Genomic DNA, 57,671 nt, shown 5'->3' with positions numbered 1-57,671 from the left:
ATCTCGTCGAATTCCTGCGGACTGACGTAACGCTTCACCGCCAGGTGGTGACGGCTGGGCTGCAGATACTGGCCCAGGGTCAACATGGTCACGCCGTGGCGGCGCAGATCGCGCATGACGTCAACGATTTCCGCGTTGGTTTCGCCCAGCCCCACCATCAGTCCGGATTTGGTCGGCAGGTCGGGGTTGGCTTCCTTGAAACGCTCGAGCAGTTTCAGCGACCAGTTATAGTCGGCGCCCGGGCGCACCTGGCGGTATAGCCGGGGCACATTTTCCAGATTGTGGTTAAACACATCCGGCGGCGCCGCGTTGAGGATTTCCAGCGCCCGATCCATCCGGCCGCGGAAATCCGGCACCAGCGTTTCAATCTTGATGGTGGGGTTTTTCGCCCGGATGGCGGTGATGCAATCGGCAAAATGCTGGGCGCCGCCGTCGCGCAGGTCGTCGCGGTCCACCGAGGTGACGACGACGTAGCGCAGCCCCATATCGGCGATGGTCTGGCCCAGTTTTTCCGGCTCATTGGAGTCGGGCTGGGTTGGACGGCCATGGGCGACGTCGCAGAACGGGCAGCGGCGGGTGCAGATGGCGCCGAGGATCATAAAGGTGGCGGTGCCATGGTTAAAACACTCGGACAGGTTGGGGCACGACGCTTCCTCGCAGACGGAGTGCAGGCCGTTTTTGCGCATGGCGGCTTTAATACCCTGGATACGCGTGGAGTCCGACGGCAGTTTAATCTTCATCCATTCCGGTTTGCGCAGCATCTCCTGACGCTCGACCGCCACGGTTTTAATCGGGATTAAGGCCATTTTATCGGCGTCGCGGTATTTAACGCCGCGTTCCATCTGTATCGGTTTACTCATAATCTCGCAGGTCCCGTCCCGAATGTGCCAGCATGCAGGTTATCACACACGCTGTTACGTGATTGTTCAACTAAATTTGATAAAACATCAAAAATTATAACATGGTTAACCGTTCGCTTTCAGCCCAAAAAAGCGATTATTGCTGGATTGCGTCCGCAAGGGGAGGGTAATCCTCCAGATACCAGGGCAGCATGCGGGCCGGCGGATTGCCGAGCCGTTGCAGGAAGACCCCGGTCAGCACCGGCGCCACGTCGTCCACGCGGGTGCCCGGCGCCAGATCGCTTACCTGGGTCATGCGCAGTCCGGCGTAGCCGCAGGGATTGATTCGCAGGAAGGGCGAGAGATCCATGGCGATGTTCAGCGCCAGTCCGTGAAACGAACAGCCTTTGCGGATGCGTAATCCCAGCGAGCAGATTTTATCATCATTCACATAGACGCCCGGCGCGTCCGCGCGCGCGCGCGCCGCGATGGCAAAACGCCCCAGGGTCTCCACCACCGTTTCTTCCAGCAGGGTCACCAACTGGCGCACGCCCAGCCTGCGGCGTTTAAGGTTAAGCAGGACGTAGAGGATTTGCTGGCCGGGGCCGTGAAACGTGACCTGGCCGCCGCGATCGCTCTGGATAACCGGAATGGTGCCCGGCGCCAGGATATGTTCTGCCTTGCCGGCCTGCCCCTGGGTAAATACCTGCGGATGCTGGACCAGCCAGATTTCATCCGGCGTGGATTCGTCGCGGCGATCGGTGAAGACGTGCATGGCCTGCGACACCACGTCATAGGGCTGCAGGCCAAGCTGGCGGATTATGATGGTTTCCTGTGGCACAGGCGACTCCCGGTTTACAGGACCATGCGGACCTGTTCGATATTGCCCAACTCCTCATAGAGCGCTTCGACCTGCTCGATATGGGTGGCGGTAATGGTAATGGACACCGCATGGTAATTGCCTTTGCTGCTCGGCTTGACCTGGGGGGTATAATCGCCCGGCGCGTGGCGCTGTACCACTTCGACCACGCGATCGACCAGTTCCGGACGCGCGGTGCCCATCACTTTATAGGTAAAGGAGCAGGGGAACTCAAGCAGTTCATTCAGTTTGGTTTTCATTGGAACTCCGGTAGCGTGACTGCCACTGCATCTGGCGGATATTTGCGGCGGGTAGGATGGGTAAGAAGAATAACGCGCAGCGCCGGGAAGGGATTTACGGCGTCTTTACGATCCTGCCCATCGTGCCCGTGGGCACGGCCTGGCCATCAAACTCACTCCCGCCGGGGCGGGAGCGCTCTGTTACTATTATATGGGGGCTGATTTGCCGCTGACAAGCCGTGGCGGCATTAAGCGAACCAATGATGGAACATCAGCTTGATATAATCCACGATGCGGCTGAAAATATTGCCTTCCTGCACCTGGTTCAGGACCACCAGCGGATGCTGATCGATGGTCTTGCCGTCCAGCTGGAAGTTGATGGTGCCTACCTGCTGGCCTTTGGCAAGCGGTGCATGCAATTCCTTCTGGCTTAGAGTATAGCTGGCTTTCAGATCTTTCATGCGGCCGCGGGGAATGGTCAGGTAAGCATCGCTATCCACGCCCAGCTTGACGCTGTCGGTATCGCCGAACCACACCGGCTCGGCGGCAAATTCCTTGCCCGCCTTCAGCGGCGCCACGGTTTCAAAGAAACGAAAGCCCCAGGTCAGCAGCTTGCGGGTTTCGCTTTCGCGGCCCTTGGGCGAATGGCCGCCCATCACCGCTGAAATCAGCCGCATCGGACCGTCGGTGGCCGAGGCGACCAGGTTAAAACCGGCGGAGTCGGTGTGGCCGGTTTTGATGCCGTCTACGTTCAACCCGGTATCCCACAGCAGGCCGTTACGGTTCATCTGCCTGATATTATTGAAGGTAAATTCTTTTTCTTTATAAGTGGCGTATTCTTCCGGCACATCGCGGATCAGGGCCTTGCCGATCAGCGCCATATCGCGGGCGGAGCTGTACTGGCCCGGGGCATCGAGGCCGTGTACGGTTTCGAACTGGGTATTTTGCAAGCCCAGCGCTTTCACGTAGTTATTCATCAGGCCGACAAACGCGTCCTGGCTGCCGGCGACGTAATCGGCCATGGCCACGCAGGCATCGTTGCCTGACTGGAGGATAATGCCGCGGTTAAGCTGCGATACCGGCACGCGATCGCCGGGTTTAAGGAACATCAGCGACGAACCCTTGAATACCGGATTGCCGGTCGCCCAGGCGTCCTTATTGACGGTGATGATATCGTTAGGGGTGATCTTTCCCGATTTTATCGCCTGGCCGATGACGTAGCTGGTCATCATTTTTGTCAGGCTGGCCGGATCGCGACGGGTGTCGGCATTTTGCTCCGCCAGTACCTTGCCGGAGTTGTAATCGATCAGGATATAGGTTTCGGCATCAATTTGCGGCACGCCGGGAATCATGGTCTTCAGATTCACATCGTCGGCGTAGCTATTGGAAAGAGGGATCAGCGCAATAAGGGTGCTTAAGGCTAAGCGCCTGAATAAAAGATGGCTCATTACTTTATTCATGTCAGGACAACAGCATCCGTGGGAGTAAGTTAAAATCGTGCCACACTATAGCAGAAGTAAAAAAGGCCGGCATCAGGCAATCCGTAACCTGGCGGGGAGAACCTTTTAAGAATGTTTCAGCCGGCCCGCGCCCCGGCTATTCCGTCGCCGTAGTGATAAACGATTGCTGCTGCGCTTCGCTGACCAGGCGCTGCTGCAACCCGGCGGCCTGCTGCCGGGAGCTGAACGGCCCCAGTTGCACACGGTACAGCGCGCCGTTGGCGGTGACCTTGCCCGGCACGCCGAATTTCTGGCTCAGGCTTTGCTGCCAGCTGATTGCGCGCTGGCGGTCGCCAATAGCGCCGACCTGGATCACGTAGCGGCCGGAAGACGCGGCCGGCGACGCCACCGGCGCGACGACGGCCGTGGTATGCGTCGTAGCGCCCGCTGAAACGGGCGGCGGCTGCGTGACGTACGGCGGGGCGACGACGGCCGTGCTATGCGTCGAGGCGCCCGCGGAATAGGATGACGGCTGCGACGCCACCGGCGCGGCGGCGGTGGGTTCGGGCTGGCTGGATTCAATCACGCCGGGCGGCAGTGCCGACGGGGCGCCGAGAAAACCGTGACCGCCGCCACCGCCGGCGGCTACCGGGGCGCCGGTGGCGTCATCGTCCGCCGGCGCGTTTGCCGGCACCGGATCGGCAACCGGGCGGACCGCGCCGCTATCGGCTTCGGGCGTGGACGATTGCATGACCGGGGTACCCATCGCGCCGGTGCCCAGATCGGGCCGCGGCGGCAGCGCGTAGTTCTGTTTAGCCACCACGGTGCCGACGGTGCCGGGTCCGGACAGCGTGCCGTCCGGCGCAACCTGGATAAAGTCGACGCGTACCTTGCTGTTATTGGAGATGTTCAGCCGATCGCCCGCCGCGCGCGACAAATCGATAATGCGGCCGGGCGTGTAGGGACCCCGATCGTTGACCCGCACCACCAGCTGGCGGCCGTTGCTGATATTGGTCACCCGCACATAGCTTGGGATGGGCAGGGTCGGATGCGCGGCGGTCAGGGCGCCGGCATCGAACTGTTCGCCGGTGGCGGTGACGTTGCTGCCGCTGGATTCCGCGTCATACCAGGCGGCCAGGCCGGTTTCGCTGTAATTCTGCGGGTTTTTGATAATATGGTAAGTCTTGCCGTTGACGTCATAGTCCTGGTTGGTGGCCGGGTTATACGGCTCATAGCGCGGCTCCACGCCGCTTATCTCCACCACCGGCCCGTTGTAGGCCGCGGCGGGCGCCTGCTGCTGCTGCGTCGTCTCTGTCGAGCTACAGGCCGTGAGCAATAACCCCATCACGCCGATCCAGTGCCATTCCTTCCGCATTGCTCACCTCTATAAGTTTTTAGACAACATTTTCCGATGAGTATGTATCGACATGACGATACCAAACCCCGCCATCAGCACGATTAATGCCGAGCCGCCGTAGCTCACCAGCGGCAGCGGAACGCCGACCACCGGTAAGATACCACTTACCATGCCGATATTCACGAATACATAAACGAACAAAATCAGCATCAAACCCCCGGCCATCACCCGGCCGAAGGTGGTCTGCGCCTTGGCGGCGATCACCAGTCCGCGCATGATTACGCACAGGTATAACGCTAAAAGCACCAGAACGCCAATCAGGCCCAGTTCCTCGCCCAATACGGCGAAAATAAAATCGGTATGGCGCTCCGGCAGGAATTCCAGCTGGGACTGCGTGCCGTGCAGCCAGCCCTTGCCGCTCAGCCCGCCGGAGCCAATGGCGATTTTGGACTGGATAATATGGTAACCGGCGCCCAGCGGGTCGGTTTCCGGATCGAGCAGCATCATGACGCGATCGCGCTGGTAGTCATGCATCAGGAAGAACCACAGGATCGGAATAAAGGCCGCCACCAGCAGCGCCGCCACCCCGATCAGCTTCCAGCTCATGCCGGACAGGAACAGCACGAACAGCCCCGAGGCGGCGATAAGGATGGCGGTGCCGAGGTCGGGCTGCGCCGCCACCAGCAGCGTGGGCAGGAATATCAGCACCAGCGCGATGGCGGTATTTTTCAGCGAAGGCGGACAGCTGTCGCGGTTGATAAAGCGCGCCACCATCAGCGGCACCGCGATCTTGGCGATTTCCGAAGGCTGGAAACGCACAAATCCCAAATCCAGCCAGCGCTGGGCGCCTTTACTGATCTGGCCGAAGGCGTCCACCGCCACCAGCAGGATCACGCTGATAATGTAAAGGTAGGGCGCCCAGGCCTCATAGACCCGGGGCGGCACCTGCGCCAATACCAGCATCACGAGCAGGCCCATGAAAATCTGGCCGATTTTGCGCTCCATCATGCCGACATCCTGGCCGCTGGCGCTCCACATGACCATGGCGCTGTACGCCAGCAACAGCGTGATCAGGAATAGAAAAGGCACATCGATATGGAGCTTATTCCAGAACGCCCCGTTTTGCTGGTTATCGGTCATGGCTAATCACCTTCAGTGCCGGGCGGAGCAGGCTGCTCGGCCGGTAAATCCGTCGTATTGTCGCCCAGCATGATATGGTCCAGAATCTGGCGGGTAATGGTGCCCACCGCCGGACCGATACCGCCGTTCTCCAGGATCACCACCACCGCCACTGTCGGCTTGTCATAGGGGGCGAACGCGGTCATCAGCTTATGATCGCGCAGATGCTCGGCGATCTTGTGGGCGTTATACACTTCGTTGGCCTTCAGGCCATACACCTGCGCGGTACCCGATTTGGCGGCTATTTTATACGGCGCGTCGGCAAAGCTTTTGCGCGCGGTGCCGTTGGGCCGGTTGGCGACGCCGTACATGCCGTCCTTGGCCACTTCCCAATAACCGGAATGCGGGTCGCCGATCTGGGTATGTTCCGGCTGTTTATAGGGGACCAGCTGGCCGTTTTCCCGGGTACTGTACAGCAAATGCGGGATACGCACCGCGCCGTCGTTAATCAGCGACATCAGGGCCTTGGACATCTGCACCGGCGTGGCGGTCCAGTATCCCTGGCCGATGCCGACCGGAATGGTATCGCCCAGGTACCAGGGCTTCTTGAAGCGTTTCAGTTTCCATTCACGGGTCGGCATCACGCCGGAGCGTTCCTCGGACAGGTCGATGCCGGTATAGGAGCCGTAGCCGAACTTCGACATCCACTCCGACAGCCGGTCGATGCCCAAATCATAGGCCACCTGGTAGAAAAAGGTATCCGCCGATTCCTCCAGCGCCTTGGTGACGTTAAGCCGGCCGTGCCCCCATTTTTTCCAGTCGCGATAGCGTTTATCCGAGCCGGGCAATTGCCACCAGCCCGGATCGAACAGGGAATAGCTGCGGTTAATGGTGCCCAGGGTCAGGGCGGAGACCGCGATATAGGGCTTGACGGTGGAGGCCGGCGGGTAGACCCCCTGGGTGGCGCGGTTGATCAGCGGACGATTTTCATCCTGCAGCAGGTTGCGGTAATCCTTGCTGGTGATACCGTCGACAAACAGGTTGGGATCGTAGCTGGGATTGGATACCAGCGCGCGGATGCCGCCGTCGCGCGGGTCGGCCACCACGACCGCCGCGCGGCTGCCCGCCAGCAGTTTTTCAATATAAGTTTGCAGGTGCAGGTCCAGGGTCAGGTAGATATCCTTCCCGGCCTGGGGCGGCTGTTCATGCAATTGGCGGATAACCCGGCCGCGGTTGTTGACTTCCACCTCTTCGTAACCGGTCTTGCCGTGCAGGGTATTCTCGTAAAAGCGCTCGATGCCCAGCTTGCCGATATCGTTGGTGGCGGCATAGTTGGCCAGGATGCCGTCCTTGTCCAGCCGTTCCACATCTTTATCATTGATTTTGGAAACATAGCCGATGACATGGGTCAGCGCCGAGCCGTAAGGATAATAGCGCCGCTGGTAGCCTTTGACTTCCACGCCCGGAAAATTAAACTGGTTTACCGCAAAGCGCGCCTGCTGCACCTCGGTCAGGCCGACTTTCAGCGGCAGGGAGGTAAAGCGGTGGGAACGGCTGCGCTCTTTTTTGAAATTGGCGATATCGTCGTCGGTCAGATCGACAATCGGCCTGAGCGCATCAATGGTCCCCTGCAGGTCATCCATTTTTTCCGGCATCAGCTCCAACTGATAAATGGTACGGTTCAGCGCCAGCGGGATGCCGTTGCGATCGTAAATGATGCCGCGGCTGGGGGCGATAGGCACCAGCTTGATGCGGTTTTCATTGGAGCGGGTGCGGTAGTCTTCAAAACGGGTGATTTGCAGGTGATAGAGATTGGCGATCAATATCCCGCTTAACGCCAGGATACCGAGAAATGCCACCAGCGCCCGGCGGACAAACAGTGCCGACTCAGCTGAATAGTCGCGAAAGGGGTTATGATCTATTTTCATTCCGCGGGGTTATTTCACTCTATACATCTTCACCGGTTTATTCCCGGTGATATGGATGGTTGGTGGTAATGCTCCAGGCACGATACAGGCTCTCCGCGACTAACACCCGAACTAACGGATGAGGCAAGGTTAACGGCGATAACGACCAGCTTTGCTCCGCAGCCGCCTTGCACGCCGGCGCCAGCCCCTCGGGACCGCCGATCAGCAGGCTGACGTCACGGCCGTCCTGTTTCCAGCGTTCCAGTTGTTGCGCCAGCAGCGGCGTTTCCCACGGGACGCCCGGGATATCCAGCGTCACGATGCGGTTTCCTTTGCCCACGGCCGCCAGCATCAGTTCGCCTTCTTTTTCCAGGATGCGGCCGATATCCGCATTCTTGCCCCGCTTGCCGGCCGGAATTTCATTCAGCTCGAACGGCATGTCCTTGGGGAAGCGGCGCATGTAATCGGTAAAGCCGGTTTGTACCCAATCCGGCATTTTGGTGCCTACCGCGATCAGCTGGAGTCTCACCGGTCAGCTCCAGAGCTTTTCCAGTTCATAAAGACTGCGGCTTTCCGCCTGCATGACATGGACAATCACGTCGCCCAGGTCGACCACGATCCAATCGGCGACCTTTTCGCCTTCGACGCCCAGGGGCATCAGGCCGGCGGTGCGGGACTCCTGTACGACATGATCGGCAATGGACATCACGTGACGGCTGGACGTGCCCGTGCAGATCACCATACAGTCGGTAATACTGGATTTACCGCGTACGTCGATGGAAATAATATCCTGGCCTTTCAAATCATCAATTTTATCAATGACGAAATCTTTGAGCGTGTTACCTTGCAAAGGTTCCCCCTTCGGTGTGCTTTGCATGCGTTGTCGCGATGGACACCGCAAATGTAGAGGTTGGCTGCCTGGCGGATATGCCAGAACTGACTGACCGGGATCTTACGGCCGGGACCGGCACGCCATAGGCGGCGGGCGGGAGAAAGCCTAAGCTTCAGCCGAAGAATTAAGCCGCGCAGTATAGCATGGGCCGCTCACTAGCGATATAAGCCCTGTTCATCAATATAACGTTGCACCGATGGCGAGAGCATATCGTTACAGCGCAATCCGGCGTGGCGGCGTTCGCGAATCAATGAGGCGGAAATCGACAGCTCCGGCGTCGGCGCCAGATAGATAAGCCCGGCGGCCTGCCGGTGCAATCGGCTGATATCCTCGGTTAACCGGGACTCGAGCCAGGCTTGCAATGCCGGTGTCGCCATCTTACCGCCATATCCCGGCCGGGCGCAAACCAGCAGATGACAGGTATCGAGCAGTTCGAGGCCCCGGTGCCATTGCGGCAGGGTCAGCAGGGAATCCTGGCCGATGATAAAACCCAGCGGCGCGTCGGCGCCACGCTCGCGGCGCAGGGTTTCGAAGGTTTCCACCGTCCAGGACGGATTGTCGCGCCGCAGCTCGCGGTCGTCGATATCAAACAGCGAGCCTGCGGTGTCGGCTATCGCCAACTGCACCATGGTCAGGCGCTGCTGCGCGCTGGCCTCAGGCTGCGGGCGGTGGGGCGGCACGTTATTGGGCAGCAGGGTGATGCGCTCAAGACCCACCAGCCTGGCGAGCGCGATGGCCGGTTTGATATGGCCGTAATGAATCGGGTCAAAAGTGCCGCCGAAAATAGCGGTCAGTCGTCCGGCCTGCGCTGCGGCGCGGGGCGTGGTGTCGGCGATATCAGACATTTATCAGGGTCTCGGGCAGTGATTTGCCGCACAGCAGCAGGGAAAGGGCTTCCAGATCGGTCCAGACCGGATAGCCGTAATCCTGCTTCAGGGCGATTTCCATACTGGCCATCAGGCCGACCGCCTGATGCAGCTGGCGGGATGACAGGCGCTGCAGTGCCTGGGTCAGCAGCGCCCGGCGATTTTGCCAGACTTTATGCTGATCAAACAGGGCGCGCAGCGGCATGCGTTGCATATCACGATGCAATGCCAGCAGCGTTAATACCTCCCGTTGCAGGCTGCGCAATAGGATTACCGGCTCGCTGGCTTCCTGGCGTAACTGCCGCAGGATGTGCGCCGCCCGTTTGCTCTTGCCGCCCAACAGCGCGTCCACCCAATGGAAGGGGGTAAAATGCGCCGCGTCGTTAACCGCCGTTTCCACCCGCGGCAGGGTAAGGCTGCCGTCGGGATAGACCAGCGATAAACGCTCCAGGGCCTGAGACAGCGCCAGCAGGTTGCCTTCATAGCAGTAGCACAGTAGCTGGCTGGCCGCATCGTCCAGCGTCAGGTTCATGGTTTTGGCGCGCGTCGCCACCCAGCGGGGCAACTGCGCCTGCTCGGGCGTGGCGCACGTGATGAATACCGCATCCTTGCTCAGCGCCTTGAACCAGGCGCTGTTTTCCTGCGCGCGCGTCAGGCGGGCGCCGCGCAGCATCAGTAACAAATCCGGGTGGAGCAGGGTGGAAAGCAGTAATAATTTTTCGCCGATAGGAGCGCTGGCGCCGTTTTCCGGCAGGATTAACAGCAGGGTCTGGCGGCTGGCGAACAGGCTCATCGCCTGGCAAAGACTGAAAATGTCATCCCAGTCGGTGGCGGCGTCGAGCGTAATGCTGAAATGCTCACTGAACTGATGCGATTGCGCCTGGCGGCGAATCGCATCCTGACTTTCCTGCAGCAGCAACGGATCGTTCCCGAACAGCAAATAGCAGGGGCGCAGCGTTTCCTTCAGCTGCGCGCCCAGCTGTTCCGGGTAAAGCCTGATCATTGCTCTTCCGTGGCCGAGGTCGGCGTTTGAATGACTTCAATGCCCGCGGCGCCGTCCGTGTTGGTAGCGGTGGTTCCCTTGGCGCCGGTGACGGCATTGGCCCGCGCCGTTTTTTGCAGCGTGGCGTCCACGGCGTCGTTGGCTTCAACCGCGGCATGGACCGCCAGCAGTTTGCGCACTAACTGCTGCGCCGCCTGTTCACGCAGTTCCTGGCGGATAATGTCGTTTTCATTGTCCTTGGCAAGCGCGGTGAGCGGGTTGTCAAAGAACGAACGGAATACCCGGATGCGGATGGGGAAAATATCCTTACCCGGCGTCAGCACCTGGGCCTCCACCTCAAGCACCAGCTGGTATTCGGCGGCTTTACCATCCTGGAACACCGATACCGTAGAACGGTCTTCCATCGAGCTGGTAAGGCGCAACGACGGCAGGGTTTTGGCCCGCGGATCCTTGTCCTTGACGATGGTGACGTCGCTGAGCCGCAACTGGGCGCGTACGGCCCGGGTCAGCGGTCCGTAGGGATCGTAGCTGCTAAAGGTTAAGGTCTTTAATTCATTTGGCACTTTTGTGGTGCCGCGCAGATGAAAACCGCAGCCCGCGGTAACCAGCACCGCGAGCCCCAGCAACAACGCTATAGTACGATGTCGCACAACGCCTCCTTGTCTTAACCCACAACCAGGTTAAGCAGTTTGCCAGGCACGTAAATCACTTTACGCACCGTGAACCCTTCCAGGTGTTTCGCCACCAGGTGTTCCTGGACGGCGCGTTCACGCACCAGCGCTTCGTCGGCGTCGGCGGGAACGGTAATTCTTCCGCGCAGTTTACCATTGACCTGGATAACCACCAGCTTCGCTTCCTCTACCATAGCCGTTTCATCGGCAACCGGCCATGGGGCGCTGTCAATATCGCCTTCGCCGCCAAGCGCCTGCCACAGCGCAAAGCTGGCGTGAGGGGTAAACGGATACAGCATGCGCACCACCGCCAGCAGCGCTTCCTGCAGCAGGGCGCGATCCTGCGCGGTGTCCTGCGGCGCCCGCGCCAGCTTGTTCATCAGTTCCATAATAGCGGCGATGGCGGTATTGAACGTCTGGCGGCGGCCGATATCGTCGTTGACCTTGGCAATGGTTTTATGCAGTTCGCGGCGCAAATATTTCTGCGCCTCGTCAAGGGCGGCCACATCCAGCCGGCCGGCGGCGCCAAGCTGCGTATGATCGTAGACCAGTTTCCACACGCGCTTCAAAAAGCGGTTGGCCCCTTCGACGCCGGACTCTTGCCATTCCAGCGTCATTTCCGCCGGCGAGGCGAACATCATAAACAAACGCACGGTATCGGCGCCGTATTTTTCCACCATGATCTGGGGATCGATGCCGTTGTTTTTCGATTTGGACATCTTGCTCATGCCGGCATAGACCAGCTCGCGGCCATCCTTATCGGTGGCTTTGACGATACGGCCTTTTTCATCGCGTTCCACCTCGACATCCGCCGGCGAGATCCAGATCTGTTCGCCGCCGCTACCCAGGTAATAGAACGCGTCCGCCAGCACCATGCCCTGGCACAGCAGGCGTTTGGCCGGTTCGTCGGAACTCACCAGGCCGGCGTCGCGCAGCAGCTTATGATAAAAGCGGAAATACATCAGATGCATGATGGCATGCTCGATGCCGCCGACATATTGATCCACCGGCAGCCAGTAATTGGCGGCGGCGGGGTCCAGCATGCCGCTGTCGAAGTGCGGGCAGGTATAACGCGCGTAGTACCAGCTCGATTCCATAAAAGTATCGAAGGTATCGGTTTCGCGCAGCGCCGGCCGGCCGTTGACGGTGGTTTTCGCCCATTCGGGGTCGGCTTTTATCGGACTGGATATCCCGTCCATGACCACATCTTCCGGTAGCAGCACCGGCAGCTGATCGTCCGGGGTCGGGATGACGGTGCCGTCTTCCAGGGTGACCATCGGAATAGGCGCGCCCCAGTAGCGCTGGCGCGAAACGCCCCAGTCGCGCAGGCGGTAATTGACTTTACGCTCGCCGACGCCGGCCGCCACCAGCTTATCGGCGACGGCGTTAAAGCCCGCGGTATGGTCGAGACCGTCGAATTCGCCGGAATTGAACAGCACGCCTTTTTCAGTCATGGCCTGCTGGCTTAAATCCGGCTCGGCGCCGCCTGCGTCCAGGATCACCGCTTTAATCGGCAAGTGGTATTTCGTGGCGAATTCCCAGTCGCGCTGATCGTGGCCGGGCACCGCCATGACCGCGCCGGTGCCGTATTCCATCAGGACAAAGTTGGCCACCCATACCGGCACGGATTCGCCGCTTAGCGGATGAATGGCGAACAGGCCGGTCGCCATGCCTTTTTTCTCCATGGTCGCCATGTCGGCTTCGGCCACTTTGGTATTGCGGCATTCGGCGATGAAGTCGGCCAGAGCCGGGTTGGCGGCCGCGGCCGCCAACGACAGTGGATGCCCGGCGGCGACGGCCAGGTAGGTCACGCCCATAAAGGTATCGGGACGGGTGGTGTAGACCGACAGCGTTTCCTCGCTGTGCGCCACCTGGAAGCGGATTTCCACCCCTTCGGAGCGGCCGATCCAGTTGCGCTGCATGGTTTTCACCTGCTCGGGCCAGCTTTCCAGGTTGTCCAGGCCATACAGCAGCTCATCGGCGTAGGCGGTGATTTTCACGAACCACTGCGGTATTTCCTTACGTTCGACCTTGGTGCCGCAGCGCCAGCAGCCGCCGTCGATCACCTGCTCGTTGGCCAACACCGTCTGGTCATGGGGACACCAGTTGACCGCCGAGGTCTTTTTATAGACCAGGCCCTTTTCGTACAGACGGGCAAAGAACCACTGCTCCCAGCGATAATATTCCGGCCGGCAGGTGGTGACCTCCCGGTCCCAGTCATAACCGAAGCCCAGCAGTTTTAGCTGGGTTTTCATATACGCGATATTGTCGTAGGTCCAGGGCGCCGGCGCCGTATTGTTCTTGACCGCCGCGCCTTCCGCCGGCAGGCCGAAGGCGTCCCAGCCGATGGGCTGCAGCACGTTCTTGCCCTGCATGCGCTGATAACGCGCGATAACATCGCCAATGGTGTAGTTGCGCACATGGCCCATATGCAGGCGGCCGGAGGGATAGGGCAGCATGGAAAGACAGTAATATTTTTCCTTGCCCGTATCCTCGGTAACCTTGAAGGTTTGGTGTTCATGCCAGTGAAGCTGGACGTGGGATTCTATCTCTTCCGGGCGATATTGCTCTTGCATGGCAGCCAGTGGTCCTATAGTGAAAATACAGCTACGCTCGCGTTGTCTACCGAGCGTTGATAACAAAAGATCCGCATAGCATAGCTGATAAGCAACGGCGGCAACAACACCCAGCGCCGCCCGGATGCGTATTTCTGCCACATAAGCCCGGATCCGGCCGAATTATTGCGTTGCGCCATGCTTTATACCGAATGAGTTTACCGTTATAGGCTAAAATTATCAGCATGATACCAATTTAGTCCCGGCCAGAAGGCCATTTCGGGTGATGCTGGCGGAAATCAGGAGAAGACGATGGATAAGGTGGCGCAATATTACCGCGAATTGCTGGCCTCGCTGAGTCAACAGCTTGAGCAGGGCGAAAGGAATATCGATACGCTGGTCGAGGATGCGCGCCTGCGTTTGCAGGCCACCGGCGATTTGACGCCGGCGGAAGTGGAGAACGTTACCCGGGCGGTGCGCCGCGATCTGGAAGAGTTCGCCCGCAGCTATGATGAGAGCCGCACGCAGGATGACGACAGCGTGTTTACGCGGGTCATCAAGGAGAGCCTGTGGCAGGAACTGGCGGACATCACCGATAAAACCCAGCTGGAGTGGCAGGAAGTGTTTAAAGACGTCAGCCATCACGGCGTCTACAACAGCGGGGAAGTGGTGGGGCTGGGCAACCTGGTGTGCGAACGTTGCCATCATTCGCTGGCGTTTTACACGCCGGAAACGTTGCCGCTTTGCCCGGAATGCGGGTTTGATCAATTCCACCGCCGTCCGTTCCAATAGCGGCGCGGCCTGCCCGCAGCGTGGCGACAGGCCGCCGCGGGCGGCTAGTGCAGTATTTTCGCCAGGAAGTCGCGGGCGCGATCGGTTTGCGGATGCTGGAAGAACGCTTCTTTGTGCGTATCCTCGACGATTTTACCTTCGTCCATAAAAATCACCCGGTTGGCCACTTTGCGGGCAAAGCCCATTTCATGGGTCACCACCATCATGGTCATGCCTTCCTGCGCCAGCTCCACCATCACGTCCAGCACTTCATTGATCATTTCCGGGTCCAGCGCCGACGTCGGCTCGTCAAACAGCATCGCCACCGGATCCATGCACAGGGCGCGGGCAATGGCCACCCGCTGCTGCTGGCCGCCGGAAAGCTGGCCGGGGAATTTATTGGCCTGCACGGACAATCCCACCCGCTCCAGGAGTTTCAGGCCTTTTTCGCGCGCGGCGTCCTTGTTGCGCTTAAGCACCTTCACCTGCGCCAGGGTAAGATTGTCGATGATCGACAGGTGCGGAAACAGTTCAAAATGCTGGAACACCATGCCCACCTTGGCGCGCAGTTGGGCCAGGTTGGTGCGCTTATCGTTGACGGCGATATCGTTGACCATAATCTGGCCGCGCTGGATTGGCTCCAGCCCGTTGACGGTTTTGATCAGCGTCGATTTACCCGACCCGGACGGACCGCAGACCACGACGACCTCGCCGGTTTGCACTTCGGTTGAGCAATCGTTCAGAACCTGAAAATGACCGTACCATTTAGAAATATTTTTCAGGGAAATCATCAAACCGTCCTTTTCTTCAAATAATTCACCAGCAGGGAAGCGCTGAGGCTGATTACAAAATAAACCGCGCCGGCAAACAGGATCATTTCCACCTGCGTGCCGTCGCGCTCGCCCACCGACGACGCGGTGCGGAAAAAGTCCGCCAGGCTTAGCACATACACCAGCGACGTATCCTGGAACAGGACAATGCCCTGGGTCAGAAGCAGCGGCACCATGGCGCGAAACGCCTGGGGCAGCACCACCAATTGCATGGACTGCCAGGGCGTCATGCCCAGCGCCAGCGCCGCGGAGGCCTGGCCGCGTGAAATACTGATAATGCCGGCGCGGATAATCTCCGAGTAATAGGCGGCTTCAAACAGCGAAAAGGCCACCATGGCTGAAATCAGCCGGATATCGGTTTGCGGCGACAGTCCCAGCACCTTTTGCAAAAAGCTCGGCACAACGAGATAAAACCACAACAGCACCATCAACAGCGGTACCGATCGAAACAGATTAACGTAAAGTTTGGCGAACCAGCTGACCGGCCACAGCGGCGACAGGCGCATGACCGCCAGCACGGTGCCCCAGATAATGCCGAAGAACACGGCGGTAAAGGTGATTTTCAGCGTCAGCGCCATGCCCTGCAGCATATACGGCAGGCTGGGGACAATGGTACTCCAGTCAAATTGGTACATCATTTACCTCCTATATGACCGGGCAGACGTACTTTTTTCTCCACCAGATGCATGGCAAACATGATCACCGCATTAATAATCAGGTAGCCGAGGGTTATCGCCGTAAAAGACTCGTACGCATGGGCGGAATAATCCAGCAGCTTGCCCGCCTGCGCCGCCATATCCACCAGACCGATGGTGGAGGCCACGGCGGAGTTTTTCACCAGGTTAAGCATTTCCGAGGTCATCGGCGGCACAATCACGCGATAAGCGTTCGGCAGCAGCACGTAACGATAGGTTTGCGGTAGGGTCAGGCCCATCGCCAGCCCGGCGGCCATCTGTCCGGAGGCCAGCGACTGGATGCCGGCGCGTACCTGTTCGCACACGCGGGCGGCGGTAAACAATCCCAGGCACACCATGGAGGAGACAAAAAACTGGACATTCGGGTCCAGGCCCGACTTAAACCACGTGCCGATATTGACCGGCAACAGCTCGGGAACCACCAGATACCAAATGAAGAACTGCACGATCAAAGGAATGTTACGGAATAACTCGACGTAACAGGTTCCTAAAGCGGAAAGAAAACGATTTGGAACGGTACGCAGGATGCCGAACAGCGAACCGACCAGCAACGCGATAATCCAGGCGCAAAACGAGACGGCGATGGTGACTTTAAATCCCGCCCACAGCCAGCCGAGGTAGGTGGTGTTGCCAAAAGGGGCCGCTTCAAAAAAAATGCCCCAGTTCCAATCTATTGACATAAAAAACTCCGGTAAAAAAGGGTAGCACCGCTACCCTGAAGATTGACGAAGACCTTGATATCCGCAGCGCGGGGAACGACCGCGCTGCGTCTGTCTGTCCTGGCCTCCTGCAATCGAGAGGGCGGGGAGTCACCCGCCCTTATTGTCGTTATTAGTTTACGGCTTTATCGTTAGGGGCTTTGAACAGCGCTTTGACGTCATCGGACATATCGAAATTCATATTCAGGTTTTTCGGCGGAATCGGCTGTTTAAACCAGGTGTCATACCATTTTGCCGCTTGGCCGGAGGTCTGGATGGAAACAATAGTGTCGTCCACCAGCTTTTTAAACTGCGGGTCGTCTTTGCGCATCATGCAGCCATAGGCTTCTTTGGACTGCGGGGTACCGACGATATCCCATTGATCCGGGTTCTTGGACTTGGCGCGTTCGCCCGCCAGCAGGGCGTCATCCAGCATAAAGGCTTCCGCGCGCCCCGTTTCCAGGGTACGGAACGAATCGCCGTGATCCTTGGTGGAAATGATGCGCATCTTCATTTGTTTTTCGTCGTTCAGCTTGTTGAGCAGCATTTCGGACGTGGTGCCCGCGGTGACCACCACGGTCTTGCCGGCGAGGTCGGGGAAGTCTTTAATGGCGCTGCCCTTTTTCACCGCGATACGGGTGCCGATCACAAACAGGGTATTGGAGAAATCCACCTGCTTTTGACGTTCCAGGTTATTGGTGGTTGAACCGCATTCGAAATCGTAGGTACCGTTTTGCAGCAACGGAATACGGTTTTGCGAGGAAATAGGCAGGTACTTCACCTGCAGGGAAGGTGCGTCAATTTTCTTTTTAATCGCGTCCACGATGGCATCGGAATAAGCCTGGGAGTAACCCACCACTTTTTGCTGGTTGTCGTAATAGGAAAAAGGAACGGACGATTCCCGATGGCCCACCACGATCACGCCGTTATCTTTGATTTTCTTCAGGGTGCCCGTCAGGTCTTCCGCATGGGCCATACTGCCGGCCATGCCCAGTACCAGTAATGATAAAGCCAATTTGCGCATTTGCATTTTCCAACTCCTTTGCTGTCACTACGGCGCTCAAGGGGTAAGCGCGCCGCAATCATGAGTATCACGTTAAGCTTTGGAACCAGCCTAAAGCGTAAAATCAAAACGGATTACCGTTAAAAAATAGCCGAATGTAAATGTTTTGAAATGATAAAGTTTTCGTTTTGTGAGTTCAGACGCACCAAAGCGTGGCGCATGACGCCTCATTGCACAATCTAAGTGCGGTAAACGCACCATTGCAGCGCACGGATGGCGAAAATCACTCATAAAAAAACAGTTTTTAACGACATTCGCAACGTTATACAGCAAAATCCATGCCAGACAAATTATTTGCCCCCGAACGGAGCAGCGGCGGAATCAGGCCGGCTGCGCGCCGGCGGCCGACAGGGCGACATGGGCTTTAAAGATTTCCAGCGCGCCGGGCAGCAGAGCGGGGTCGACATGTTTCGCGTTATCCCACAGTCCGGCGAAGCTGATTGCCCGACCGCAGTGAATAAAGACCTCTTCCACCCTGATAATAATCACGCTTTTCGCCGGCTGGCCGTTGTGGGCAAAACGCAGGCAAAGCGCCGGGTCGACGGAAATCCGCGCGCGGCCGTTGACCCGGAATCCCTCCAGCCAGCCGGGGATGAGAAACAGCATGCCGACAAAGGGATTGTGCAGGATATTGCTAAGGCCATCGAGGCGATTGTTGCCGGAACGATCCGGCAGCAGCAGCGTTTTATCATCCTCTACCTGGACAAACCCCGGTTCGCCTCCTTTCGGCGAGCAGTCAATGCCGCGTGCGCCCTGCGTGCCGAGGATCATGAACGGCGACAGGGCAATCAGCCGGCGGGCGTAAGCATCAAGATGATCGATCTGTTTTTGCACCACCGCTTTGTTGGGTTGGGCATAATGCTCGCGCAGCTGGGCGGGATCGGTTAGCAGATAACGGGAATCGGGATTCATTCAGAGGCTCTTTGGTCAATATGTCACGAGGATGTTACAAGTGGCACGATAACAGCAATGAGTATGATTAACAATAATTAGCACGCGCATTAGGGCTGCGGCGCCGGACCCAAGGCGGACGCGCTAAAGAGGGCGCGGGCCACATTTTTGATATAGGGCTGCCGCGAATGTAGCACGCCATAACAGAGAAAGATGAACCTTTGCTCCTGAATTTAAATATGAAGCAGCCAGCCGTGGTGGGCTTTGCTTGCTTGCGGAGAGGCTTATGTTGTCGCGGTGGGGGCTTTGCTTGCTTGCGGGGAGGCTTATGTTGCCACGGTGCGGGTTTCGCTGGGCTTATGTTGTCGCGGTGAAGGTTTCGCTTGCCATGCGTTCGGTGGTTATATGGTGTGTCCGGCGCCGGCAAGCGACAAAGAGGCCGTACCGCGACGGCCTCCTTGACCTCCGCGCGTCCGGCAGATCGTGCGCCGCTGCGCGGTCCCCGGCATCGCCCATCCCGGCTTTGGGACCGCACGGGACGCGCTCCCGGCGCGGCCCTTAGCTTTCGCCGCTCCCGGCGGCTCATCCAGCCAAGATGCGCGCTGCCGGCGCACTCTATGCCGGCACAACGTCAACACCATCGCCTGTGAGCAATGTAGCGTTTTGGGGTTCATCGCGGTATGTGATTACCGGGAAAAATAGCAGTATTTATTTTGGGCTGAAGTCTGCAGTATAACGGCTGATGGCTGATGGCTGATGGCTGATGGCTGAAAGCGTAATGCGTACTGTTAAAACTTAAAGCGTAAGGTTTAAGTTGCATGAATGATGAACGCCTTATTGCATGACCGCATGACCGCATGACCGCATGACCGCATGACCGCATGTCCAACTTTTCGTCGTGCCAGCTGCATCCCATACCTGTTGCATCCCATCACGGTCGATCCTAAGCCGACGCCAGTCCCATCCTAAGCAACAGCGCCGCTATCGCTTCATAACATGCAGTACGAACAGCGACATGTTGACCGGCATAAAGCGCGCTGACGGCGCCTGTGCCCCCGGCATGAGCCGCCGGGAGCGGCGAAAGGCCCGTTTGCGCCGGGAGCGCATAACGGGCCGGTGCATAACGGGGGCACAGGCGGCGGAAGGTATCGCGCAGCGAGCGCGACCTGCCGGGCGCGCGGAGGTCAAGGAGGCCGTCGCGGTACGGCCTCATTGTCGCTTGCCGGCACCCGGCAAGACATATGAACACCTAACGCACGGCAAGCGAAACCCGCACCGCGGTAACATAAGCCTCCCCGCAAGCGCCAGCGAAACTCTCACCATGGCAACATAAGCCTCCCCGCAAGCGCCAGCGAAACTCTCACCATGGCAACATAAGCCTCCCCGCAAGCGCCGGCGAAACTCTCACCATGGCAACATACGCTTCCCCGCAAGCGCCAGCGAAACTCCCACCATGGCGACCTAAACCGTGGCTACTAACGCGCCCGGCGGCCAAAGACCACGGCGGCAAACCCCAGCAGCAGCGTCAGCACCCACAACGGCCAGTCGCCAAAGCGTGCATAAGGCGTCAGTCCGGTTGTCGGCGTTACGCGCGTGCTTAACACGTCGCGGGTAAACTGCGGCAGCATCGCTTCGATGGCGCCATCGGCGCCGATCACCGCGGTAATACCGTTATTGGTACTGCGCAACAATGGCCGCCCCAGTTCCAGCGCGCGCATGCGCGCCATCTGGAAATGCTGCCAGGGGCCGATGGAATGACCGAACCACGCGTCATTGGAAATGGTCAACAGGAAATCGGTATCCGGCCGGAAGTTATCCCGCACCTGCGAGCCGAGCACGATTTCATAACAAATGGCCGCAGTCAGCTTCATGCCGGCAACGCTCAGCTGCGGCTGGATATAATTGCCGCGGCTGAATGACGACATCGGCAGATTGAACAGCGGCGCCAGGGGGCGCAGCAGGCTTTCCAGCGGCACAAATTCACCGAACGGCACCAGATGATGCTTGGCATAACGATTCGGGCTGGGGTAGCGGTAAGGCGTTTGCTCCCCCAGTACCAGGATACTGTTAAAATAATTATAGCCCGACGCTGTCCTGCGGGTGTCGATAATGCCGGTGACCAGGCTGGTGCGCTCTTCACGCAACAGCGCATCCAACTCGGTCAGGAACGGCCCCTGGGCGGTTTCGTCATCCGGTATGGCCGATTCCGGCCAAATCACCATCTGCGCCTTGCCCAGGAACGGACGGGTATGGCCTAGGTACACGTCAAGCGTCGGCCGTACCTGGTCGGGTTCCCATTTCAGCGATTGGGCAATGTTACCTTGCACCATGGCCACAGTCACCGTCCTGGCATCCTGCGGGGCATACCAGTGCAGTCCGCGCAGCGGCCAGGGCAGCAACAGCACCGCCAGCGCGCAAATGCCGGCCAGGGGGGCGCGCAGCGCCACGGCGGCCACCGCCAGGCCGCTCGCGGCCATCAGGAAAAAGGTCATGGACTCGACGCCGAACAGCGGCGCCAGCCCCTTCAGGGGGCCGTCGATTTGCGTATAGCCGAACTGCAGCCACGGCAGGCCGGTCATCACCCAGCCGCGCAGGAATTCCGTCACCTGCCACAGCACCGGCGCGCCAACCGCCAGCCGCCACAGCGAGGTGCGCGGCCAGATGCGCGCCAGCACGCCGCTAAACAGCATCGGATATAGCGCCAGGTACGCCGCCAGCAGGGCCACCAGGCCGATATTCACCGGGACGGGCAGCCCGCCGAACTGGTCGATACTGACATAAATCCAGCGCATGCCGGTGCCGAACAGCCCAAAGCCCCAGAAAAAACCGAGCCAGGCGGACTGCCGCACCGTGCGGTTAAGGGTCACCGCCAGCAACCCGGCCAGCGAGACTAACGCCGCCGGCCAAAAGTCATAAGGTGAAAACGCCAGGGTACCGCAGGCGCCGGTCAATAACGCCAGCAACGCACGTACCCACTGGCGCTCAAGTCGCAATGCGCTCGCCATGTAAGGTTTATTCTTCCATTATCGGTTGGGGTGAGTCGTCGGGGATTTTAACATGAACCTGGATGATACGCCGACTGTCGGCCATGGCGACCTTAAAAATATAACCATCTATTTCAATGGTTTCACCACGGGCCGGCAGATGGCCGAAGGCTTGCATCACCAGTCCGCCGATGGTGTCCACTTCTTCGTCGCTGAAGTGGGTGCCGAAGGTTTCGTTAAAATCCTCAATCGGCGTCAGCGCGCGGATGGTGAAGGTATGGCGGTTAAGCTGGCGGATATCCCGGTCTTCCTCGTCATCATATTCATCCTCGATTTCGCCGACGATCAGCTCCAGGATGTCTTCAATGGTGACCAGGCCGGAAACGCCGCCGAACTCGTCAATCACAATGGCCATATGGTAGCGCTGGGACCGGAACTCCTTCAGCATGCGATCGACGCGTTTACTTTCCGGCACCACCACGGCGGGGCGCAACACTTTATCCATACTGAACGGCTGCGAATCGCTGAGCATAAACGGCAGCAGATCCTTGGCCATCAGGATCCCCTCGATGTGATCCTTGTCTTCGCTTATCACCGGGAAACGGGAATGCGCGGATTCAATGATCACATCCAGGCACTCTTCCAGCGACTGGTTGTTTTTCAGGGTCACGATTTGGGAACGCGGGATCATGATATCGCGTACGCGCTGCTCGGCGATATCCATAACGCCTTCGAGCATATCGCGGGTATCGGGATCAATCAGCTCGTTTTGTTCGGAATCACGGATAAGCTCCAGTAAATCATTGCGATTTTTTGGCTCGCCGTGAAACAGCTGATTAAGGATAAGGGTAAAAAAGCCCTTTTTGGGACTGGGGCTGTCGTTGCTTTGCGAATGGTCGTCGCTCATGGCGTTTAGTTAATTTCACTCGTAGTGGATAAATGGATCGTATAAACCGGCCCCGCTCCGGGGCCGGCGTCGTTTATCAGTCGTCTTTTTCGTTCAGATAGGGATCGGGATAACCTAACGCCTGCATGATGTCGGCCTCCAGCGCCTCCATTTCCTCGGCTTCCTCATCCTGGATATGATCATACCCTAGCAGATGCAGACAGCCGTGGACAACCATATGCGCCCAGTGCGCCTCCAGCGGCACGTCCTGTTCGCCGGCTTCCCGTTCCACCACCTGGCGGCAGATGATCAGGTCGCCGAGCAGGGGAAGCTCCACCTGTGGCGGGGCTTCAAAGGGAAACGATAGTACATTGGTCGGCTTGTCCATGCCGCGGTAGGTCAGGTTCAGCTCGTGGCTTTCCGCGTCGTCCACCAGGCGGATGGTGACCTCGGCCTCGTCCTGGAACTGCGGCAGCACGCCTTCCAGCCAGCGCATAAAGGTTGCTTCATCGGGCAAACCGGCCGGATCGGCGCAGGCTACCTGTAAATCAAGGATGACGCCGCTCATTTGGCCGGCTCCTGGTTATCGCCGGCGGCCGGCGGGATATTCCCGTGGTAAGCGGCCTGCGCTTCACGCCGGCGCTGTTCGCCCAACGCGTCTTTACGCTTTTGATCGGCCGCTTCCCAGGCTTCATACGCCACCACGATGCGCGCCACCACGGGATGGCGCACCACGTCCTCGCTATGGAAGAAGTTGAAGCTGATTTCCTCTACGTCGGCCAGCACTTCGATGGCGTGCCGCAGGCCTGATTTCGCATTGCGCGGCAGGTCGATCTGGGTGATATCGCCGGTAATGACCGCTTTGGAATTAAAACCGATGCGCGTCAGGAACATCTTCATCTGCTCGATGGTGGTGTTCTGGCTTTCATCCAGGATGATAAAGGCGTCATTCAGGGTGCGACCGCGCATATAGGCCAGCGGAGCGACTTCAATCACGTTGCGTTCAATCAGTTTCTCAACCCGCTCGAAGCCCAGCATTTCGAACAGCGCGTCATACAGCGGACGCAGGTACGGGTCGACCTTCTGGCTGAGATCGCCGGGCAGGAAACCGAGTTTTTCACCGGCCTCCACCGCCGGGCGGGTCAGCATGATGCGGCGTATTTCCTGGCGCTCCAGCGCATCCACCGCCGCGGCCACCGCCAGGTAGGTTTTACCCGTACCGGCCGGACCGACGCCAAAGGTAATATCATGATCGAGTATATGGGCGATATACTGCGCCTGGTTTGGCGTACGGGGTTTGATAACGCCCCGCTTGGTCTGGATATGCACCGCTTTGCCGAAGTCCGGCACGCTTTCGGCGGTTTGCTCCAGCACCCGGCTCTCTTTGATGGCCAGGTGGATTTTTTCCGGCTCGATATCGGCGACAACACCGCGCACCGGAGCCGTGTCCACGTACAGCGTCAGCAGGATATTGGCGGCGGCTTCCACGCACAGCGGTTTGCCGACCAGTTTGAAAACGTTGTCGCGACGATTGATTTCAATGCCCAACCGGCGCTCAAGTTGTTTGATATTGTCATCGAACGGCCCGCAGAGGCTCATTAAGCGCTTATTGTCCGCAGGCTCCAGCATGATTTCTTTAGTGTCGACGTTCAAACTTTTCCTCTGGGCCTTTCAGGCCATGTTAGGGAGTAGATTATGGCTGACCATGTTCATAAATGAAGGAAACCGTCACCAGCGTCAAGGACGCGGATCATTAAATTAATATTGGGGCACGATAAGTGAAAAGCAACCGGAGGAGAAAAGGCAGAACCGGGCGGCGGGGGAGGCCGCCCGTTAACGGGCAGGGAGGGTATCACGGCTGGAAGGTCCCGACGCCGAGTTCATTCTCTTTGCGGGTGCGCGCAATCACCGAGGCCGGGCTTTCGCTCACGCGCAGGCCCATTTGATCTTCGGTGCGCACGACCACGCCGCGCAGCGAGTTCGGATTGACATCGACGATCTCGACATCGACAAACTTGCCGATCATGTCCGGCGTGCCTTCAAAGTTCACCACGCGGTTATTTTCAGTACGGCCGGCCAACTCCATCACGCTTTTGCGCGAGGTGCCCTCCACCAGGATGCGCTGGACCGTGCCCATCATCTGGCGACTGAACTGCATCGCCTGCTGAATGATGCGTTGCTGCAGTATATGCAGCCGCTGCTTTTTCTCGTCTTCGCCGACATCGTCCACCATATCCGCCGCCGGCGTGCCGGGACGCGCGGAGTAGATAAAACTGTAGCTGGTATCGAAATTAACGTCGGCGATAAGCTTCATGGTCTGCTCGAAGTCGGCCTGGGTTTCCCCGGGGAAACCGATGATAAAATCGGAACTCACCTGGATGCCGGGACGCGCTTTGTGCAGTTTGCGGATGATGGATTTATATTCCAGCGCCGTATGGGCGCGTTTCATCATGGTCAGGATGCGATCGGAACCGCTTTGCACCGGCAAATGCACAAAGCTGACCAGCTCCGGCGTGTCGCGGTAGACGTCGATGATATCGTCGGTGAATTCAATCGGGTGGCTGGTGGTGAAACGCACGCGATCGATGCCGTCGATGGCCGCCACCAGGCGCAGCAGTTCGGCAAAGGTGCAGATATCGCCCTCGAAGCTGGCGCCGCGGTAGGCGTTGACGTTCTGCCCCAGCAGGTTGACCTCGCGCACGCCCTGGGACGCCAGTTGGGCTATCTCGAACAGGATATCGTCGCAGGGACGGCTGACTTCCTCGCCGCGGGTATAGGGCACCACGCAAAACGAGCAGTACTTGTTGCAGCCTTCCATGATGGAGACAAACGCGGTGGGGCCCTCGGCGCGCGGTTCCGGCAGCCGGTCGAATTTTTCGATTTCGGGGAAGCTGATATCCACCACCGGGCTGCGCGTGCCGCGCACGTGGTTGATCATTTCCGGCAAGCGGTGCAGGGTCTGCGGCCCGAAGATAATATCGACATAATGGGCGCGCTCGCGGATATGCGCGCCTTCCTGGGAGGCCACGCAGCCGCCGACGCCGATGATCAAATCCGGATTGGCTTCTTTCAGCGCCCGCCAGCGGCCCAGTTGATGGAATACCTTCTCCTGCGCCTTTTCACGAATGGAACAGGTGTTGAGCAGCAACACGTCCGCTTCTTCGGCGTTATCCGTCAACTGGTAGCCGTGGGTGCTATCCAGCAAGTCGGCCATCTTCGATGAATCGTACTCGTTCATCTGACAGCCCCAGGTTTTGATATGCAGTTTTTTTGTCATCGGCTTGCCATTACTTGATGCATTATTTTAGGGTGCGAAAAAGCCCTTCGGCTCATGCAGGGCGCGTATTGTAATCCTTTGGCGTGGTTGTGACCAGAGGGCTGAGCCTTCGCTCCTCTTTCATAATGAAAAATTGCGGTACACTAAGCAAATGTTTAATCACAGACACAAGCATAGCCGAGATGAACACAAACGAAATAGCCTATGATGCGGTGGTGGCGGGGGGCGGCATGGTCGGTGCCCTGGCGGCGTTAATGCTGGCGCAGGGCGGTATACGGGTGCTGGTGCTGGACCATGCCCGGCTGGCGGAGCCCCGGCCGGATGCCCCGCCTGATTTGCGCGTTTCGGCTATCAGCTGCGCGTCGGCGGCGTTGTTGCGCCGCGTGGGCGCGTGGGACCGTATCGATTCCCATGTCCGCGTACCCTACCGCCGCCTGGAAACCTGGGAATGGGCGCAGTCCCAGGTCACCTTCGACGCCGCGGCGCTGCATTTGCCGGAACTCGGCTTTATGGTGGAAAACATCCGGCTGCAGCGGGCGCTGTGGCAGGCCTGCGCCGACTGCGGCAATCTGACGCTGCGCGCGCCGGCCGCCCTGGCGAAAATGCGTTATGACGGCGGCAACTGGCGCCTGACGCTTGATAACGGCGAAACGGTTGGCGCCCGGCTCCTGATCGGCGCCGACGGCGCCCGGTCCAACGTACGGCAATGGGCGGGCATCGGCACCGTCGGTTGGCAATATCGCCAGTCGTGTATGCTGATAACCGTCGCATGCCCGTACGGCCAGCAGGATGTCACCTGGCAGGAATTTACCCCCGACGGTCCCCGGGCGTTTTTACCGCTCTACGATAACTGGGCGTCGCTGGTGTGGTATGACAGCGCGGCGCGTATCCGCCAGCTGCAGGCCCTGCCGCCGGCGGCCCTGGAGCGCGAGGTGCTGGCCGTCTTTCCCACCCGCCTGGGCGCGGTGAAGGTGCACGCCGCGGGCGCTTTTGCGCTGGTGCGCAGCCATGCCAGGGACTATGTCCGGCCGGGCCTGGCGCTGATCGGCGATGCGGCGCATACCATAAATCCGCTGGCGGGGCAGGGCGTAAACCTGGGCTTTCGCGACGCTGAAGCGCTGGCCGCGGTGGTGATTGGCGCGCGCGATCATGATGAACCCTGGGACGAGCTGCGCATCTTAAAGCGCTATCAGCATCGCCGTTACGGCGACAACCTGCTGATGCAAAGCGGCATGGATCTCTTCTATAGCGCCTTCAGCAACCGGCTGCCGCCGGTCCGGCTGGCGCGCAACCTCGGCCTGTTCCTGGCCCAGCGCGCCGGCCCGCTGAAAGTCCGGGCGCTGAAATATGCCCTGGGTCTCTGACTGGCGGTAGCGTCGGGCGTTGTCAGCAAAAAATGAGCAATATATTGCTCATTTTTTTTCATTTAAGATTTTTTTGAGCAAAATAATTGCCATTTTAAAAACGTTAGCGCTAAAAGAGCAAAACATTGCTCATTGAAGGTGTCCATGAAATTGACTATTGAAATTTTTGTCGAAGGAAGATGGCAGGACGCCGCGTCTATCACATTTTCCGAACCTGACCAAGGACGCGCGAGTTTAACGTTACTCGGTTACGCGTTTGATTATGCGCTGGAATTCATGGAACGGGATGATGAGCATGCCTGTAGTAGCAATTTGCCTGCGGTACTCATGGAAAACTACCGATCAAGGCCTGCCGTCAACCCAACAAGATAGCGCTCGGTTGCGGTCAGGCGTTCTTGCTCCCGTGGGAAATATGCGCATTAAGGAATCCTTAACCGATTTACCCGCGGTTAAACAAATTAATCAAATTCGGTTTACCGTACAGGATGTGGCCGAGCGGAATACTGATTTTTTAGAATACGCACAACAGATGGGCGCGGCGGGCGGTGGCGCCACTGGCGCTGGTGAGGAGGCGCCAAAACTATTATTACGTTGCTCCGCCAACAACGAAATCTGGATCGATACTTTTCAGGATGACGACCAAAATCCAGATCAATATCAGCCGTCGTACTCTATCCGATATCGAACGAGACCAGGGCAGCCAGTCGTTGTCGATATTAAACCGGGTATTTAAGCCGCTTGGCCTTAAGATAGGCTTATTGCCGCGCAGTCAGCATTTAATGCGCGCGCTGCTGCCAGGCGGACCAAAGGACGCTTAGGCGATCTTATCCGGCGGGCTTTTCATGCCGGACGGCACGGAAAACACCGCCTGCGCCTGCGCTTAAGCGATAATAGAGGCGTGGACAATCAGCCGGGATGGCGCTTTCCCCCGCATGTCCCGCTAAGCGCCGGGCCGGCCGGCGCAGGTGGGCGTTACATCGCCAGGATTTTCTCTTTTTGCACGCTGAATTCCTGATCGCTTAAAATGCCGCGTTCTTTCAGCGCCGCCAGTTTTTCCAACTGGGTGATCACGTCATATTGCGCACGGGTGCCCGCCGCCTGCCGCATCTGCGGCTGCTGGCTGAGCGTTTCCCGTGCGATATTCACCATATTGGTAAACGGGGTGACCGCGCCTTTCATCACATTCTCGATGGTATAGTTTTGACCTGTGGTGCTCAGGGTAATGCTGCCGGTCATCATCTTGGTGCGCCCGCTTACGGAAACCACGCTCGCCAGATCGACGAAAACCTGCTTCAGACCGTAAACCATGCCTTTATCCAGGAAAATAATCCGGTAGTTGGTCAGGGTAATCAGCCAGGTATTGCCGCCCATCAGGCCCGTTGCCACCGCCAGCGGTTTTTCATCGTCGGCCAGGATCGCCGGAAGATGGTAAAACTCTTTTTTGGTGCCGAAGGGCATATCGCCCACCAGCTTGGCCAGGCGCTTATATTCTATTTTCAACTCTTCAATACTTGCTGTTTTAAAGTTAATCATCATTGAGTCCCAATGAATAATGGTCAATTTATCATTTGATCGTGCTTGAATTTACCTTATGTAGCGCACCACCAAAGACGAGAACAGCTCCCTGAAACCTGCTTAATTAAACGACTAGCTCGGGCAACGATCTTTTTGTGAAAGGCCACATGCCGTTTCCCGCGCGAAATCGTCGGTGATTGTGCCCTTAACAATATGGCCGATACCATGATCTGGGATTACTTGCGCCGCGTTTAGTTGCAAAATAATTAGGATAATCCTGATTTTTTTGCTAACGCGCGGCGACGGGCTGATACCCTTTGCAAGGATGATCTGAAAGGAAGGGCAGAAGACACGCATAAAAAAAGCGGGGCGATGTCTTTCGACAATCGCCCCGCTTTTCGCTGCTTGCGCAGTCTTTGTATGGCTGGGGTACCAGGATTCGAACCTGGGGTGGCGGAATCAGAATCCGCTGCCTTACCGCTTGGCGATACCCCAAAAATGTGGTGGCTACGACGGGAATCGAACCTGTGACCCCAGCATTATGAGTGCTGTGCTCTAACCAGCTGAGCTACGTAGCCGAATTATACTTAAAAATTCGGGACTTACAATACTTTTTAAAAACTTTTTCAACTTTTTTTTGGCTGGGATACCAGGATTCGAACCTGGGGGTGGCGGGATCAAAACCCGCTGCCTTACCGCTTGGCTATATCCCAATCATCCAAACGTTTTTGCAACTTTTCCCGCTTGCAACCTCGCCCGGGCGAGGTTAATGGCTGGGGTACCAGGATTCGAACCTGGGAGTGGCGGGATCAAAACCCGCTGCCTTACCGCTTGGCTATACCCCATCCGCTGCGTAACCGAAATCATGGTGCGGGAGGCGAGACTTGAACTCGCACACCTTGCGGCGCCAGAACCTAAATCTGGTGCGTCTACCAATTTCGCCACTCCCGCAAAGTATGGTGGCTACGACGGGATTCGAACCTGTGACCCCAGCATTATGAGTGCTGTGCTCTAACCAGCTGAGCTACGTAGCCATCTTTCCGCGTGACCTTCATTCGGCGTTGCGGGGCGCATTATGCGTAGTTGCAGAAATCCAGTCAACACCTTTTTTCGGTAATCAGGCTTTGCGCATGCTGTTTGTCTGGCTTATGAGCAACCTGATGATAAAAACCGCATAAGGCCTGATTTTCCTATTCAAACAAATAAAAACCGGGCCGTAAAGGCCCGGTGAGTTTGATAATAACCCTAAGCTCAAAGCAGACATGTTAAAGGGCGCGCGGCCCATGGCGCGCCAGGCCCGCCAACGCTGAACTCAACCCAGACGAGTTCAAGGGAGAGCGTGCCAATGGGGTCGAATCGGGCGTGGTGTTCCCGCCCGACCGAGTGCCTCATGGCATGCCAGGTCCGCCAACGCTGAACTCAACCCGGACGTGTTCAAGGGAGAGCGTGCCAATGGGGTCGAATCGGGCGTGGTGTTCCCGACCGACCGAGCGCCCCATGGTGCGCTAGGCCCGCCAACACCGGACCTAACGCAGCCGTGTTCAAGGGAGAGCGTGCCAATGGGGTCCAATCGGGAGTGGTGTTCCCGCCCGACCGAGCGCCCCATGGTGCGCTAGGCCCGCCAACGCTGAACTCAACCCGGACGTGTTCAAGGGAGAGCGTGCCAATGGGGTCGAATCGGGCGTGGTTTTCCCGCCCGACCGAGTGCCTCATGGCATGCCAGGCCCGCCAACGCTGAACTCAACCCGGACGTGTTCAAGGGAGAGCGTGCCAATGGGGTCGAATCGGGCGTGGTGTTCCCGCCCGACCGAGCGCCCCATGGTGCGCTAGGCCCGCCAACGTCGAACTCAACACAAACGTGTTAAGGGAGAGAGAGCATGCCAATGGGATCGAATCGGGCGTAGTTTTCCCGCCCGACCGAGTGCCTCATGGCATGCCAGGCCCGCCAACACCGGACCTAACGCAGACATGTTAAAGGGAGAGCGTGCCGATAGCTTTAGTACGCGGACTGATGCACACCCACCGCCCGTCCCGACGGATCGTCCATATTTTTAAACGACTCATCCCATTCGATGGCCTTCGCCGAGGAACAGGCCACCGACGGACCTCCCGGCACACACTCCGCCGCGCTTGGCAACGGGAACAGCTCCGCGAAGATTTCCCGGTAAAAATAAGCCTCTTTAGACGTCGGCGTATTGTACGGGAAACGGAAATGCGCGTTAGCCAATTGCTGATCGGTAATCTGCTTGCCGGCCATTTCCTTCAGCGTGTCGATCCAGCTATAGCCCACACCGTCGGAAAACTGCTCTTTCTGCCGCCAGGCAATGCTTTCCGGCAGGTAGGACGCAAAACATTCGCGCAGTACATGCTTTTCAATTTTGCCGTGTCCGCACATTTTATCCTGCGGGTTAATACGCATCGCCACGTCAAGGAAGTTTTTATCCAGGAACGGCACGCGCGCCTCCACGCCCCAGGCGGACATCGCCTTATTGGCGCGCGCGCAGTCATACATATGCAGCGCCTGCAGCTTGCGCACCAGCTCTTCATGAAACTCTTTGGCGTTCGGCGCCTTATGGAAATAGAGATAACCGCCGAAAACCTCGTCGGCTCCCTCGCCAGACAACACCATCTTGATGCCCATCGCCTTAATTTTCCTCGACATCAGGTACATCGGCGTCGAGGCGCGGATGGTGGTGACATCATAGGTCTCGATATGGTAAATCACGTCGCGGATGGCATCCAGGCCTTCCTGCACGGTGAAATGCACTTCATGATGCACGGTACCCAGATGGGTAGCCACTTCCTTGGCGGCGCGCAGATCGGGCGAGCCTTCCAGGCCGACGGCAAAAGAGTGCAGCTGCGGCCACCAGGCCTCGCTGCGCGCGCCGTCTTCCACCCGCCGGGCGGCATACTTCTTGGTGATGGCGGAAATAACCGATGAATCCAGCCCGCCGGATAACAGCACGCCGTAAGGCACATCCGACATCAAATGACTTTTGACCGACTCTTCCAGCGCGTCGCGCAGCGCCGCTTTATCGGTAGTGTTGTCCTTCACGTTGTCATAAGAGAACCAATCGCGGGTGTAATATTCGCGGATTTCTCCGTCCTGGCTCCACAGATAACTTCCCGGGGGAAATTCCTTAATGCTCAGGCATACCGGCACCAGCGCCTTCATTTCCGACGCCACATACAGCGTGCCGTTTTCATCATGCCCCATATATAGCGGGATAATGCCCATATGGTCGCGGCCGATCAGGTAGGCGTCTTTCTCGGTATCATATAAAATGAAGGCGAACATACCGCGCAGATCGTCGAGGAAGGCCGGTCCTTTTTCCTGGTACAGGGCCAGGATCACTTCGCAGTCGGAACCGGTCTGGAACGCATAGCGGTCCCCCAGCTCCTGGCGCAGCGCCTGATGGTTATAAATTTCGCCATTCACCGCCAGCACATGGGTATGCGCGGCGTTATATAAGGGTTGCGCGCCGGTATTGACGTCGACGATGGACAGGCGTTCATGGGCCAGGATGGCCTGGTCGCTGGCAAACACTCCCGACCAGTCGGGACCGCGATGACGCATCAGGCGCGACATTTCCAGCGCGGTTTTACGCAGTTCGCTCGGATCCGATTGCAAATCCAGTACACCAAAAATAGAACACATTCTCTTTTCCTTAGGCCGGTCTCGGGGCTAATGCTTTGCTGTTGACATCGATTTAGCACTAAAATGACACCATTATTCAAGATCAATCAATGAAAAAAGCCATGCTGCTGGTGATAATTCATTTTTAAGCGGCTAATTATCAATAATCATCAATAAAAGAAGGAAAAACACCGGCAAATTTGACCGATCGTAAATGCAATAAAACCCGATGACCCGGCAATCAGCTGTTTTCCAGCAGGCGCTGGAGCAATACGCCGTTAAGCATCGCGCGCTTGACCAGCGCAAAGGCGCCGATGGCGGAGCCGTGATCCAGCGCGGAAATCACCACCGGCAGATTTTGGCGAAAACCGTTCAGTACCTGATTATCGATACAGCGCTGCACCGCCGGCAGCAACACCTTATGGGCTTCGGTAATCTCACCGGCCAGCACCACTTTTTGCGGATTGAACAGGTTAATGGCGATGGCCACCGCTTTGCCCAGGTGATGACCCACCTGCTCGATAACCTCGCAGGCCAGCGTATCGCCGCGATTGGCGGCTTTGCAAATGGCGCCGATCTGGCAATTATCCAGCGTCAGCCTGCTGGGGTAGCCCTGGTCGAGCAGGTGGCGCACCCGCTTTTCAATGGCGCCGTTGGCGGCGATGGTTTCCAGGCAGCCGAAATTGCCGCAATGGCAGCGCTCGCCCAGCGGGTCGACCTGGATATGGCCGATTTCCCCCACGTTACCGTTGCTGCCGAGAAAAATCTGGCCGTTGACCAGGATCCCGGCGCCGGTGCCGCGGTGCAAACGAACCAAAATGGAATCCGCGCAGTCCTGTGTTGCACCAAAATAGTGCTCCGCCAGCGCCAGACTGCGAATATCGTGGCCGACAAAAGCGGTAAGATGAAAGCGTTTTTGCAAATTTTCCACCAGCGGCCAGGCGCTCACGCTGATATGCGGCATATAACGCACCACCCCGGAATACGGATCCACCAGGCCCGGCAGGATCACCGAAATGGCGATGAGCTCCCGGGATTTACGCTGGATCTGCTCCAGGAAACGCGCGATGGCGCTGAACAGCGCCGCTTCCAGCGCCTGCTGCGTGGTTTCCGGCAGCGGGGTGAATTCTTCGTACAGTGATTTGCCGGTCAGATCGTAGAGGGTGATGGTGGTGTCATGGCGACCGAGACGCACGCCAATCGCCTGGAAGGCGCGGGTTTCGGCGACGATGGAGATGGCGCGCCGGCCGCCGGTGGAAGCCTGCTGGTCCACCTCGCGGATCAGTCCCCGCTCCAGCAGCTGACGGGTGATTTTGGTGATGCTGGCCGGCGCCAGCTGGCTTTGTTCGGCAATCTGGATGCGCGAAATCGGCCCCGACATATCGATCAGGCGGTACACCGCAGCGCTGTTGAGCTGTTTGACCAGGTCAACGTTTCCTATCGGGGCGTGTCCGCCTGGGGTCATCGGTTTATTACTCGCTCATCAGAGAACTTCGTCGCCATTAACGATAGTCCTGGTTATCCGGTAATCGCGGGTGAACGCCGTCAGGTTAGCCACCTTGCCTGCCTGCAAGGTACCCAACTGCGCCGCCACGCCCAGGGCCTGGGCCGGGTAAAGGGTCGCCATGCGCAATGCTTCATCCAGCGCGATACCGGCGAATTCCACGCTGTTGCGCACCGCTTCAATCATCGTCAGCGCCGAACCGCTCAGGGTGCCGTTTTCATCCAGACACAGGCCGTCCCGGTAGTATATTGTTTTACCGGCAAAAATGAACCGATCAATCTGGTTATCGGCGCCGGCGGGCGCGGTGGCGTCGGTGACCAGCACCAGTTTATCGCCCTTGATGCGTTTGGTGTTGCGAATATTGGCGTAGTTGACGTGCAGTCCGTCGGCGATGATGCCGCAATAGAGCGACGGCGTGTCGTAAATTGCGCCGATAAGCCCGGGCTCGCGTCCGGTAAGGGGCGGCATGGCGTTGAACAGATGGGTGGCGAAGCCGATGCCGGCGGCAAAACCCGCTTTCGCCTCATCATAGGTGGCGTTGGAATGACCGGCCGACACCATGATGCCCGCCTGGCTCAGCCGGCGGATAATCCCGGCGTCGACCTGTTCCGGCGCCAGGGTCAACTGGGCGATGACATCGGCGTTGGCGCACAGGTAATCCACCATTTCCGGCGAGGGCTTGCGCATTAGCGCCGGATCGTGCGTGCCTTTTTTTATCGGATTCAGGTAAGGCCCTTCCAGGTGCAGGCCCAATGCCTGGTGCTTATGCTGCGCCAGAAATGCGCGCATCACCTCGACGGCGCGGCGCATAAACGCATCGGTGCTGGTAATCAGGGTGGGCAAAAAGCTGGTGCAGCCCGATTTGACATTGGCGCGCTGCATGATTTCCAGCGTTTCCACCGTCAGGGCGTCCAGGGAATCATTGAACTGCACGCCGCCGCAGCCGTTAAGCTGCAGGTCGATAAATCCCGGGGCCAGGATGGCGCCGTCGAGATCGCGCCGCTCAATATCCGCCGGCAGCGAATCCAGCGGGCAGACCGCGTCGATTGCCCCGTCATTGATGATTACCGCATGATGTTCAAGGACTTGGAGACCGGTAAAGATCCGGCCATTGGTAAATGCGTACATCGTTCGCTCCCGGTTATCAATCAGCTGTTTTTCAGGCTCAGGGTACTGGCGGCTTCCAGTTCGCGGAAATATTTTACCGTCTTCACTTTCAGCTCCATGGTGGAGGGTTCGTCGCACACCATCACCGCTTTAGCATGAAGCTGCAGGCAACTTATTGTCCACATATGATTCACGTTGCCTTCCACTGCCGCCTGCAGCGCCAGCGCTTTGTTGTGGCCGATGACCAGGATCATCACTTCTTCGGCGTCCAGCAGTGTGCCGACGCCGACGGTCAGGGCAAAACGCGGCACCTGCTCGATATCATTGTCAAAGAAACGGGAATTGGCCCGGCGGGTTTCCAGCGTCAGGGTCTTGACGCGGGTGCGCGACGCCAGGGAGGAGGCGGGTTCGTTAAAGGCGATATGCCCGTCATTGCCGACGCCGCCCATAAACAGATGGATCTTGCCGTACGACTTGATTTTTTCTTCGTAGCGGCGACATTCCGCGTCGATATCATCGGCGTTGCCGTTGAGCAGATTGATGTTTTCCCGCGGAATATTCACGTGATCGAAGAAATTGCGATGCATAAAGGTGTAATAGCTTTCCGGATGGGCGGCGGGCAGGCCGACGTACTCATCCATGTTAAACGTCACCACGTGCTCGAAGCTGACCTGGCCCGCTTTATGCATCTGAATAAGATATTTGTAGGCTTCCAACGGCGTGCTGCCGGTGGGCAGTCCGAGAATAAAAGGGCGTGCGGCGGTGGGTTTGAAGGCATTGATGCGCTCGACGATATGACGAGCGGCCCATTTGCCGACGTCGGCGGCGGTTTCTAACGGAATAAGTCTCATGACTGACCTCTTTAATAGATAAAAACGGGTGTCCGCAACGGTGTTAACAGTATAACGTTAGCGCGCAGGCATTACATAGCGGGAGCCAGGGCGCTCTGACCGCACGGCAAAAGTATAAGCTGATTATTCGCGATGCAAAATAAGTTTGACATATTTAGTAGAATAAGTCACAAATCTTACCGGTTCAAGGTGATTCTAATCACATAATACCGGTAATTAATTTGCGTTGAAAATTAAACTTTCTACACTGCGTATGAGCAGCTTCGTCAGGCGCGGTTTTCGCAGGCAAGGGTTAGACAGCCTACATTGTGGGTTGATCGATAAGGTCAAAAGGGGAATCAAGGTGAATATACTCAGTTATCTTCAAAAAATAGGCCGCGCGTTGATGGTGCCGGTGGCAACGTTGCCCGCCGCCGCCATCCTGATGGGCGTCGGTTACTGGATCGACCCGGTGGGCTGGGGCGGCGGCAGCGCCTGGGCGGCCTTCTTTATCAAGGCCGGATCGGCGATTATAGAAAATATGTCGGTGTTGTTCGCCGTCGGCGTGGCCTACGGCATGTCCAAGGACAAAGACGGCGCGGCGGCCTTATCCGGCCTGGTCGGCTTTCTGGTGGTCACCACGCTGTGCGCGCCGGCTTCCGTGTCGATGATCCAGCATATTCCCCTGGCCGATGTGCCCGCGGCCTTCGGTAAAATCAATAACCAGTTTGTCGGCATCCTGGTGGGGATTATCTCCGCCGAGCTGTACAACCGCTTCAGCCATGTCGAGCTGACCAAGGCGCTGTCGTTCTTCAGCGGACGGCGGCTGGTGCCGATCCTGGTGTCCTTCGTCATGATCCTGGTGGCCTTTATCCTGATGTACGTTTGGCCGCTGGTGTTTAACGCCCTGGTATCGTTCGGCGAGCATATCCAGCAGCTCGGTTCGGTGGGGGCCGGTATCTACGCCTTCTTTAACCGGCTGTTAATCCCGGTGGGATTACACCACGCGCTGAACTCGGTGTTCTGGTTCGACGTGGCCGGCATCAACGACATACCCAAATTTTTCGGCGGCCAGCAGTCCATTGACGCGGGCACCGCCATCGTCGGTATTACCGGGCGTTACCAGGCCGGATTCTTCCCGATCATGATGTTCGGCCTGCCGGGCGCCGCCCTGGCCATTTATCAATGCGCCCGTCCGGAAAACAAAAGCAAGGTGGCCGGGATCATGATTGCCGGCGCGTTTGCCGCCTTTTTTACCGGGATCACCGAACCGCTGGAATTTTCCTTTATGTTCGTGGCGCCGGTACTGTATTTCCTGCATGCCCTGTTAACCGGGCTGTCGGTATTCATCGCCGCGCAAATGCATTGGATGGCGGGGTTTGGTTTCAGCGCCGGCCTGGTGGATATGGTGCTTTCCTCGCGCAATCCGCTGGCGGTCCATTGGTATATGCTGATCCCGCAGGGACTGGTGTTCTTTGTTATTTACTACCTGGTGTTCCGTTTTACCATCAAACGCTTCAACCTGCTGACTCCTGGGCGTGAACTGGCGGTCGCCGGCGACGAAAGCGACGGCTATAACGTCGACGTCGAACCGGCCATGGCCACCACCAGGTCCGGTGAAACCCAGGCGCTGGCCCGCCGTTACATCAGCGCGGTGGGCGGCTCGGAAAACCTGACCGGCATTGACGCCTGTATCACTCGTCTGCGGCTGAACGTGAAGGATTCGTCGCTGGTCAACGATTCCCTGGCAAAAAATCTCGGCGCCCAGGGCGTTATCCGTCTTAATAAGGAAAGCGTGCAGGTGATTGTCGGCACCCGAGCCGAAATTATCGCCGGCGCCATGCGTACCGTGCTGGCCGAAGGGCCGGTCGCGGCGTCGCGCTCCGTTTCCCAACCCGCGGCGGTGCAGCCGGCCGCGGTGGTTCATGAGCCGGTGGCGCGGCCGGTGGTGGTTAGCCTGACGTCGCCGATAACCGGTGATATCGTACCCTTGGATCAGGTGCCGGACGAAGCCTTCGCCAGCAAAGCGGTGGGTGACGGCGTCGCCATCCGCCCGACCGGGAAACTGGTGCTGTCGCCGGCTAACGGCACCTTGGTCAAGGTCTTCGGCACCCATCACGCGTTCTGCCTGGAAACCGACGCCGGCGCCGAAGTGATTGTGCATATCGGCATTGATACCGTCGGACTGCAGGGACAGGGTTTTACGTCCCTGGTGGAAGAGGGCAGCAAGGTCACCCAGGGGCAGCCGATATTGGAGCTGGATCTGGACTATCTCAATGCCAATGCCCGCTCGATGATAAGCCCGGTGGTGATCAGCAATATGGATGAGTTTGGCGCCATTACCGCTATCGCCAGCGGCGCGGTGGTCGCAGGCGTAACACCGCTGCTGGATGTTACCGCCAAATAAGGCCGCCCTCGTTACCCGGCTCCGGCGCGGTTCGCGCGCCGGTGTCCGTTTCTCCCCGACACGGCGTTTTTCCCCCGATTCTGTTCCCGGTTATCCTCCGGCGCAGTTGCGCCTATGCTAATATAGCCTCCCGGTTACCCAGCCTGTCCGTCAGGGCGACAGGACGGCCGCGGCACCGCGCCCGGCGCCATAAGAATTTCTGCAACTAACGGTTGTGTCGGGACGTGGCTTGTTGGAACATAAGCATAATGAATGTCGTGCGTTCGCGTAGAGGAAATGCAATATGAGTGAGGCAGAAGCCCGCCCAACTAATTTTATTCGTCAAATAATTGATGAAGATTTGGCAACCGGTAAGCACCATTCGGTGCATACCCGTTTTCCGCCGGAGCCTAACGGCTATCTGCATATCGGCCATGCCAAGGCCATTTGCCTGAATTTCGGCATCGCCCAGGATTACCAGGGCCAATGCAATCTGCGCTTCGACGATACCAACCCGGTGAAAGAAGATATAGAATTCGTCGATTCAATCAAAGAAGACGTGCAGTGGCTTGGTTTTAAATGGAGCGGCAATATCCATTACTCCTCCGATTATTTCGATCAGCTGCATGCCTATGCCATCGAGCTTATCAATAAAGGGTTGGCTTATGTGGATGAGCTTTCACCCGACGCCATTCGCGAATACCGCGGCAACCTCACCACGCCCGGCCGGAACAGTCCGTTTCGCGATCGCTCGGTCGAGGACAACCTGGCGCTGTTTACCATTATGCGCAACGGCGGTTTCCCCGAGGGCAGCGCCTGCCTGCGGGCTAAAATCGATATGGCCTCGCCGTTTATGGTGATGCGCGATCCGGTGCTGTACCGCATTAAATTTGCCGAACACCATCAAACCGGTTCGAAGTGGTGCATCTATCCGATGTATGACTTCACCCACTGTATTTCCGACGCCCTCGAAGGCATCACCCATTCGCTGTGTACCCTGGAGTTCCAGGATAACCGCCGTTTATATGACTGGGTGCTGGACAATATCACTATCGACTGCCATCCCCGTCAGTATGAATTTTCGCGCCTCAATCTTGAATACGCCATTATGTCCAAGCGCAAGCTGACCCAACTGGTGGCGGAGAATATTGTCGAGGGCTGGGACGACCCGCGCATGCCGACCATCTCCGGCCTGCGGCGCCGTGGTTATACCGCCGCGTCCATTCGTGAATTCTGCCGGCGCATCGGCGTCACCAAACAGGAAAACAACGTGGAAATCGCCGCGCTGGAAGCCTGTATCCGTGAAGATCTCAATGAAACCGCGCCGCGCGCCATGGCGGTGATCGATCCGGTAAAACTGGTGATAGAAAACCTGCCGGCCGGGCACGAGGAAACCGTGACCATGCCGACGCATCCCAATAAACCCGAGATGGGCGAGCGCCAGGTGGCTTTTAGCCGCGAGATTTATATCGATCGGGCGGATTTTCGCGAGGAAGCCAACAAACAGTACAAGCGCCTGGTGCTGGGCAAGGAAGTGCGCCTGCGCAACGCCTATGTGATCAAGGCGGAGCGTATCGACAAGGATGAGCAGGGCGAGATCAGCGTCATTTACTGCACCTATGATCCGGAGACCCTGAGCAAGGACCCGGCGGATGGGCGCAAGGTGAAAGGGGTGATTCATTGGGTCTCGGCGACCCACGGCGTCCCCGCCGAGTTTCGTTTATACGATCGCCTGTTCAGCGACCCTAACCCCGCCTCGGCGGATGATTTCCTCGCGACGCTGAACCCGGAGTCGCTGGTCATCAAACAAGGCTTTGTGGAGGCCAGCGCGCTTGAGGCGCTGCCGGGCAAGCCCTACCAGTTTGAACGCGAAGGGTATTTCTGCGCCGACAGCCGCTATTTCAGCGTGGAAAAACCGGTGTTTAACCGCACCGTAGGCCTGCGCGATACCTGGACCAAAACCGCCGTTTGACGCCGCGCCGGCGCCGCGGTATCGACCGCGGCGCTGCGTGCGACGCGTAGCCTAACCGGCGGCGCACGCCGCCTGCGCGACCCGAAGTCCCAGCCTGGCGGCGCCGATGGCGCCGTTAAACGCCGACGAGGACGCTTTGGCAAAAATGATTTCCTCATAGGGCAACGGCTTGCGAATAAAGTCGCCGGCCCTGGCAATCAGCCGATCGTAGGGGAAATCCACCATATCCATCACGCCGCCCCCCAGCAGGATATGATCGGGATCAAACAGGTTTACGCCGGTGGCAATCGCCTTGGCCGCCGTGTCGATAAAGCCGGTAATATAGCTATCGCCATGGGCGCAGGTGAAAATATCGGACAGCGCGTAGTCATGCGCCGCGCCGTGATACCATCGCGCCAGCGCCACGCCTGAACAGGCGGTTTCCAGGCAGCCTGTATTACCGCAGCCGCAGCGCGCGCCGTCATCGCCCAGGGGAATGTGCCCCAGTTCGCCGGCCACGCCATGCGCGCCGACATAAGGCGCGCCGTTGAGCCAAATGGCAAACCCGAACCCGGTGCCAAGATAACATCCCAGCACCAGCTTATCCCCCAGGCGCTGCTCGCTCACGTCATAAAACAGCTGCAGGTTTACGTCACGCTCAAAGGCCACCGGGCATTGCAGGCGCCGCTCCAGTTCTGCCGCCAGATCCACAAATTCGCGGGTGGCGCAGGGCAGGTTGGGCGTGGACATGATGGTTTTCCTGTCCCGGGCTATGGACGCGGGAAAGCCAATCATCACTGCGGCGACCCCGGCGCCGCGCTGGACGAGAAAGCGGCCGATAAAAGCCGACAATCCTTCCGCCAGGCCGCTTTCCACTACCGGCAGAGTGCGCTCTTTCGCCGTGACCAGTACCTGGCCATCGGGCGATAACAAACAGATGCGGATATGGGTGGCGCCCATATCCACGCCGACTATCACCAACCGCCTGTTTTTCATCTTAGCTGGCCTCCTTCCGCGCGTCCTGGATTTGGTCGGTCATCATTTTCCACGCCTGGTGGATATCCGGCGCATTATTAAACAGGCCGGAAGAACCGACGATAAAGACATCCGCGCCCGCCGCGATCAGCGAACGGTAGGTGCGCTGGTTGCATGAACCGTCAATTTCAATTTCATACCGCAAACCGTGGCTCTCGCGGTATGCCTTGAGCTGGCCTATTTTTTCCAGCATTTCGGTGATAAACGGCTGGCCGGCAAAACCGGGATCGACGGTCATGACGGTAATTTTGTCCGCCAGATGGATATAATATTTCATCATCTCCACCGACGATTCAGGATTGAGTATCAATCCCACGCCCAATCCCAGGGACCTGATCTTCTCAATAAGCCGAAAGGCCTGGCCGGACAAGGTTTCCGGATGAAGGGTAATCATGCCGGCGCCCGCCTTCGCCAGGCTGTCGATATAATCTTCCGGATGGGTGACCATTAAATGGCAATCCAGGGGCTTACTGGCGAGGCGCTTGACCTGCTCGACAAAAAACGGCGACAGCGTCAGATTGGGCACAAAATGCCCGTCCATGATATCGATATGGATATAATCCGCATGACGATCGATAAATTCAATTTGCTCTTTAAACTTTAATAAATCCATGCACATTAAAGAAGGGGATATCTTCATATCGGTTACCTATTTACTGATAAGTCGATCTAAAGCCACGGCGGCGATAATCAATCCCCCCATGACAACTAATTGGTAATACGTTTGCACCTGAAGAATATTAAGGCCATTGTTAATCGTGCCAATAATTAAACCACCAATTACCACCGAGAATATTCGTCCCTTGCCGCCAAAAAAACTGGTGCCGCCGATAATGGCGCTGGCGATGGCATAGGTCTCAAAGCCAATGCCGGCCAAAGGCTCGGCCGCGCCCAAGCGCGCGGTGGATACCACGCCGGCGAGCCCGGCGCAGATGCCGGAAATAATAAACACTACCAGCATATGGAATTTAACGTCGATACCGGAAAAAAATGCCGAATTCTTGTTGCCGCCCAGGGCGTAAATATTTCTGCCAAGCCGGGTGCGCGCGGTAATAAACCACAGGATAACCGCAATGATCAAAGCAAAAATCACCGGTACCGGAATACCCAGCACGCTGCCGGCAAAGAAGTTAACAAAGCCGAATGAGAAGCCGTACACCGAGTTGGCATCGGAAATGACCAGGGTGATGCCGCGAAAAATAGCGTTGGTGCCGAGGGTAATAATAAAGGGATGCAGGCCGGTCCAGTTAACCAGGCAACCGTTGATGGCGCCCAATAGCCCGCCGACCACCACCCCGCCAATCAGCGCGGCGGAGACCGGGTCAAGACCCGCCAGCATCAGCTTGGCGGTCACCATGCCCGACAAGGCCAGGATAGCCCCCACCGACAGGTCGATGCCCGCCACCAGGATGGCGAAAAACTCGCCCATGCCGATCAAGACCGTTACCGAACTCTGTACCAGGATCTGGGTAATATTGTTGGTTTTCAGAAAATATTCACTGGATATAGAGCCGAATATGGCAACAATAATCGCCAGGATAAAAAACGTGCCGTACTGATCCCAGAATTTCTGGAAGTTAAAGGTGGCCTTCTCCATTTTTATTTCCCTCAGCTTTGTGGCAGAGCCCACGTCATAATATCTTCTTCCCCGATACTCTCATTATTGTCAAGAATATGGGCTAATGTCCCTTCGCAAAATATTGCGATACGGTCGCATACGGTAATGATTTCCGGCAGTTCGGATGACACCATCAATATGGTTTTTCCCGTGGCGGCCAATGTGCGCATCACCTTATAAATTTCCGCCTTGGCCCCGACATCAATGCCGCGGGTAGGTTCGTCAAAAATAATAACCTCCGGCTCGCAGCAGAGCCATTTTGATATCAATACCTTTTGTTGGTTGCCGCCGGATAACTCAGTGATATTTTGGTCCACCGAACTGCATTTCAGCGATAGCAGCCGCCGCTGCGTTTCCGCCAGCTGCCTTTCCTTATCCGCATTAAATAATCCCAGAGCACCTTTATAGCCGCCATCCTTAAGGCTTTTGCTGATGGCGATATTCTGCGCAATGGAAAAATTATCAAAAAAGCCGTTTTCACGCCGACTTTCGGTGATATATCCCATGCCCTTCTTCAGGGCGTCCAGCGGCGAAGAGGGCGTGATATCGACGTTATGCAGCATCACCTTGCCGCTGCTTTTCGGTTCCACGCCGAAGATGCAGTTCATGAATTCGGTGCGTCCCGACCCCACCAGTCCGGCAAAACCCATGATTTCGCCCTTTTTTACCTGGAAGGAGACGTGCTTGACCCGGCGTTTATCCCGGCTGGTGATATTCTCCACCGCAAAGATGATATCGGCGTCCCCCGTGTCGCCGCCAACCTTCTCCTTAAGGGAGCGAAAGCGGTTTTGCAGCTCGCGCCCGACCATCAGCCGGACAATATCATCGTTGGTCACCTGTCCCATCTGCCCGGAGGCGACGCTGCTGCCGTCCTTTAGCACCGTATAGCGGTTGCAGATGCGGCGTATTTCGTTAAGCTTATGCGATATATAGACAATCGCCGTGCCGTCCTGGCGCAGCTGGTTCATGATCAGGAACAGATAATCCACTTCGTTATAGGTCAGGGAAGAGGTCGGCTCGTCCATGATGATCACCCTGGCGTCCAGCATCAGGGTCTTGGCGATTTCCAGCATTTGCTTTTGGCTGATGGACAGGTTGCCCACCTTTTCGTCAAGCCGTATTTTCAGCCCCACGCGCAGCAGCATAATAGCCGCTTTGGTACGCATGTCGTGCCAGTCCACCACGTTTACGCCGAACACTTTTTTTACCGGCAGACGGCCGATAAATAAATTCTCCAACACGGTTAATTCATCGATAACGCTTAATTCCTGGTAAATTATACCAATGCCCAATCTGGCAGCGACTTTATGATCGAGCTTCGCGTACTCGACATCATTAATTATTATTTTCCCCGCCGTCGGTTCATAAATACCGGAAAGTATTTTCATCAAGGTTGATTTGCCGGCGCCGTTTTCACCTAATAAAGCATGTATCTCATTAGGGTATATTTCCAGGTCAACTGATTGCAACGCCTGGACGGGACCAAAGAATTTGGCGATCCCCTCCATTTTAATATATGGAGTGCTCATATTACTCTCCGGATTAATGACAAGACGGCGGGAATAGGCGGTCTTGCGGCACCTGGACTATTTGGTGACTAATATAGAATCGACGGTTTCAATTTTCGGCTGGGCATCAAGCGCAATCAGCTTGCCCGCTTTCACCGTATTCACCAGGATGGCCAGGCCGTTGGCGCCGATTTCCGCCGGATTCTGGGCCACGGTGGCGGTCATCATGCCCTGGGCGACCATCTTGCGCGCCTCGGGAATACCGTCGGTGCCGACCACCAGGATCTTGCCGGTCTGTCCCGCGTTGGCCACCGCCTGCGCCACGCCCATCGCCATGGTATCGTTGGCGCAGTAGAAGGCCTTCAGCTGGGGATGACGTTGCAGCACATTGGTCGCCACGTCCAGGGCCTTGATGCGATCCCAATCCGCCGGCTGGCTGGCCACCAGCTTGATATGGCTGTTGGCCTTGAACTCCGCGGTCGCGCCGTTGCGCCGCGCCTCGCCAGAGGCGTTGCCGGCCTTGCCTTCGATAATGGCCACTTCGCCGCCCTGGGCGCCCAAGCTATCGATAATAAATTTGGCGCCTTTCGCGCCGACCGCGACATTATCGGTGGTGATAAAGGCTTCGACGTTGCCCTTGGCCTTGGCCAGGCTGGCTAAATCGATTTTTTCGTCGAGGTTAACCAGGTGAATCCCTTTCTGATAAGCCTTGGCGACGGGAATCACCAGATTCACCGCCGATAAAGGCGCAAAGGCGATGCCTTTATAATTCTTATTGGTTAAATCCTCGAATAATTGTAATTGCGATTGGAAGTCGCCTTCCGACGGTGACGCGAATATATCCACCGTCACGCCGAGATCCTGGGCCTTTTTCTCAATGCCTTGTTTCATCTCTACCCAGAAAGGGTTGGATAATGTTTTAAGAACAACGGCGTAATCGGCTGCCGCGTGGACCACGGTGGACAACATCAGTCCACAGGCGGCGCCACCGGCCAATTTAAGAAATTTATTCATTATTCTATCTCCAAAAGAGAATTATTTATAATCACGCTTCAGGTACTTGGTAATGGAACTCGTTTTTTCCAGGTTTTTATTCGCCAGCTCGATATCCTGCCGCGCTACCGAGACATAAAACGCATCCAGCAGCGTAAGCTGCAAAATACGGGCCGAAGCGTTTCTGCCTAATAACGGCGTTTCCGGCGCCGGTGAACAAATATTAAAATCAGCCAGCTGGGCTATGGGGGAATTGCTGCTATGGGTAATACAAATGATCTTGGCCCCATTATCCTTGGCAATCGACACCACCCGTTTCAGATCGCTGGTGCGGCCCGAATGGGATACCACTAACGCCACATCGCCCGGTTGCAACAGGGAGGCCGACATCATCATCAAATGCGCGTCCAGGTAGGCATTGCAACGCAAGCCGATTTTCAGGAATTTATGCTGCACGTCCGCGCAAATGGAATTAGAGCCGCCGACGCCGTACAGCTCGCGCTGATGGCCGGCAAAAAAGCATTGGGCCGCCTGCTGGATGACGTTGGCGTCGACTATCGCCTGGCCTTCGACAATGGTGCGTACGGTCAGGTTAAACACTTTGTTGACCACATCCTCCGGGCTGTCGGTGGGCGAGAGTTCGGCGGTGATATCATGGTCGGCATGATCGAAGTACTCGACGATGGCGCTGCGCAGCTGGCGAAAGCCGCTGAAACCGAGAATTTTCGACACCTTGACAATCATGGCTTCCGACAGGCCCAGACTCAGGGCCACCTCTTTGATCCCCGAGACGTCGGTGAGGTTGCCGGGAGATAAAAACCACTCCACTATCCGGCTTTCGTTTTCAGTCATGCCTTCTTGTTTAATACGAATATAAGGAGCAATGCCTATGCCGCGCGGCATATCGTTTTGCAGTTCCGCATCATTCATCTGGACTATCTCTGGTGATTAACATTGCCTGTCACTATATCACCATGGCGAAAGTTTAAAATCTGCTGCGAACTTCACGTTTTTTATTAATTTATAAATTAACTTTTTGTGTAAAAATCGAGTCATCGATCCGGGTTAATTTCAGGAAGGTATTTTTGGCTATATTAATTCAATAAAATCATATAATTAAAATGTATCTTTTGTTGTCGCTTACTGCTGACAGCGAAAAATAGCTTTATCATCAGATTCACAGAATAATTTACCCGGTGAAAAAATCGCAATAAAAACGCTGTCGTTTCAATGGATTACGCAAATTAGCCCAAAATAGCGTCCCAGGGCCTCTATTTATTCTTTATTTATTTTTATTTTCTGTGAAGTTTTCTGGAGTTTGCCGGCGGTGAGCACGGCGGTGATTGGCGGATACGACGCTTGTCGACGCGCTTCGGGAAGGAAACGTTACCAGGGAAGGGGACGGGCGGCGTTTAGCCTCATTGAAAAAAAATCGTTGCAGGGTGAGAAAGCGGCGCGATAACAGCCGCTTTGGAGAAACGGACCGCGCCGCGGTTATTCTTTTACGCCGTTGAGCATATCGGCGTGATCGTGCAGCGTTTCGTCTTCGCGGCAGTTGCCGATTTCACAATGCCCATACAGATATAAGCTATGGTTGGTCAGCTTGATATTGTGCCTTTTGGCAATATCACGCTGGCGCGCTTCGATGAACTCGTCGCGAAATTCGATAACCTTGCCGCAGTCCAGACAGATCAGGTGGTCATGATGATACTGTTGCGTCAGTTCAAAAACGGATTTGCCGCCTTCAAAATTGTGGCGGGTTACGATACCGGCGTCGTCAAATTGGTTTAGCACGCGATATACCGTGGCCAGGCCGATTTCCTCACCCATATCGATCAGTTTTTTGTACAGATCTTCCGCACTGACGTGATGGCATTCCGGATCTTGCAACACTTCCAGAATCTTCAGTCTGGGAAGGGTGACTTTCAGGCCGGCCTTCTTCAATGCAATATTATTGTCAGTCATGCGGGTTTAGTCCTGTTACTTTGATAATCTGATTGTAGGCTAACTTAGCCTATAACATCGGTCGGCCCGAAAAATGTGACGCCGTCTCATTATAAGACTGCCTGTCCAAAATGAAAACCGCGCCTTGTTAACAACTATAGCCCGTTTCAGGGGGCGAATTCTGCAACATTTTGCTAAAAAGGGTGGAACCGCTGCGCTATTGTACCGCGTTGTGGATAAAAGTTAAAAACTTGTATCTATTAATTTGAAAGGATTTAGTTATCAGTGAGGTTGGCGGCGCCGTCCCGACGCCATGACGGCAACCGATTCCCTTGCCGGGCGCCGCGGCGGCGGCACCCTCCCGCACGGCTTGACTTTAGCTGAGCTGCAATTCAGCGCTGATTTGCTTCACCCAGCCGTCCACGCGTTCATTGGTCAGCTCGGGCTGGCGGTCTTCGTCAATGGCCAGGCCGATGAAGTGATTGTCGTCCGCCAGTCCTTTCGACGCTTCGAAATGGTAGCCGGCGGTGGGCCAGTGACCGACGATGGTCGCGCCGTTGGGCTCGATAATGTCGCGAATGGTGCCCATGGCGTCACAGAAATATTCGGCGTAATCCTCCTGATCGCCACAGCCGAACAGCGCCACTTTTTTGCCGGAGAAATCTATTTCTTCCAGGGTGGGGAAAAAATCATCCCAGTCACATTGCGCTTCGCCGTAATACCAGGTCGGGATGCCGAGCAGCAGGGTGTCGAACCGCGCCAGGTCTTCTTTACTGCTTTTGGCAATGTCATGAACTTCGGCAACATCCGCACCCAGTTGCTTCTGAATCATTTTGGCAATATTTTCGGTATTGCCGGTGTCACTGCCAAAAAAAATGCCTACAGTTGCCATGAATTTGAAAACCTCTTAAATATTATGGATATGTTCCGTAACAGAATCAGCGATGCTCTGCGGCAATCATAGCAGACCCTAATGCGGGGAGAAACTCGCCGGCCGGGTTTTGTCGCAAATTTGCCCCGTTCGCGGCCTTGGGCCCTGGACGGGATGGCGCTTTACCGGGCCGGCAAGTTTACTCCGGATGCGGATCCGCGCCTTGTTGCCGTTCAAGCTCGGCCAGTAAAATCAATTCGATCAGCTCGCTGCGCGACAGGTTTTGCCGGTAGGCCAGCTCATTTAACGCATCCACCGCCTCGGCGTTGATTTTCAGCTCCACCCGGCGCAGGCCGCGCTTTTTATCCCGGCGCAGCTGGTTACGCTTGTTGATGCGCAACTGCTCATCGCGGGACAGGGGGTTCGTCTTCGGTCTTCCCGGGCGCCGCTCATCGATAAATAAATCCAGGGTGGTGCGGTCCGTTTGTTCTTTTGCCATAGGTCATGAAGGGATTGTGCATCAAGAAGCAGGCGGGCAAACCCCGGCCGGCGGCGTGGCTGGCTACGCCGTCGGACGCGCATCGCCCGTAACGTTATGTTTTATGTACGCCGGGGCTGCCATAAAACACAGCGGGCCATGTTACCCCAGCCCGGTAGCAAACGACAATATTAAACTCGCGGGCGCTAATCCCGGCGGCGGCCCGGTCTATTCTTCCAGGAAACGGGCCAGGGCGCGCATGACCGCCGCGGGTTTTTCCGCATGAACCCAATGACCGGCGCCGGCGACCACATGCGCCCGCGCCCGGGGGAACTGGCGTTGGATCGCCTGGCGGTAACTGTCATCCAGATAAGGCGATTTTTCACCGCGGATAAACAGCGCCGGCCCTAGCCAGGGCGCCGACTCCCGCCAGCCGATAAGCGCCGGATAGTTATCCCACAGCGCCTCGACGTTAAACCGCCACCGGCCCTGGTGAAAGGATTTCAGCAAAAACTGGATGGTTTCCTCATCAAGGGCGTCATGGCGCATGAGCGCCGCCGCCTCCGTGCGCTGTGTGACGCCCGCCGCCTCGACGCGCCTGAGCGCGGCGAAGACGTTGTCATGGTGGCGGGTGGGGTAGGCCACCGGCGCCATATCGATAACCGCCAGCCGCGCAACGCGGCCGGGCGCCTGGGCGGCGAGGGTCATGGCGACCTTGCCGCCCATGGAATGGCCGATGAGGTGACCGGCGTCGATATGCAACGCATCAAGCAATTCGATCACGTCCCGGCTCATGGCGGCATAACCGGCATCGTGGTCATGGGGGGACAAGCCGTGATTGCGCAGATCAATCTGCAGGGTGGCGTGGTGTTCCCCAAGCGGCCTGGCCAGCACGCCCAGGTTATCAAGGCTACCGAACAGCCCGTGCAGCAATATCACCGGCAGTGCTTCACCCGGCTGCCGGGCAGGTTGCAGACGATAGTGTAATTTCATCCTGATCCTCATGGCGATAACAGAGCCTGATAGCCTATCATGAGTTATCCGTCCCGCGGCCGTAAAAAAACCGGCGGCGCCAGGAAGGCCCTCGGGGGAAATTCCGACTTTTTACCGAAGCCGGATACTAGCGCTATTCGCGGGGCAGGTTTAGCTTGTATAATCCTTTTGATTGATTTATGAGAAGAAAGCCCCGGATAAAGATGAAAACAATTGAAGTCGACGAAGACCTTTACCGCTATATCGCCAGCCATACGCAGCATATCGGCGAAAGCGCCTCGGATATTTTACGCCGGATGCTGAAATTTAATGCTCAGGCCAGCGCCGCAGCGCGCAGCGCGCCGCCCCCGGAAACACCCCTCAAGGCGGAGGCCGCGTCGGCGACCCGCGATCGCGTGCGCGCCATGCGTGAGCTCCTCCTTTCCGACAGCTACGCCGAGCAGCGCAAGGCGGTTGATCGTTTTATGCTGGTGCTGTCCACCCTGTATAGCCTGTCGCCCGCCGAATTTACCGAGGCGGCGGATATCCTGCACGGCCGCACCCGTACTTATTTTGCCGCTGATGAGCAGACATTATTGCAAAATGGCAGCCATACTAAACCCAAGCAGGTAGCGCAAACGCCCTACTGGGTTATCACCAACACCAACACCGATCGTAAACGGAGCATGGTGGAACACATTATGCTGGCAATGCAGTTCCCCGTGGAACTGACCGATAAAGTTTGCGGTACCATTTGATCAACAGCAGGCAAGGGAGAAGCACCGATGGCTAATAGCCCCCGCGCCGGGCAGCCCGCCCGGCAAAGCGATTTAATCAATGTCGCGCAGTTAACCTCGCAGTATTATGTGTTGCGTCCGGAGCCGGGCAACACCGCGCATGCGGTAAAATTCGGTACTTCAGGCCATCGCGGCAGCGCGGGGCGCCACAGTTTCAATGAAGCCCATATCCTGGCCATCAGCCAGGCCATTGCCGAAGAGCGCGCCAGGCAGGGCGTTACCGGCCCGTGTTATGTGGGCAAGGACACCCATGCGCTGTCCGAACCGGCGTTTATTTCGGTATTGGAAGTACTCAGCGCCAACGGCGTGGAAATCATCGTCCAGCAGGACAACGGCTTTACCCCGACGCCGGCGGTGTCCAACGCCATCCTGACGCACAATCGCGCCGGCGGCGCCCAGGCCGACGGCATTGTCATCACCCCGTCCCATAATCCGCCGGAAGATGGCGGCATCAAATACAATCCGCCTAACGGCGGACCGGCGGACACGAATCTGACCAAAGTGATCGAAGAGCGCGCCAATGCCCTGCTGGCGGACGATTTGCGCGGCGTTAAGCGCCAGTCGCTGGACGCGGCCTGGAACAGCGGCCATATCCATGCGCAGGATCTGGTGCAGTCCTATGTGGCGGGGCTGGCCGAGGTCGTGGATATGGCGGCCATCAAAAAAGCGGGCCTGAAACTCGGCGTCGATCCGCTGGGCGGGTCCGGCATTGCCTATTGGCAGCGCATCGCCGAGCATTACCAACTCGATTTGACGCTGGTGAACGAGCAAATCGACCAGACCTTCCGCTTTATGTATCTCGACCACGACGGCATTATCCGCATGGACTGTTCGTCCCAATGGGCCATGACCGGCCTGCTGTCGCTGCGTGATAAGTTCGACCTGGCCCTGGCCAACGATCCGGATTACGATCGGCACGGCATCGTTACCCCGGCGGGTCTTATGAACCCCAATCATTTCCTGGCGGTGGCGATCAACTACCTGTTCCAGCACCGTCCGCAGTGGGGCGCCGACGTGGCGGTGGGCAAAACCCTGGTCTCCAGTGAAATGATTGACCGGGTGGTGGCCGATCTGGGCCGCCGTCTGGTGGAAGTGCCCGTCGGGTTTAAATGGTTTGTCGACGGCCTGTTCGACGGCACCCTGGGTTTTGGCGGCGAAGAGAGCGCCGGCGCCTCGTTCCTGCGTTTTGACGGCAAGCCCTGGTCCACGGATAAAGACGGTATCATTATGTGCCTGCTGGCGGCGGAAATTACCGCGGTCACCGGTAAAAATCCCCAGCAGCACTATGATGAACTGGCGCAACGTTTCGGCGCGCCCAGCTATAACCGCATCCAGGCGTCGGCCACCCACGCGCAGAAGGCCGTTTTGGCCAAGCTGTCGCCTGAAATGGTCTCTGCCAGCACCCTGGCCGGCGACCCCATCACCGCGCGCTTGACCGAGGCGCCCGGCAACGGCGCGTCCATCGGCGGCCTGAAGGTGATGACCAAAAACGGCTGGTTCGCCGCGCGGCCGTCCGGCACCGAGGAGGCCTACAAAATTTATTGCGAAAGCTTCCTGGGGCCTAAGCACCGGGAACAAATCGAACGCGAGGCGGTGGAAATCGTCGGCGAAGTACTGGCCGGGGCACAATAAGGCCCGCCCGGCGGTCGGCGCATCTCGCGCCGCCGCCATACCCGCCGTTACGGGGGAGCTTTCATTATCCAAGGCGCTGATTTATCAGCGCCTTTTTTTGCGTTTCAGCGCCGCCAGGCAGCCGGTGATACTGGCGCGCAGATAAAAAAATCCTCATTTAGATATATCTTTTATTGCTTTTTTTTTGTTATACGTTAATTTAGATATATCTAAATAACCGGGAGAGAACCATGCTTTATCATCATCATTATGCCTTGCACGACCGTGGCGGTATGCATGGCGGCAGGGGACACCATGAGCGCCACGGGCACCATGACGGCGAACACAGGACGCAGCGTCTGTTCGGCCATGGCGATCTGCGCATGATCCTGCTGGCGCTGGTGGCCCGCAAACCCAGCTACGGCTATGAGCTGATCAAGGAAATCGAGCTGGCTTCTTCCGGGTTGTACATTCCCAGTCCAGGCGTAATTTACCCGACCCTGAGCCTGCTGGTGGATCAGGACTTCCTGATGTCGGTCACCGCCGAAGGCCAGAGCCGTAAGAACTACCAGATTACCCCGGCGGGCGAGGAAGAGCTGGCCGGGCATCAGGCGGCGATTACCGCCCTGTTCGAGCGGCTCGCCCAGGCAGGCAAACGCGGGGAAGGCAGCCTGATCCCGGGCATAACCGACAGCATGCGGCAATTAAAGGGATTGTTACGCGGCAATATGCTGCGCGCCGACCTGACGCCGGCGCAGGTCGAGCGGATAAACACCGCCTTGCTGGAGGCGGTTAATACTATAGCGCAGGTGCTGGCGGCGCCGGCGGAGGAAAATCATGGCGGGATATAAATACAAAATTACCGTGGCGCCCATCGCCGATAAACACGGCCAGCCGCTGGATATGCCCGCGCTGTCGTTCGAGGTTGAAAACCACGATGAAATCCTGGGCATCGTGACGCGCTTACAGGGGCGGGAGGATCTGGCCTTCGGACCTGAGAAAACCGCGTCTTTCGCCATCGGCCTCAAGCTGTTTTCGGAGGTGATGATGGAATATCGCAAACATCCCTTGTTTGCGCCGCTGCGTGAACCGTTTCGCGATTTTATGCAGTTGTTGAAGAAGGGACCGGGCGCGGCGGGTTAACGCCAGGCTGATACAGCCGCCTAGGGCATAAAACGGTAGCCGATGCCGGTCTCGGTCAGCAGGTGGTTGGGCTGGGCCGGATCCCGCTCCAGCTTTTGCCGCAGATGGCCCATGTAAATGCGCAGGTAATGGCTGTGTTCCACCGCGTTGGGCCCCCAGACCTCTCCCAGCAGATAACGTTGGGTGAGGACCTTGCCCTGATGGGCAATCAGGACGGCCAGCAGGCGGAATTCGATGGGCGTTAAATGCAACAGCTCGCCGTCACGTGTCACCTGGCGGTTGGCCAGATCCACGCTCACCGCCGCAAAATTCACCGTCGCGGGCTTTTCATCGCCGCGCAGCGGACGCCGGAGCGCGACGCGTACGCGCGCCAGCAGTTCCCCGATGCCGAAGGGCTTGGTCAGGTAATCCTCCGCGCCGGCGTCCAGCGCGTCGATTTTATCCTGTTCGTCGCTTCTGGCCGACAGCACCACGACGCTGATTGAACTCCACAAGCGTAAATCGCGGATAAAATCCACGCCGTTGCCGTCCGGCAGCCCCAAATCGAGCATGATGAGATCCGGTTTGCGGCTGGCCGCCTCGAGCAAGCCGCGCTCCATGGTGGCCGCCTCAAATACCCGGTAGCCTTCGCGTTCCAGCGCCTGGCGGACAAAACGGCGGATGGCGTCCTCATCTTCGATTATCAGGATATTGGCAGTCAGGGTGCTCACGTTTCCTCCTGTGGCGTCATAGCGGGCGGGCGCGTCCAGCGGCAGGGTAACATAAAAAAAGCGCCTGCTCGCCTGGGTATTATCCGCGTATATCCCCGCGCGGTGAATCTTTATCTCTATACGATCCCGCGTCGGCCGGGGAACATTGCCGCAACCGCGCAAAGAGTGCGGCGCGGCGCGTAAAATTACGCTAAACAAGACGCTTTATGGGCTAAAAAAGCGCACTCTTCGTGCTACGCCGGCATCGGCGGCCCGCGCTTTAACCTGCGGGACTTTTGTCGCAAACCCGCCGCGGGCCGGAGGATAATCGTCTACGCTTTGCTTAACGATCGATCATATGTGGGAGTCATGCATGGGCAATAAAATCCCCGTCGGCATCAGCGCCTGCCTGATGGGAGAAAAAGTCCGTTTTGACGGCGGACACCGCCGCTTCGCGTTTGCCATGGACGAACTGGCTCCCTACGTGCGTTTTGCGCCCATCTGCCCCGAAATGGCCATCGGTTTGCCCACCCCCCGGCCGGCGCTGCGTTTGGTCAGGGACGAGCAGGGCCGCATCGCCATGCGCACCGGCAAAAACCAAAACGACGACGATCTGACGCAGCCGATGCAGTCGTTTTCCGAGCAGCAGGTGCAAAAGCTGGGCGATCTATGCGGGTACATCGTCTGCGCCAAATCGCCCAGTTGCGGAATGGAACGGGTCAGGGTGTACGATCGCGCCGGCGCGCGCAAAAACGGCGTCGGCCTGTATACCGGGGAACTGATGCGGCAATTGCCGTGGCTGCCGGTGGAGGAAGATGGCCGGCTGCACGACGCGCAGCTGCGCGAGAATTTCGTCGCCAGGGTTTATACGCTGTACGAGTTTAATCAACTGCTGCAACAGCCCTTGACGCGCGGCGGGCTCATGGCGTTCCACAGCCGTTATAAATTGCTGCTGCTGGCTCATTCCCAGCCGCAGTACCGGCAGATAGGGCCGTTTGTCGCAGCCATGGATCGCTTTGCTACGCTTGAAAGTTTTGCCCTGGAATACCGTAACCGACTGATGGCGCTGCTGTCGAACAACGCTACACGGCCGAACCATACCAATGTCCTGATGCATGCGCAGGGCTACTTCCATCGTTACCTGACGCAAAAACAGCGCCAGGAGCTGACGTCGCTCATCGACAGCTACCGGCAGGGCATGCAGCCCCTGCTGGCGCCGATTACGCTGCTTAAGCATTATATGGCCGAATATCCTGACGCCTGGCTGGCGCAGCAACGCTATTTTGAACCCTATCCGGAAGCCCTGCGGCTACGTTACGGGCATTGACCGCCCTTCACCGTTATCAAGGAAGAGCCCATGAAAACACATCTTGTCTGGCTGCGCGCGGATTTACGCATCCACGATAACCCGGCGCTCTATGCCGCCTGCCGTGATCCTGACGCCAGGGTGCTGGCGGTTTATATCGCCACGCCGGAGCAATGGCGCCTGCACGGCATGGCGCCGCGCCAGGCGGCTTTCCTGCTGGATAATCTGGCGGCGCTGCGCCATGGCTTGACGGCGCGCGGCATTGCTTTGCATTACCATCAATGTCCCGATTTTAATGCCTCGGTGGCATGGCTCACGGATTTCTGCCGACGGCAACAGGCTGACGCGCTGTTTTACAACTACCAGTACGAATTTAACGAGCAGCGGCGCGATCGGGCGCTGGAGCAGGCCCTGGACGGCCGGGTGATATGCCAGGGGTTTGATGACGGCACGCTGCTGCCGCCCGGCAGCGTGCGCACCGGCGACAGCGGCATGTATAAAGTGTTTACCCCGTTTCGCAACGCCTTTCTGCGCAAGCTGGCCGAGGCCGATCCGCAATGCCTGCCCGCGCCGTCGCGCCGGATAAACGCGGCGCCTGAGCCGGCGGACGGCCTGGCCCCGTTTGATTATCCCCGGCAGGCGCCGGGGGAGGCGTATCCCGCGGGCGAGGACGTCGCGCTGTCGCGGCTGCGTACCTTTTGCCATCAGCAAATGCAGGACTACCGCAAGATGCGCGATATTCCCTCCCAGGACGCCACCAGCAGGCTGTCCGCCTATCTGGCGCTGGGCGTACTCTCCCCGCGCCAGTGCTATAATCGCCTGCGCAGCGCTTATCCCCAGGTGCTGGAACATGCCGACAGCGGCGCGTTTACCTGGCTCAATGAGCTGATCTGGCGTGATTTTTATCGTCACCTGATCGTGGCATATCCCGCCCTATGCAAGCACCAGCCGTTTATCGGCTGGACCCGCCATGTGGCGTGGCACCGGGATGACGTCCTGCTTGCCGCCTGGCAGCAGGGCAATACCGGCTACCCCATCGTCGATGCCGCCATGCGCCAGATGAACCAAACCGGATGGATGCATAACCGGCTGCGCATGATTACCGCCAGCTTCCTGGTAAAAGATCTGCTTATCGACTGGCGCGAAGGCGAGCGGTATTTTATCTCCCGGCTGATTGACGGTGACCTTGCCGCCAATAACGGCGGCTGGCAATGGGCCGCCTCCACCGGCACCGACGCCGCGCCGTATTTTCGTATATTCAATCCCACCACCCAGGGACGCCGCTTCGATGAACAGGGCGTGTTTATCCGCCGCTGGCTGCCGGAGCTGGCGGCGGTGCCGGACAGCTATGTGCATGAACCTCACCGTTGGCCCGGGGCCGGCCACGCCGGACTGGATTATCCCCGGCCGATAGTTGATCATGGCAGCGCACGCCAAACCACCCTGGCGGCGTATCAAGCCGCCAAAAACCTGGGGCTGAGCTCCGGGACGGGGTAAACGTCGGGGTTCTTGCGACAGAAGGTATTCTCAGTATGCGTAACAATGAATTGGAACAACTTATCCATCGGCATCTCAACAGCGTTTCCTTTCAGGACTATGCGCCCAACGGCCTGCAGGTAGAGGGACGCGCCGAGGTGCAACGTATCGTCACCGGCGTTACCGCCTGCCAGGCGCTGCTGGACGCGGCGGTGGAACATCATGCCGATGCGATCCTGGTGCATCACGGTTATTTCTGGAAGAACGAGCCACCGGTCGTTACCGGCATGAAACGCCGGCGCCTGAAAACCCTGCTGGCGCACGATATCAATCTGTTTGCCTGGCATCTGCCCCTGGACGCCCATCCTGAGCTGGGCAACAACGCCCAACTGGCCGCCTTGCTGGATATCAGCGTCAAGGGACAGCTGGAGCCGCTGGTGCCGTGGGGTGAGTTGAATCCCGCCGTCAGCGCGCAGGAGCTCCTTCGCCGGTTGGAAATGCGCCTTGAGCGCGAGGTATTGCACTGCGGCGATAACGCGCCGGCGCTGATCGCGCGCCTGGCCTGGTGTACCGGCGGCGGGCAGGGGTTTATCGAACAGGCGGCGCGCGCGGGGATGGATGCGTTTATAACCGGCGAAGTGTCGGAGCAAACCATCCATACCGCCCGGGAAATGGGCCTGCATTTTTTTGCCGCCGGCCATCACGCCACCGAACGGGGCGGCATCAAGGCGCTGGGCGACTGGCTGGCGCGAACGCATGGTTTTGACGTGACGTTTATCGATATTCCCAATCCGGCTTGACCGGCGGCTATTACATTTTGCCCGGAAACGCTTTACAGTACCTGCAAATAAACCATTGGTTAACCGGCTTATAATTTTCTTAAAAAGTACATAGCGAAACCGTAGCCGGCGCCGAAACAGGTCTTCAGGAGGTCTGGTTGCAACGGGCTAGATGTTATTTATTAGGTGAGCGCGCCGTGGTGCTTGAGCTGGAACCCCCGGTTACCCTGGCGAGCCAGCGGCGGATCTGGGGGCTGGCCGCACGTCTGGCGCACCACGACGAGGTGCGCGAGGCCATTCCCGGCATGAATAATCT

General features: G+C 57.7%; 52 protein-coding genes and 6 tRNA genes (2 of these 58 running past the window's edge). 13 read left to right on the top strand and 45 right to left on the bottom strand.

Annotated elements, in window-relative coordinates; genetic code table 11:
* The 13 genes from lipA to leuS form a co-directional block, all read right to left on the bottom strand.
* Positions 1–860, bottom strand: partial view of a lipoyl synthase gene (gene lipA, locus ACL2XN_RS10725; RefSeq protein ID WP_413730764.1) — the 5' portion only. It extends 106 nt beyond the left edge of the window; the window shows 860 of its 966 coding nt (coding positions 1–860); the start codon lies at positions 858–860; the stop codon falls past the left edge of the window.
* Between the two features lie 136 nt (positions 861–996).
* A complete protein-coding gene (gene lipB / locus ACL2XN_RS10720) occupies positions 997–1,680 on the bottom strand; it encodes a lipoyl(octanoyl) transferase LipB (RefSeq protein ID WP_410016105.1) in 684 nt (227 codons plus the stop codon).
* A gap of 14 nt (positions 1,681–1,694) precedes the next feature.
* Positions 1,695–1,958 carry a DUF493 family protein YbeD gene (gene ybeD, locus ACL2XN_RS10715; protein ID WP_410016104.1) on the bottom strand — a complete coding sequence of 88 codons (264 nt, stop codon included), beginning with the start codon at positions 1,956–1,958 and terminating at the stop codon, positions 1,695–1,697.
* A gap of 227 nt (positions 1,959–2,185) precedes the next feature.
* Complete coding sequence (gene dacA, locus ACL2XN_RS10710; RefSeq protein ID WP_410016103.1) at positions 2,186–3,397, bottom strand: D-alanyl-D-alanine carboxypeptidase DacA; 1,212 nt, start codon at positions 3,395–3,397, stop codon at positions 2,186–2,188.
* A 136-nt stretch (positions 3,398–3,533) separates the two neighbouring features.
* On the bottom strand, positions 3,534–4,751 hold the full coding sequence (rlpA, locus tag ACL2XN_RS10705; protein WP_413722291.1) for an endolytic peptidoglycan transglycosylase RlpA: 1,218 nt from the start codon (positions 4,749–4,751) through the stop codon (positions 3,534–3,536).
* 9 nt (positions 4,752–4,760) lie between these two features.
* Positions 4,761–5,873 (bottom strand): peptidoglycan glycosyltransferase MrdB, encoded by a 1,113-nt coding sequence (mrdB, locus tag ACL2XN_RS10700; RefSeq protein WP_410016101.1) that lies wholly within the window; start codon positions 5,871–5,873, stop codon positions 4,761–4,763.
* A 2-nt stretch (positions 5,874–5,875) separates the two neighbouring features.
* Positions 5,876–7,780, bottom strand: coding sequence for a peptidoglycan DD-transpeptidase MrdA (gene mrdA, locus ACL2XN_RS10695; RefSeq protein WP_410016100.1), 1,905 nt, complete (start codon positions 7,778–7,780; stop codon positions 5,876–5,878).
* Positions 7,781–7,817: 37 nt separating this feature from the next.
* Positions 7,818–8,288, bottom strand: coding sequence for a 23S rRNA (pseudouridine(1915)-N(3))-methyltransferase RlmH (gene rlmH, locus ACL2XN_RS10690; RefSeq protein WP_410016099.1), 471 nt, complete (start codon positions 8,286–8,288; stop codon positions 7,818–7,820).
* Positions 8,289–8,291: 3 nt separating this feature from the next.
* Entirely contained in the window at positions 8,292–8,609 is a 318-nt protein-coding gene (rsfS, locus tag ACL2XN_RS10685) for a ribosome silencing factor (protein WP_410016098.1), read from the bottom strand.
* Between the two features lie 197 nt (positions 8,610–8,806).
* On the bottom strand, positions 8,807–9,496 hold the full coding sequence (nadD, locus tag ACL2XN_RS10680; protein ID WP_410016097.1) for a nicotinate-nucleotide adenylyltransferase: 690 nt from the start codon (positions 9,494–9,496) through the stop codon (positions 8,807–8,809).
* Positions 9,489–10,520 carry a DNA polymerase III subunit delta gene (gene holA, locus ACL2XN_RS10675; RefSeq protein WP_410016096.1) on the bottom strand — a complete coding sequence of 344 codons (1,032 nt, stop codon included), beginning with the start codon at positions 10,518–10,520 and terminating at the stop codon, positions 9,489–9,491. The genes nadD and holA overlap by 8 nt, the downstream gene beginning before the upstream one ends.
* The gene (gene lptE, locus ACL2XN_RS10670; RefSeq protein ID WP_413722292.1) at positions 10,517–11,170 is read right to left on the bottom strand and encodes an LPS assembly lipoprotein LptE; all 654 of its coding nucleotides are present in this window, start codon (positions 11,168–11,170) and stop codon (positions 10,517–10,519) included. Before lptE ends, holA begins: the two co-directional genes overlap by 4 nt.
* A gap of 14 nt (positions 11,171–11,184) precedes the next feature.
* Positions 11,185–13,767, bottom strand: a complete 2,583-nt coding sequence (gene leuS, locus ACL2XN_RS10665) for a leucine--tRNA ligase (protein ID WP_413730763.1) — start codon at positions 13,765–13,767, stop codon at positions 11,185–11,187.
* Between the two features lie 291 nt (positions 13,768–14,058).
* On the opposite strand from leuS, the gene ACL2XN_RS10660 reads away from it, so the two are divergent.
* Positions 14,059–14,538, top strand: coding sequence for a zinc ribbon-containing protein (locus ACL2XN_RS10660; RefSeq protein ID WP_413722293.1), 480 nt, complete (start codon positions 14,059–14,061; stop codon positions 14,536–14,538).
* 44 nt (positions 14,539–14,582) lie between these two features.
* Here the strand turns inward: ACL2XN_RS10660 and ACL2XN_RS10655 are convergent, their stop codons facing one another.
* The 10 genes from ACL2XN_RS10655 to miaB all read right to left on the bottom strand — a co-directional run bounded on the left by ACL2XN_RS10655 (position 14,583) and on the right by miaB (position 25,841).
* On the bottom strand, positions 14,583–15,308 hold the full coding sequence (locus ACL2XN_RS10655; protein WP_410016092.1) for an amino acid ABC transporter ATP-binding protein: 726 nt from the start codon (positions 15,306–15,308) through the stop codon (positions 14,583–14,585).
* Entirely contained in the window at positions 15,308–15,982 is a 675-nt protein-coding gene (gene gltK, locus ACL2XN_RS10650) for a glutamate/aspartate ABC transporter permease GltK (RefSeq protein WP_410016600.1), read from the bottom strand. Before gltK ends, ACL2XN_RS10655 begins: the two co-directional genes overlap by 1 nt.
* Positions 15,982–16,722 (bottom strand): amino acid ABC transporter permease, encoded by a 741-nt coding sequence (locus tag ACL2XN_RS10645; RefSeq protein ID WP_410016091.1) that lies wholly within the window; start codon positions 16,720–16,722, stop codon positions 15,982–15,984. Before ACL2XN_RS10645 ends, gltK begins: the two co-directional genes overlap by 1 nt.
* Before the next feature lie 151 nt (positions 16,723–16,873).
* On the bottom strand, positions 16,874–17,770 hold the full coding sequence (locus ACL2XN_RS10640) for an amino acid ABC transporter substrate-binding protein (RefSeq protein ID WP_410016090.1): 897 nt from the start codon (positions 17,768–17,770) through the stop codon (positions 16,874–16,876).
* Between the two features lie 354 nt (positions 17,771–18,124).
* Positions 18,125–18,715 carry an MSMEG_1061 family FMN-dependent PPOX-type flavoprotein gene (locus tag ACL2XN_RS10635; RefSeq protein ID WP_410016089.1) on the bottom strand — a complete coding sequence of 197 codons (591 nt, stop codon included), beginning with the start codon at positions 18,713–18,715 and terminating at the stop codon, positions 18,125–18,127.
* A 1,454-nt stretch (positions 18,716–20,169) separates the two neighbouring features.
* Positions 20,170–21,699, bottom strand: coding sequence for an apolipoprotein N-acyltransferase (gene lnt, locus ACL2XN_RS10630; RefSeq protein ID WP_413730762.1), 1,530 nt, complete (start codon positions 21,697–21,699; stop codon positions 20,170–20,172).
* A gap of 7 nt (positions 21,700–21,706) precedes the next feature.
* On the bottom strand, positions 21,707–22,585 hold the full coding sequence (corC, locus tag ACL2XN_RS10625) for a CNNM family magnesium/cobalt transport protein CorC (protein ID WP_410016087.1): 879 nt from the start codon (positions 22,583–22,585) through the stop codon (positions 21,707–21,709).
* Between the two features lie 76 nt (positions 22,586–22,661).
* Positions 22,662–23,132: an rRNA maturation RNase YbeY gene (gene ybeY, locus ACL2XN_RS10620; protein ID WP_410016086.1), complete on the bottom strand. Its 471-nt coding sequence runs from the start codon at positions 23,130–23,132 to the stop codon at positions 22,662–22,664.
* Positions 23,129–24,217, bottom strand: coding sequence for a PhoH family protein (locus ACL2XN_RS10615; RefSeq protein ID WP_410016085.1), 1,089 nt, complete (start codon positions 24,215–24,217; stop codon positions 23,129–23,131). Before ACL2XN_RS10615 ends, ybeY begins: the two co-directional genes overlap by 4 nt.
* A 199-nt stretch (positions 24,218–24,416) precedes the next feature.
* On the bottom strand, positions 24,417–25,841 hold the full coding sequence (miaB, locus tag ACL2XN_RS10610) for a tRNA (N6-isopentenyl adenosine(37)-C2)-methylthiotransferase MiaB (protein WP_410016084.1): 1,425 nt from the start codon (positions 25,839–25,841) through the stop codon (positions 24,417–24,419).
* 182 nt (positions 25,842–26,023) lie between these two features.
* Between miaB and ubiF the strand changes: the two genes are divergently transcribed.
* A complete protein-coding gene (ubiF, locus tag ACL2XN_RS10605) occupies positions 26,024–27,205 on the top strand; it encodes a 3-demethoxyubiquinol 3-hydroxylase (protein ID WP_413730761.1) in 1,182 nt (393 codons plus the stop codon).
* A 295-nt stretch (positions 27,206–27,500) separates the two neighbouring features.
* Complete coding sequence (locus tag ACL2XN_RS10600) at positions 27,501–27,938, top strand: hypothetical protein (RefSeq protein ID WP_413730760.1); 438 nt, start codon at positions 27,501–27,503, stop codon at positions 27,936–27,938.
* Between the two features lie 239 nt (positions 27,939–28,177).
* Here the strand turns inward: ACL2XN_RS10600 and ACL2XN_RS10595 are convergent, their stop codons facing one another.
* The 11 genes from ACL2XN_RS10595 to nagB form a co-directional block, all read right to left on the bottom strand.
* Positions 28,178–28,741, bottom strand: a complete 564-nt coding sequence (locus ACL2XN_RS10595) for a PH domain-containing protein (RefSeq protein ID WP_410016080.1) — start codon at positions 28,739–28,741, stop codon at positions 28,178–28,180.
* A 400-nt stretch (positions 28,742–29,141) separates the two neighbouring features.
* Positions 29,142–29,215, bottom strand: a tRNA-Gln gene (locus ACL2XN_RS10590).
* Between the two features lie 6 nt (positions 29,216–29,221).
* Positions 29,222–29,298: transfer RNA gene (locus tag ACL2XN_RS10585), tRNA-Met, on the bottom strand.
* A 60-nt stretch (positions 29,299–29,358) separates the two neighbouring features.
* A tRNA-Gln gene (locus ACL2XN_RS10580) sits at positions 29,359–29,433 on the bottom strand.
* A 57-nt stretch (positions 29,434–29,490) separates the two neighbouring features.
* A tRNA-Gln gene (locus tag ACL2XN_RS10575) sits at positions 29,491–29,565 on the bottom strand.
* Between the two features lie 21 nt (positions 29,566–29,586).
* Positions 29,587–29,671, bottom strand: a tRNA-Leu gene (locus ACL2XN_RS10570).
* 6 nt (positions 29,672–29,677) lie between these two features.
* Positions 29,678–29,754 (bottom strand) — tRNA-Met (locus ACL2XN_RS10565).
* A gap of 962 nt (positions 29,755–30,716) precedes the next feature.
* Positions 30,717–32,378 carry an asparagine synthase B gene (asnB, locus tag ACL2XN_RS10560; protein WP_410016079.1) on the bottom strand — a complete coding sequence of 554 codons (1,662 nt, stop codon included), beginning with the start codon at positions 32,376–32,378 and terminating at the stop codon, positions 30,717–30,719.
* A 220-nt stretch (positions 32,379–32,598) separates the two neighbouring features.
* A complete protein-coding gene (gene nagC, locus ACL2XN_RS10555) occupies positions 32,599–33,822 on the bottom strand; it encodes a DNA-binding transcriptional regulator NagC (RefSeq protein ID WP_410016078.1) in 1,224 nt (407 codons plus the stop codon).
* Positions 33,823–33,840: 18 nt separating this feature from the next.
* Positions 33,841–34,989 carry an N-acetylglucosamine-6-phosphate deacetylase gene (nagA, locus tag ACL2XN_RS10550; RefSeq protein ID WP_413722298.1) on the bottom strand — a complete coding sequence of 383 codons (1,149 nt, stop codon included), beginning with the start codon at positions 34,987–34,989 and terminating at the stop codon, positions 33,841–33,843.
* Between the two features lie 20 nt (positions 34,990–35,009).
* Positions 35,010–35,819 carry a glucosamine-6-phosphate deaminase gene (gene nagB / locus ACL2XN_RS10545; RefSeq protein ID WP_413722299.1) on the bottom strand — a complete coding sequence of 270 codons (810 nt, stop codon included), beginning with the start codon at positions 35,817–35,819 and terminating at the stop codon, positions 35,010–35,012.
* Positions 35,820–36,162: 343 nt separating this feature from the next.
* Here nagB and nagE point away from each other — a divergent pair, with 343 nt between their 5' ends.
* Positions 36,163–38,205 (top strand): N-acetylglucosamine-specific PTS transporter subunit IIBC, encoded by a 2,043-nt coding sequence (gene nagE, locus ACL2XN_RS10540; protein ID WP_413730759.1) that lies wholly within the window; start codon positions 36,163–36,165, stop codon positions 38,203–38,205.
* Between the two features lie 283 nt (positions 38,206–38,488).
* Positions 38,489–40,156 carry a glutamine--tRNA ligase gene (gene glnS / locus ACL2XN_RS10535; RefSeq protein WP_410016074.1) on the top strand — a complete coding sequence of 556 codons (1,668 nt, stop codon included), beginning with the start codon at positions 38,489–38,491 and terminating at the stop codon, positions 40,154–40,156.
* Between the two features lie 51 nt (positions 40,157–40,207).
* On the opposite strand, the gene alsK is transcribed toward glnS, so the two are convergent.
* The 10 genes from alsK to ACL2XN_RS10485 form a co-directional block, all read right to left on the bottom strand.
* Positions 40,208–41,131 carry an allose kinase gene (alsK, locus tag ACL2XN_RS10530; protein ID WP_413730758.1) on the bottom strand — a complete coding sequence of 308 codons (924 nt, stop codon included), beginning with the start codon at positions 41,129–41,131 and terminating at the stop codon, positions 40,208–40,210.
* 1 nt (position 41,132) lies between these two features.
* Complete coding sequence (alsE, locus tag ACL2XN_RS10525; protein ID WP_410016072.1) at positions 41,133–41,810, bottom strand: D-allulose 6-phosphate 3-epimerase; 678 nt, start codon at positions 41,808–41,810, stop codon at positions 41,133–41,135.
* Positions 41,811–41,819: 9 nt separating this feature from the next.
* Entirely contained in the window at positions 41,820–42,767 is a 948-nt protein-coding gene (gene alsC / locus ACL2XN_RS10520; protein WP_410016071.1) for a D-allose ABC transporter permease, read from the bottom strand.
* Between the two features lie 11 nt (positions 42,768–42,778).
* Positions 42,779–44,317, bottom strand: coding sequence for a D-allose ABC transporter ATP-binding protein AlsA (gene alsA / locus ACL2XN_RS10515; RefSeq protein ID WP_413727055.1), 1,539 nt, complete (start codon positions 44,315–44,317; stop codon positions 42,779–42,781).
* A gap of 57 nt (positions 44,318–44,374) precedes the next feature.
* Positions 44,375–45,310 carry a D-allose transporter substrate-binding protein gene (gene alsB, locus ACL2XN_RS10510; RefSeq protein WP_410016069.1) on the bottom strand — a complete coding sequence of 312 codons (936 nt, stop codon included), beginning with the start codon at positions 45,308–45,310 and terminating at the stop codon, positions 44,375–44,377.
* A gap of 21 nt (positions 45,311–45,331) precedes the next feature.
* The gene (gene alsR / locus ACL2XN_RS10505) at positions 45,332–46,219 is read right to left on the bottom strand and encodes a transcriptional repressor AlsR (RefSeq protein WP_410016068.1); all 888 of its coding nucleotides are present in this window, start codon (positions 46,217–46,219) and stop codon (positions 45,332–45,334) included.
* A gap of 564 nt (positions 46,220–46,783) precedes the next feature.
* Positions 46,784–47,254, bottom strand: a complete 471-nt coding sequence (gene fur / locus ACL2XN_RS10500; protein WP_410016067.1) for a ferric iron uptake transcriptional regulator — start codon at positions 47,252–47,254, stop codon at positions 46,784–46,786.
* 355 nt (positions 47,255–47,609) lie between these two features.
* Positions 47,610–48,125: a flavodoxin FldA gene (gene fldA, locus ACL2XN_RS10495; protein ID WP_410016066.1), complete on the bottom strand. Its 516-nt coding sequence runs from the start codon at positions 48,123–48,125 to the stop codon at positions 47,610–47,612.
* A gap of 178 nt (positions 48,126–48,303) precedes the next feature.
* Positions 48,304–48,603 (bottom strand): LexA regulated protein, encoded by a 300-nt coding sequence (gene ybfE / locus ACL2XN_RS10490; RefSeq protein WP_410016065.1) that lies wholly within the window; start codon positions 48,601–48,603, stop codon positions 48,304–48,306.
* Positions 48,604–48,810: 207 nt separating this feature from the next.
* Positions 48,811–49,575 carry an alpha/beta fold hydrolase gene (locus ACL2XN_RS10485; RefSeq protein WP_413730757.1) on the bottom strand — a complete coding sequence of 255 codons (765 nt, stop codon included), beginning with the start codon at positions 49,573–49,575 and terminating at the stop codon, positions 48,811–48,813.
* Positions 49,576–49,778: 203 nt separating this feature from the next.
* On the opposite strand from ACL2XN_RS10485, the gene seqA reads away from it, so the two are divergent.
* The 4 genes from seqA to ACL2XN_RS10465 all read left to right on the top strand — a co-directional run bounded on the left by seqA (position 49,779) and on the right by ACL2XN_RS10465 (position 53,105).
* Positions 49,779–50,312: a replication initiation negative regulator SeqA gene (seqA, locus tag ACL2XN_RS10480; protein ID WP_413727053.1), complete on the top strand. Its 534-nt coding sequence runs from the start codon at positions 49,779–49,781 to the stop codon at positions 50,310–50,312.
* A gap of 27 nt (positions 50,313–50,339) precedes the next feature.
* Positions 50,340–51,983 (top strand): phosphoglucomutase (alpha-D-glucose-1,6-bisphosphate-dependent), encoded by a 1,644-nt coding sequence (gene pgm, locus ACL2XN_RS10475; RefSeq protein ID WP_410016062.1) that lies wholly within the window; start codon positions 50,340–50,342, stop codon positions 51,981–51,983.
* A 230-nt stretch (positions 51,984–52,213) separates the two neighbouring features.
* Positions 52,214–52,813, top strand: a complete 600-nt coding sequence (locus tag ACL2XN_RS10470) for a PadR family transcriptional regulator (protein WP_410016061.1) — start codon at positions 52,214–52,216, stop codon at positions 52,811–52,813.
* A complete protein-coding gene (locus tag ACL2XN_RS10465) occupies positions 52,800–53,105 on the top strand; it encodes a DUF3861 domain-containing protein (RefSeq protein ID WP_413730756.1) in 306 nt (101 codons plus the stop codon). The genes ACL2XN_RS10470 and ACL2XN_RS10465 overlap by 14 nt, the downstream gene beginning before the upstream one ends.
* 20 nt (positions 53,106–53,125) lie before the next feature.
* Here the strand turns inward: ACL2XN_RS10465 and kdpE are convergent, their stop codons facing one another.
* Positions 53,126–53,806 (bottom strand): two-component system response regulator KdpE, encoded by a 681-nt coding sequence (kdpE, locus tag ACL2XN_RS10460; protein WP_410016599.1) that lies wholly within the window; start codon positions 53,804–53,806, stop codon positions 53,126–53,128.
* A gap of 361 nt (positions 53,807–54,167) precedes the next feature.
* Between kdpE and ACL2XN_RS10455 the strand changes: the two genes are divergently transcribed.
* From ACL2XN_RS10455 to pxpB, 4 genes are all read left to right on the top strand, one after another.
* Positions 54,168–55,121: a YbgA family protein gene (locus ACL2XN_RS10455; RefSeq protein WP_413722305.1), complete on the top strand. Its 954-nt coding sequence runs from the start codon at positions 54,168–54,170 to the stop codon at positions 55,119–55,121.
* 30 nt (positions 55,122–55,151) lie between these two features.
* Positions 55,152–56,597 (top strand): deoxyribodipyrimidine photo-lyase, encoded by a 1,446-nt coding sequence (phrB, locus tag ACL2XN_RS10450; RefSeq protein ID WP_413730755.1) that lies wholly within the window; start codon positions 55,152–55,154, stop codon positions 56,595–56,597.
* A gap of 35 nt (positions 56,598–56,632) precedes the next feature.
* Complete coding sequence (locus ACL2XN_RS10445) at positions 56,633–57,376, top strand: type 2 GTP cyclohydrolase I (RefSeq protein WP_410016057.1); 744 nt, start codon at positions 56,633–56,635, stop codon at positions 57,374–57,376.
* A gap of 137 nt (positions 57,377–57,513) precedes the next feature.
* On the top strand, positions 57,514–57,671 hold the start of the coding sequence (gene pxpB / locus ACL2XN_RS10440) for a 5-oxoprolinase subunit PxpB (protein ID WP_413730754.1). 499 nt of this gene lie beyond the right edge of the window; 158 of the gene's 657 nt are visible here — the first part of the coding sequence; its start codon is at positions 57,514–57,516; its stop codon lies off the right edge, out of view.

Origin of the sequence: Sodalis sp. RH22, from assembly GCF_047324165.1 — a bacterium.
Lineage (GTDB): Bacteria > Pseudomonadota > Gammaproteobacteria > Enterobacterales > Enterobacteriaceae > Acerihabitans.
The sequence above is the reverse complement of the archived record's forward strand: the minus strand, read 5'-3'. Positions and strand labels throughout refer to the sequence as shown.

Excerpts from the sequence above, each read along its gene's own strand:
- ybeD (WP_410016104.1), bottom strand. The coding sequence starts at position 1,958 with ATGAAAACCAAACTGAATGAACTGCTTGAGTTCCCCTGCTCCTTTACC.
- dacA (WP_410016103.1), bottom strand. The coding sequence starts at position 3,397 with ATGAATAAAGTAATGAGCCATCTTTTATTCAGGCGCTTAGCCTTAAGC.
- rlpA (WP_413722291.1), bottom strand. The coding sequence starts at position 4,751 with ATGCGGAAGGAATGGCACTGGATCGGCGTGATGGGGTTATTGCTCACG.
- mrdB (WP_410016101.1), bottom strand. The coding sequence starts at position 5,873 with ATGACCGATAACCAGCAAAACGGGGCGTTCTGGAATAAGCTCCATATC.
- mrdA (WP_410016100.1), bottom strand. The coding sequence starts at position 7,780 with ATGAAAATAGATCATAACCCCTTTCGCGACTATTCAGCTGAGTCGGCA.
- nadD (WP_410016097.1), bottom strand. The coding sequence starts at position 9,496 with ATGTCTGATATCGCCGACACCACGCCCCGCGCCGCAGCGCAGGCCGGA.
- holA (WP_410016096.1), bottom strand. The coding sequence starts at position 10,520 with ATGATCAGGCTTTACCCGGAACAGCTGGGCGCGCAGCTGAAGGAAACG.
- leuS (WP_413730763.1), bottom strand. The coding sequence starts at position 13,767 with ATGCAAGAGCAATATCGCCCGGAAGAGATAGAATCCCACGTCCAGCTT.
- ACL2XN_RS10660 (WP_413722293.1), top strand. The coding sequence starts at position 14,059 with ATGGATAAGGTGGCGCAATATTACCGCGAATTGCTGGCCTCGCTGAGT.
- ACL2XN_RS10655 (WP_410016092.1), bottom strand. The coding sequence starts at position 15,308 with ATGATTTCCCTGAAAAATATTTCTAAATGGTACGGTCATTTTCAGGTT.
- gltK (WP_410016600.1), bottom strand. The coding sequence starts at position 15,982 with ATGTACCAATTTGACTGGAGTACCATTGTCCCCAGCCTGCCGTATATG.
- ACL2XN_RS10645 (WP_410016091.1), bottom strand. The coding sequence starts at position 16,722 with ATGTCAATAGATTGGAACTGGGGCATTTTTTTTGAAGCGGCCCCTTTT.
- ACL2XN_RS10640 (WP_410016090.1), bottom strand. The coding sequence starts at position 17,770 with ATGCAAATGCGCAAATTGGCTTTATCATTACTGGTACTGGGCATGGCC.
- ACL2XN_RS10635 (WP_410016089.1), bottom strand. The coding sequence starts at position 18,715 with ATGAATCCCGATTCCCGTTATCTGCTAACCGATCCCGCCCAGCTGCGC.
- lnt (WP_413730762.1), bottom strand. The coding sequence starts at position 21,699 with ATGGCGAGCGCATTGCGACTTGAGCGCCAGTGGGTACGTGCGTTGCTG.
- corC (WP_410016087.1), bottom strand. The coding sequence starts at position 22,585 with ATGAGCGACGACCATTCGCAAAGCAACGACAGCCCCAGTCCCAAAAAG.
- ybeY (WP_410016086.1), bottom strand. The coding sequence starts at position 23,132 with ATGAGCGGCGTCATCCTTGATTTACAGGTAGCCTGCGCCGATCCGGCC.
- miaB (WP_410016084.1), bottom strand. The coding sequence starts at position 25,841 with ATGACAAAAAAACTGCATATCAAAACCTGGGGCTGTCAGATGAACGAG.
- ubiF (WP_413730761.1), top strand. The coding sequence starts at position 26,024 with ATGAACACAAACGAAATAGCCTATGATGCGGTGGTGGCGGGGGGCGGC.
- ACL2XN_RS10600 (WP_413730760.1), top strand. The coding sequence starts at position 27,501 with ATGCCTGTAGTAGCAATTTGCCTGCGGTACTCATGGAAAACTACCGAT.
- ACL2XN_RS10595 (WP_410016080.1), bottom strand. The coding sequence starts at position 28,741 with ATGATGATTAACTTTAAAACAGCAAGTATTGAAGAGTTGAAAATAGAA.
- asnB (WP_410016079.1), bottom strand. The coding sequence starts at position 32,378 with ATGTGTTCTATTTTTGGTGTACTGGATTTGCAATCGGATCCGAGCGAA.
- nagC (WP_410016078.1), bottom strand. The coding sequence starts at position 33,822 with ATGACCCCAGGCGGACACGCCCCGATAGGAAACGTTGACCTGGTCAAA.
- nagA (WP_413722298.1), bottom strand. The coding sequence starts at position 34,989 with ATGTACGCATTTACCAATGGCCGGATCTTTACCGGTCTCCAAGTCCTT.
- nagB (WP_413722299.1), bottom strand. The coding sequence starts at position 35,819 with ATGAGACTTATTCCGTTAGAAACCGCCGCCGACGTCGGCAAATGGGCC.
- glnS (WP_410016074.1), top strand. The coding sequence starts at position 38,489 with ATGAGTGAGGCAGAAGCCCGCCCAACTAATTTTATTCGTCAAATAATT.
- alsK (WP_413730758.1), bottom strand. The coding sequence starts at position 41,131 with ATGAAAAACAGGCGGTTGGTGATAGTCGGCGTGGATATGGGCGCCACC.
- alsE (WP_410016072.1), bottom strand. The coding sequence starts at position 41,810 with ATGAAGATATCCCCTTCTTTAATGTGCATGGATTTATTAAAGTTTAAA.
- alsC (WP_410016071.1), bottom strand. The coding sequence starts at position 42,767 with ATGGAGAAGGCCACCTTTAACTTCCAGAAATTCTGGGATCAGTACGGC.
- alsA (WP_413727055.1), bottom strand. The coding sequence starts at position 44,317 with ATGAGCACTCCATATATTAAAATGGAGGGGATCGCCAAATTCTTTGGT.
- alsB (WP_410016069.1), bottom strand. The coding sequence starts at position 45,310 with ATGAATAAATTTCTTAAATTGGCCGGTGGCGCCGCCTGTGGACTGATG.
- alsR (WP_410016068.1), bottom strand. The coding sequence starts at position 46,219 with ATGAATGATGCGGAACTGCAAAACGATATGCCGCGCGGCATAGGCATT.
- fur (WP_410016067.1), bottom strand. The coding sequence starts at position 47,254 with ATGACTGACAATAATATTGCATTGAAGAAGGCCGGCCTGAAAGTCACC.
- fldA (WP_410016066.1), bottom strand. The coding sequence starts at position 48,125 with ATGGCAACTGTAGGCATTTTTTTTGGCAGTGACACCGGCAATACCGAA.
- ybfE (WP_410016065.1), bottom strand. The coding sequence starts at position 48,603 with ATGGCAAAAGAACAAACGGACCGCACCACCCTGGATTTATTTATCGAT.
- ACL2XN_RS10485 (WP_413730757.1), bottom strand. The coding sequence starts at position 49,575 with ATGAAATTACACTATCGTCTGCAACCTGCCCGGCAGCCGGGTGAAGCA.
- seqA (WP_413727053.1), top strand. The coding sequence starts at position 49,779 with ATGAAAACAATTGAAGTCGACGAAGACCTTTACCGCTATATCGCCAGC.
- pgm (WP_410016062.1), top strand. The coding sequence starts at position 50,340 with ATGGCTAATAGCCCCCGCGCCGGGCAGCCCGCCCGGCAAAGCGATTTA.
- ACL2XN_RS10470 (WP_410016061.1), top strand. The coding sequence starts at position 52,214 with ATGCTTTATCATCATCATTATGCCTTGCACGACCGTGGCGGTATGCAT.
- ACL2XN_RS10465 (WP_413730756.1), top strand. The coding sequence starts at position 52,800 with ATGGCGGGATATAAATACAAAATTACCGTGGCGCCCATCGCCGATAAA.
- ACL2XN_RS10455 (WP_413722305.1), top strand. The coding sequence starts at position 54,168 with ATGGGCAATAAAATCCCCGTCGGCATCAGCGCCTGCCTGATGGGAGAA.
- phrB (WP_413730755.1), top strand. The coding sequence starts at position 55,152 with ATGAAAACACATCTTGTCTGGCTGCGCGCGGATTTACGCATCCACGAT.
- ACL2XN_RS10445 (WP_410016057.1), top strand. The coding sequence starts at position 56,633 with ATGCGTAACAATGAATTGGAACAACTTATCCATCGGCATCTCAACAGC.